This is a genomic window from Chryseobacterium luquanense, assembly GCF_026460945.1.
GTDB classification, from domain to species: Bacteria; Bacteroidota; Bacteroidia; order Flavobacteriales; family Weeksellaceae; genus Chryseobacterium; species Chryseobacterium luquanense.
On the sequence record NZ_JAOVZV010000021.1, the window covers coordinates 57672 to 115342 of the forward strand.

Sequence of the window (57671 nt, forward strand, 5' to 3'; positions counted from 1 at the left end):
TTCGATTTAAAAAAGAATCCACATACGATATTAAATGCTTATAATGATGCTGCCGGAATCACTTCATCTTTCAATTTAAATCTTTTAGTAAGAATGAATCGCGAACTGGATGCTGATTTTGATGTTTTAAATTACCAGCATTATCAAACTTACGATCCAATTTCCGGAGCTTGTAAAAGTTATCTGGTAAGTCTCGCAGAGCAAAATGTACACATCGGAAATGAAGTTTTTCACTTTCAAGAAAACGAACTGATTGATATGGAGATTTCTCAGAAATTTTCTCAGGACGATATCAGCAAACTCGCCAAAGATTCAAAATTTCATATAATTGATGAGATTCACGATTCCAAAAACTGGTTTGTAGATTCTATTTGGCAGGTTGTTTAATTTTTTAAATTAATTCAAATGAAAACAAATCCAACTCTTATAACTGAAGAAATTATTTATACAAATTGGGCAAAACGCTATTCTGAAATCCGTCAGCATTCAGTCAGCATTTGTGAACCTTTGGAAATCGAGGATTACGTTGTTCAGCCAATCGTAGATGTAAGTCCGCCGAAATGGCATTTGGGACATACCACGTGGTTTTTTGAAACTTTTATTTTAGAACCAAATTTTCCTGATTATAAGGTTTTCGATGCTCAATATAATTTCGTTTTCAACAGTTATTATGAAACGATTGGCGCAAGAGTTATCCGTACAGACAGAGGAGATTTGAGTCGTCCATCAGTTTCTGATATTTACAAATATCGGAAATATGTTGATGAGCAAATGAACAAGTTTCTTCAAAGAGAATTTTTAACAGAAGAAATCGAACCTTTACTTGAACTTGGTTTAAATCACGAGCAGCAGCATCAGGAATTATTGATGACTGACATCAAATATATTTTAGGTCATAATCCGCTTTTCCCGGTTTACAAAAAGGAAATTAGTGAACAAAATGAAGTAAAAATTCAATCAGAAATGATTCAATTTAATGAAGGTGTTTATGAGATTGGTTTTAAAGGCGAAGGTTTTTGCTTCGATAACGAATTGGGAAGACATAAGGTCTATTTAAATGATTTTGAAATATCAAATCAACTCGTGACTAACGGAGAGTATTTTGAATTTATGGAAGCTGAAGGTTATTCAGATTTTAGATATTGGCACGCAGAAGGTTGGGATTGGGTAAAACAGAATCAGGTAAAATCCCCATTATATTGGCATTTGATTGATGAAAAATGGATGCACTACACCTTAAATGGTTTACAGAAAATCAACCTCAATGAACCACTTTGTCACATCAATTTTTTCGAAGCTTCAGCTTTTGCATCCTGGAAACAAATGCGTTTGCCAACTGAAGCAGAATGGGAAGTTGCATCTAATCATTTCGATTGGGGAAAACGCTGGGAATGGACAAACTCTGCCTATTTGCCATATCCGGGATTTAAAAAAGAAGCTGGAGCAGTTGGAGAATACAACGGGAAATTTATGGTCAATCAAACCGTTCTCCGAGGCGCTTCAGAAGCAACACCAAAAGGTCACAGCAGAAATACGTACCGCAATTTTTTTCCAACTCATCTGCAATGGCAATTTACAGGAATTCGATTAGCTAAATAAATTTCTATGATAAAGGTTGAATCGGTTTCTAAACATTTTGGTCGAAGACCAGCAGTAGATAATATTTCTTTTAAGGCAAATGAAAAGGAAATTTTGGTTCTGTTGGGAACCAGCGGTTGTGGAAAAACGACAACCCTGAAAATGATAAACCGTTTGATAGAAGCCGATTCAGGAAATATTTTGATTGACGGGAAAAATATCCGTGATCAGAAAGTAGAAAATCTAAGGATGGGAATTGGTTTCGTGATACAGAATTCAGGATTATTTCCCCATTATACGATTAGAGAAAACATTGCAACTGTTCCAAATCTTTTGAAATGGGACAAAAAGAAAACAGAAAACCGAACAGTGGAATTGTTGAGCAAACTCAATCTTTCAACAGATATTCTTACCCGTTTTCCTAATCAATTAAGCGGCGGCCAACAGCAAAGAGTAGGAATTGCAAGAGCTTTAATTGCCAATTCACCGATTCTTTTAATGGATGAACCTTTCGGAGCTTTGGATAATATTACGAAGGCCGATATTCATTCGGAATTTAAATCTTTGGAAGAATTAAAAAATAAAACGATTATTCTCGTTACGCACGATGTTCAGGAAGCTTTTGAACTCGGTCACAGGATTTGCTTGATGGATAAAGGAAAAATTATCCAAACTGGAACTCCAAAAGAAATGATTTATCGCCCGAAAAATGATTTTGTGAAAGAATTTTTTCAAGCAAACCGATTATTGTTGGAATATAAAGTAACATTTTTAAAAGATCTTTTTCCTTTTCTTTCTGATTTTGAAATTGACTTGCCTGAAGATTCTAATATTTGGAATATTTTACAAAAGTTAAGTTTAGACCAGCAAAATACGGCGCAGTATGAAAAGATAACAAAGGCTTTCAGCGATTACCGAAAATTACAGAGTATATGACGCAGCAAAGTTTTTGGCTGTTTGTTTCAGAACAGCACGAAAAATTATTGACCCAGATCACACAGCATTTGGGACTGACGTTTTTGTCGTTACTTTTGGCAATCATTGTCGGTTTACCGTTGGGAATTCTCATCGCAAGAAAAAGAAAATTATCAGGCTCTGTTTTGGGCGTTGCAGGAATTTTGCAGACCATTCCGAGTATTGCCTTATTGGGTTTTATGATCCCGGCTTTTGGAATTGGAGCAACTCCGGCAATTGTCGCTTTGTTGATTTATGCACTTTTACCAATCATCAGAAATACTTACACAGGGATTACAGGCGTAAATCCTGCAGTCATCGAAGCAGCAAAAGCAATGGGAATGAACCGGAAACAATTGCTTTTCAAAGTAGAACTTCCTTTGGCGATGCCTGTCATTATTGCGGGAATAAGAACTGCGGCGGTAATTAATGTTGGGGTTGCAACTTTGGCTTCATTTGTTGCTGCAGGAGGTTTGGGTGAATTTATCTTCGGCGGAATTTCATTAAACAATACCAATATGATTCTTGCAGGAGCAATTCCCGCAGCATTATTGGCTGTTTTGTTGGATAAGCTGATTGCTGTTTTTCAAAAGATTAGATATCAGAACTTGCGTAAATTCTGGTATGTTTTTCCGGGAATATTGATGATTATTGGTGGCGGTTATGAGCTCACTTCCAACTCTGAAAATAAACTCAAAGCTGGCTTCACACCAGAATTTATGGGAAGACAGGATGGCGATCTGGGTTTGCGTTCTGTTTATGGTTTGAATGTAAATCCGAAAGTTGTCAACGATGCCATTATGTACAAAGCAGCTTATGAGGGCGAGCTTGATCTCATCAGCGGGTATTCTACGGACGGTAGAATTAAAGCTTTTGATCTTTACGTTTTGGAAGATGACAAGAGGATATTTCCGCCATATTTTGCTGCTCCGATTATTAAAACAAAGACTTTACAGAAATTTCCTGAACTCGAAAAAACGCTTGATTTATTGGCTGGGAAATTTAATGATTCGATAATGACAGATCTGAATTACCGTTCAGATTATCTCAATCAAACACCTGAAAAGATTGCAAAGGATTTTTTAATTAAAACTCACTTATACAAAAATCCACGAAATGGAAATGCCGCAACAGTTCGGATTGGTTCAAAAATATTCGGTGAGCAATACATTCTCACGGAAATTTATAAAATGCTGATCGAAGGATATACCAATTATAAAGTAGAAACAAAAACAGGATTGGGTGGAACGAAAATCTGTTTTGATGCTTTAATGAACGACGCTATCGATTTTTACCCTGAATATACAGGAACCGGACTTTTGGTTTTATTAAAACCTGATAAAAAAACACTTTCAACGGTTACCAAAAGTGCAAAAAGCACTTACAATTATGTCAATTCTGAATTTCAGAAACAATACGGAATCCGTTGGTTAAAACCGCTTGGATTCAATAATTCCTATGCATTGATGATGCGCAGAAAGCAATCGGAAGAACTGAAAATAAAGACAATCTCAGATCTTAAGAATTATCTGGATCAAAAGTAAAAATAAGTATTCAATTTTTTTAGATTTCTATAGTTTAAATAAATTCAACAACCATTAATTAATTGAATACAAATGCAGAAATTTTTATAATATATTAATTAACTGAATTTCTTTTGAGTCACTAAGCAAAGTTGCAACATTGGTATTCCTTTTGACACCAATCATATCATAAAATTCAAGTGATCTTACAACAAACAGATAAAGAATACTATGGCAAAAAATGTATCAGACCATCTGGTCGAAATGTTAAAAAGTGCAGGCGTTAAAAGAGTATATGCTATAACCGGTGACAGTCTGAATCCGGTTAATGATGCTATCAGAAGAGATGGCTCGATTGAGTGGATTCATGTTAGGCATGAAGAGACTGCAGCATACGCCGCATCTATGGATGCAGAACTTAATGGAATTGGTTGCTGTATGGGAAGCTCAGGACCGGGACATGTTCATTTGGTAAATGGTCTTTATGATGCAAATCGATCAGGAAATCCTGTCATTGCAATTGCGAGCACTTGTGCAACAGATAAATTCGGAACGGAATATTTTCAGGAGACCAATCCTGAGCTATTGTTTAAAGACTGCAGCAAACAGATTTTTATGGCGAATACACCCAAACAGTTTTCCACCATGATTCAACGTACAATTCAGACAGCATTGAATGAAAAAGGGGTTGCCGTCTTAGGTTTGCCCGGTGATGTTGCATCCGCAGATTTTGAAGATGTTACAACAGGGTATAAAAATTTTAAAACAAATCCGATATTCAGACCTTCAGAAAGTGAAATGTCACAGCTGATACAATTGTTGAATTCAGATAAAAAAATAGCTTTTTTTTGTGGACACGGTTGTAAAGATGCCGTTAAAGAAGTGGAAGATTTAGCTGGCAAATTAAATGCTCCCATTGTTTATTCTTTCAGAGGTAAAATATTCTTTGATAGAGAAAATAGTCCTTATGCTGTGGGAATGAACGGTCTACTAGGAAATAAATCAGGGTATGAGACCTGTAATGAGGCAGAAATCTTACTTCTTTTAGGAACAGATTTTCCGTATTCAGAATTTTTACCTGCAGATAAGGTTATTATACAGATCGATGAAAAACCAGAAAGAATTGGGCGACGCGCTCATGTTGATTATGGTTTTGCCGGTGACATTAAGGATACTGTTCTGGCGCTTCTTCCTTACATCAAATCAAAATCAGATGATTCTTTTCTAAAAAAAATGAAGAAAATATATCTTGATGATGAAAAAAGATTTACTGATTATGCTGAGAAAAAAGGGACATTATCAAAAATCAATCCTGAATATATTGCAACTCTTATAGACCATTATTCTTCAGAAAACGCTATATACACAGTAGATACTGGAATGACGGCTGTTTGGGCAGCAAGATTTATCCGGGCAAAAGGTAATCGTTATTTAACGGGTTCTTTTAATCATGGATCAATGGCGAACGCTTTGCCGATGGCAATAGGAGCTGCTGCTGCATGTCCAGATAGACAGATTATTGCGATGAGTGGTGATGGAGGATTATCCATGCTTTTAGGAGATTTGGCAGTAGTTATGCAATATCAATTTCCCATTAAGATTTTTGTTTTTAATAATCACTCGTTAGGAATGGTTAAACTTGAAATGGAAGTTGCTGGGTACGTAGACTGGCAGACTGACATGATAAATCCACCTTTTGATAAAATTGCAGAATTAATGAATATAAAAGGTCTGGAACTCAAAGAACCAGAAAAAGCGGAATCAATAATTAGAGAAGCGTTTACACATGAAGGACCTGTCTTGGTCAATATCTATACTGATCCGGATACTTTGGCTATGCCACCACATATAACATTTGAACAAATGAAAGGATTTGCAACCTCTCTGGCAAAGAAAATTGGAATGGGAAAATTTGACGATGTGAAAAATTCAGTAAAAGCAGGAATCAATCAGATTGGTGAGGTTTTATAATGAACATAGTTACTAAATCAAGTTGCTGCTTTTAAATTTAAGAGATTGAATTAAATGAAAATAATATATTTATCATTTAATTTATGCAATTACGCTATGAAAGAACTTATCGAGAAAATTAATGCTGAATTTGACGCATTTTCAACGGAAGCGAATCAGCAATCTGAAAAAGGAAACAAAGCTGTCGGTACAAGAGCAAGAAAATCAGCTTTAGAACTAAATAAATTTTTTAAGGATTTCGAAAAGTTTCTGTAGAACAATCAAAGAAATAATAGTCTCAAATCCCGGTCTGTTAAGCTGGGATTTTATTTGAGACACAGTATTATGAGTAGGAAGTAATTCCTCAATTACAGAATGATCAACGTCTTTAAATTAAAATCAATGAAAAGCTTTAAAATAATATTTACCGTTTTCACTATATGTTCCTCCCTGATTTATTCACAAAATTTTAAAACATCTATAACAGCAAAAGATGGGAAAGAATTCCCCAAAATAGATGCAGAAGGAAAAGCTGAGTTTAAAGTATATTTTCCAAAAGCTAATTCTGTACTTTTGGAAGGTGGTGATGGAATGCAAAACTTAAAATCAATGACGATTAAAGATAAAGATGGTTTTTGGACTATCTCAACTTTACCTTTGGAGATAGGTTTTCATTACTACTGGTTCAATGTCGATGGAAAACGCACCAATGATCCGAATACGGAACTTTATTTCGGGTATGGTCAACCCACAAGCGGAATAGAGATTAATTCCGGTGAAGATTTCTTTTTTAAAAAGAATGTAAAGCACGGGAAAATTATTAATGATAATTTAGAATCTAAAATTACCAAAGGAAAGCGAAGCTTCAAGGTCTATCTTCCACCAAGCTATGGAATCAAAAGATTCCCTGTCCTATATCTCTACCACGGAACGGGCGAAGATATCACAGGCTGGGAAAAGCAAGGCTTTGTAAATAATATTCTTGACAATCTTTTTGCAGAGAAGAAAGCGGAAGAAATGATTGTGGTTCTGGATTATGGTGTAGCACTGAATCCTGAGGAAGAAAAGATGGCAGACAACTATCCAAGAACTGTACTTTCTACAAAAAATATAGACAAAATTCTTATTCAGGAACTTATTCCCTACATCGAAAAAAAGTATAAAACTGATGGCAATAAAGCTATTGCAGGACTTTCAAGGGGAAGTTATCAGGCGATGTTTATTGGTGCCAATCATCCGGAGTTATTTTCGGCAATTGGATCTTTCAGTCCTGTAATTTATGAAGGAACTGAGCTTCAGCCTTTCAAGGAGCTTCCCATTGATAATTTGTTGAAGTCAAAACAAAAACCATTTTTATTTATCGGAATTGGCGAAAAAGAAGACAAGCGATTCATTGATTACAATTATATGTTGACCACTTATCTTGATCAAAACAAATATCCATACATTCAGTACAAATCATTGGGAACATATCATGAATGGCTCACTTGGAGACGCTGTCTATATGATTTTGCACAGAAGATCTTTAGGTAAATAATCTGAAATAAAATCTCTTTGCAATGAAATTAATTTTTTATTATTTAAATAGAAGATAAGGGTTATACAATCAAATTGGATAAAAATTTAATTTATTTTGATTGTATTATTTTTAATTTTTCATAAAACTGTTCGCGGTAACTAAGCCCTATAGGAATACTTTTTTTATTGGTAAGTATAATGATGTGCTGCTCTACATAATTAATTTTATTGAGGTTGATGAAAAATGATTTATGTACTCTACAAATGCTATTGAGGTACTTCACATTTTCTTCAAAAGAAGCCAAGGTTGCGTGAATCATGATCGTTTCAGTTTTAGTCTGTAAATTAATATAATTGCGCATTCCTTCGATATAGAGTAATTCTTCAGGTTTTATTTTGATTAAACGTTTATCACTTTTCACGTAAAAACTATCATCTTCTTGTTCTGAAATCATTAAAGCCTGGATTTGCTGTTGTGGTCTTAAGAATTGGGTTGCTTTTTGGATGCTTTTGGCAAAACGGTCTAGAGAGATTGGTTTAAGCAAATAATCGAGGGCATTCTGGTCAAAAGCATTCAGCGCATATTGATTGTAAGCCGTAGTGTAGATAATTGCAGGAGGATTGTTGAACATGTTGACGAAATCTGTCCCACTGATTTCAGGCATTTTGATGTCCAGAAAAATCAAATCGATATTTTTATTTTTATTGAGAAAAGTGATTAATTCAAATACGTTGCTGCAAACACCTTCCACCTGCAAAATATCAAATTTTGAAATGTGATGAATCAGAACATCCTGAGCCAGTTTTTCATCATCTACCACTAAACATTTTATTTTCATCATTTTTTACAATTTAATTTCGAGGCTGATTTTAAATAATTCGCTGTTTTTTTCAATTTTAAACTGGTGTCTTAAAGGATAGATCAGCTGCAGACGTTTGCGAATGTTTTCAATACCAATTCCGCCAACTTCTTTCCTGGCCGATTCTTTAAAATTGTTTTCACAGGTAAATATAAGTCTATTATCGTTGCCAATTAAACTCGCATTGATGTAAGAATGTCCAATGGTAGAATCAGTTCCGTGCTTAAAAGCATTTTCTATGAGAGGCAATAAAAGCATAGGAGCAATCTTTACAGATTCGTTGATGGTGTCATGAAGGAATGTCATGCTTGCGCTTTCAGGCAATCTTAATCTTTCAATATCAATATAAGTGTTTAAAATATGTATTTCTTGGGATATAGATATTTCTTTTTCCTGTGCTTCGTACAAAGAATAGCGCAAAATATCGGACAGTTTTAAAATGACATTTGGTGTTTCATCTGATTTTTTAAGGGATAAAGAATACAGACTATTCAAAACATTAAAGAGAAAATGAGGGCTGATCTGAGATTTTAATAAGGTGAGTTCTGCAACAGTCTGTTGAGTTTGTATTTGTCTTTCTTTTTTGATTCTTAATAAAAAATGTTGAATTGCGTACCCGATAATCATGATCCCCATAACGATAATTATGCCCGGGAAGGCATCAAAATAATATTGATATTTTTCTAAGATTTGGGGAGCAGAAGAGGCAGCTGCAATCGGTGTGAAATCAATTAATTCGTTAGTAGAAAACCTTTGATATAACCAATGTAGATATTCACCTAATATGAATGTAGCTATTGGAATGAGTGAAATTACAGAAACCAAATACAGGAGTAATTTTTTATTTTGCTGAAGTCTGGGAAGAAACCAAAAGTTATTGAGCCAGGCAGGAAAAAAAAGCATGATGTTGTAAAGTAAAATATAACTGATAGGTATATTCTTAACATTATTACTTACAGCGGCTGAAAATAGAATGCCTATAAACAAGATGTTCAGCAGTATTCTCAAAAATGGGTAGCTTTTCAATGGTTAATGTATTTTATAGAATGTAAAGTTAAATATTTTCATCAGCAGCATATCCTTTTTTACACCAACGTCTGCTATTCATTGACAAACAGTAAGAAAATTGAGACCCAAACTGTTTGTCCATATTATTATTATGTTGGTCAAAAAAATAAAAAATTGCAGTAGAGTTATTCTTTCATTTGTATTAATAAAAATTTAACCATGAAAAGAATCTTTCTATTATTGATCATCCATTTCTTTGGAATCGCTTCTGCGCAAAAACTTGACTACAAAAAATCGATTGACAGCCTGATGAATTATTTTCAGGAAAACAATGCTTTTTCAGGTGATATTTTAGTTCAAAAAAACGGAGAAACTGTTTACAAAGGAGAATTCAATAAATTTCAAAATGACACCGACAGATATAGAGTAGGTTCTATCACCAAAATATTTACTTCTATCGTGATTTTTCAGCTCATCGAAGAAGGTAAACTGAAACTTGACAACAAGCTCAGCAAATTTTACCCATCAATTAAGTATGCTGATGAAATCACTATCGGAAATCTTTTGAGCCATACCAGCGGAATTTATGATTATCTGGAGTGGGAAGATTATTACAACCAAAAAAGCAGTACCTATACCAAAGAAAATATACTGAAACTCATCGAGCAAGGTAAGCCGGAATCTAAACCCAATCAGGAAAGTTCCTACAGCAATTCCAATTATACAATATTGGGTTACATCATAGAAGATATAACCAAAAAGACTTATTCAGAAAATATAAAGTCTCGGATAACTGAGAAATTAGGACTTCAAAATACGTATTGTGAGACAGTAGAAACCAAAAATTATAAGCGTAATAGTTCTTACCAATTTGATGGACAAAATTGGTCCAAAGAAAATGAAACAGACCCAAGTTTCACGCTTGCCGCAGGAGCAATAGTTTCTACGACGGAGGATTTGTCAAAAATGATGTTTGCACTTTTTAGTGGTAATCTGGTTTCCAAAAATTCATTACAACAAATGAAAAATACAAGCTTGCAGACCGCCATTGGATACGGGTTGTTTAAAACACCTTTTTACAATAGAGACGGGTATGGTCATACGGGGAGAATTGATGAATTTAGGGCTGCTACTGTTTATCTGACCGAAGATAATTTAAGCATAAGCATTCTCACCAATGGAACAAGTGTAAAACTAAATGATATCGTAATCGGATTGGCCTCAAAATATTATAATACCCAATATAAAACACCAGATCTCAGTGTATATGAGGGTGCTAACATGCCGAAAACAGAAGTTTACACAGGCATATACAGTGCAAGATTAGCAGGAATTATCTCAGTTGGAAAATTCAAAATAACACAGGCAGGAAAAAATCATCTGTTTATTGCCATGTACCATGATGAGAAAAGCAACACAAAAAAAAGCAGGAAAGCATTGTTGAAAAGAACAGGTGAAAACGAATTTTATTCTTTTGAAACTAGTGCAAAACTCCAATTTTCACTTAATAAAAAAGGATTTGCGACGGGTATCAAATTAATGCAAGGTAATAACTCGATTAACTGTAAGAAATTATAATAATTCAGAAATCTAAAAATATTGCATTTGTGATTGGTAGCGTAAATAAGATTGCTGAGGTTCACACAAGGATTATTAATTGTTACTCTGGCATTTTTGCCTATTTGACATAGATCTCAGTTCAATAATTTGTTGAATTTTTTTAAATATTTAAAGTGTATGTATTTAATTTTTAACTTCTTTTAATTCTTCTTTATTTTTTCGCAAAGTCTCTTTGAAACATTACGATTTTTTTTAATGGAATCACTTATCAAAATGATATAAAAATATTTTTATTGGTCATTGAAACAAGATATCAATATAAAACATAATTTTGTTCTTCTAAATTACAGTATTGAACACCATTTTAATCATCGACGACGAGGCAAAAATAAGATCGCTTCTCTCAAGAATCATTGTCCTGGAAGGTTTTGAAGTTTTCGAAGCAAGCAATCTGAAGAGCGGCTTAAAGAAACTCGAAACCTCAGAAATCGATATCGTTATCTGCGATGTCAAACTACCCGACGGAAACGGAGTAGAGTTTTCAAAAATTATAAAAGATAAATTTCCTACCGTAGAAATTATTCTCTTAACAGCTTTTGGAAACATTCCTGACGGCGTTCTGGCGATTAAAAATGGTGCGTTTGATTACATTACAAAAGGTGACGACAATACCCGCATTCTTCCTCTTATTTATAAGGCTTCGGAAAAAGTTGCATTGAACAAGCGCGTTCTGCATCTCGAAAAGCAACTCAACAGAAAACAATCTTTCGACAGCATCATCGGGAAATCATCATCAATCACTACCGTTGTAGATTCTGCAAGAAAAGTCGCAAATACCGATGCTACTGTTCTTTTGACTGGTGAAACTGGTACCGGTAAAGAGGTTTTTGCACAGGCAATTCACCATGCAAGCAACAGAAATAAAAATAATTTCATTGCCATCAATTGCTCAGCATTCGGAAAAGATTTGTTGGAAAATGAATTGTTTGGTCACAAAGCCGGTGCGTTTACCGGAGCATTGAAGGATAGCAAAGGTATTTTTGAAGAAGCTAACCTGGGAACAGTCTTTCTGGATGAAATCGGTGAGATGCCTTTAGATTTGCAGGCAAAATTGTTGCGTGTTTTAGAATCAGGTGAATTTCTGAAAGTGGGAGACAATAAACCTCTTAAAACGGATGTTAGAATCATCGCTGCCACCAACAGAGATCTGGAAACTGAAATTGAAAAAGGAAATTTCCGTGAGGACTTATATTATAGAATCAATATTTTTCAGATTAAACTTCCTTCTTTAAGAGAAAGGGTAGCTGATATTGAGTTATTGGTTCAGTTTTTCCTAAAAAGTTTTTCGCTTAAAACGGGTAAAAATATATCTTCTATCTCACCGGATTATTTAAAAGCATTAAAAAATCATTCCTGGAAAGGCAACATCCGTGAGCTTCGAAATGTAATTGAGCGAAGTATTATTTTGACAGATTCATCTGAATTAGAAATAGATAGTCTTCCTTTAGATATTTCGGTTTATAATAATGAGCTAGATTCTTCTCAGACAAAAATAATGTCCGCTTTTTCTATGGCGAGTGCCGAGAAAATGCAGATCCAGAAAGTTCTTAATCATACCAAAGGCAATAAAGCTGAAGCTGCCCGTTTACTTGAAATCGGCATTGCGACATTATACAGAAAGGTGGAAGAATATAAAATTTCATAAAAATATTTCCATTCTGATAACGACCCTATCATTTTGATAGGGTTTTTTGTGTTTTGAGATGTTTTGAATTTGGTTTAACTAATTGTTTTTCAATTTGTTGTGCGTTTTTATTGTTCAAGGGAATAAATCTTGGCATTAAAGATTCAAAACAAATTAAAAATGAATCATACAGATGCTGTAAGAGAAATCGTAAAAATCATCCCTGAATCTCAGGAAGATTTTAAAGAGTCTTACAAAACAAAAACTCCATTTATGGTGATCAGTATTTTCACCAAACAAATTAAGAGACTGATTAAAAATCATGATCAGAAAATTCTGATCAAGTCGATTACCAAGATGAATCAGCTCTACAACAAAGGCGATCAAGCATTAAAGAACGCCATCGAAAACATTTTCATATATTCTTTAGACAGTCTTACGTTTTGTTGTGAACCTTCATACAAAGATTTGATTTTTTCTAAAATGTCACCAAGTCTTCAAAATAATTATTTACGCCAAGTCTATAAATCAGGAATTTAAAAAATTTTAAAAAAATGAAATCGCCATGATTTGGAAATACAAATTGTATTGAAGATTCAGCGATTGCATGTGACCTTTAAAAAACAATAAAAAATCTACATATGAAATCAAAAATCAGAAAAATAGGAGACTGGAAACTCTTAAAGTCTACCCGTGAAAAGCATAACCTTGAGGTAATCACCATTAACATTGCTGTAATCCTTGGTGTTTTTGTAGCCGCTGCAATTCTGCAGGTTAATTAAAATTAAATAAAATGATAACAATTATTCTATTAATCACTGCGGTTGTGTTATTTGTTTTGTTTTACCGTCTTGTTGACTATTTCGACAAAATCTAAAATGTTAAACAAAATAAACAGATTCACCGCTGTAGAATATCTGAAAGTGTTTTTTCCGTCGGTTCGAAGAGAGATTGTTGCACTTTCTGAGCAAAACAATTTCCCGGGAGTCATGCAGGTGATGATTGATGATATGAAAATAGATACGCAAAAATCAAACGTACAGAAAATCAATATTTCAATCAAAAGAATGTACTGGATTTACAAAAACGGAAATTCTTACATCAGATACATTATAGAGAATCTCTTTATACGCTCATTTTCAAGTCTGAGAAAAAATCTAAAACCGCAACAGTGGAGATTTCTGTATCAGGAAATTCCAAAAGATTTTAGAATGGTATACAGCGAACAAACAAAAAAAGATCAAGATCTAAAATTCTAAAAATGACCCTACTATTTTTTATATCAATAGCCATATTCATTTATATCTGCTATGTGCTCGTAAAGCCGGAAAAATTTTAAAACCAATTAATAAGCAAATGAACCGTAAGATTATACATCAAATAAAAGAATGGGGAATTCTGATTTTTTGGATCAGTTTCATCATCGCTTTTCTGTACTTGGTGATTACCGTAAAAGAATTTGCACTAATTCATTAAACAAACTATGAACACTGAAATTTTAGGCGTTGTAGCAATGTTTGTCATAACATTGCTTTTGGCGATACCTTTTGGAAAGTATATTTCAAAAGTTTACACAGGAGAAAAAACATTTCTGGATCCTGTTTTCAAACCCGTAGAAAGATTTTTCTACAAAATATCAGGAATCGATCCTGATCATGAAATGAACTGGAAACAGCATCTGATTGCACTTTTAACCATCAACTTTTTATGGTTTTTCATCAGTATGCTCGTTTTGATGAATATGAGCTGGCTCCCACTCAATCCAGATGGAAATCCTGATATGTCGCCGGATCTGGCATTTAATACAACCATTTCCTTTTTAGTCAACTGTAATTTACAGCATTATTCAGGCGAAACGGGATTGAGTTATCTTGGTCAAATCTGGTTAATGTTCCTGCAGTTTGTTTCCGCAGCAACGGGAATGGCTGCTTCTATTGTTATTTTTAAAGCTTTCAGAGAAAAATCTACCGAAAAGCTCGGAAATTTTTATGACTATCTTCTAAAATCAACCACAAGAATTTTATTGCCCCTCTCACTGTTGATGGGCGCAGTAATGGTATTTCAGGGAATGCCGATGACTTTCAGTGGGAAAGATAAAATGATCACATTAGAAGGTAAAAGTGTGGAAGTTTCTACCGGACCGGTTGCTGCATTTGTTCCTATAAAACACATTGGAACGAATGGTGGAGGCTATTTTGGAGCGAACGGAGCACATCCTTTAGAAAATCCAAACTACTTTACCAATATGGTTGAGATGTTTGCGCAGTTTATTATTCCGATGGCGATGGTTTTTGCATTCGGACATTTTATCCGCAGAAAGAAATTCGGATATATGATTTTTGGTGTGATGACTGTTGGGTTTCTATTACTTGCAGTACCGACAGTTGTTATGGAAATGAATGGTAATCCTGCGATCAGCCAAATGGGAATTGATCAGTCAATGGGAGCAATGGAAGGTAAAGAAGTCCGTTTCGGAGCTGCCGCTTCAGGTTTCTGGAGTATTGTGACCACCGTAATTTCTACAGGATCTATCAATTCAATGCACGACAGCGCCATGCCACTTTCCGGAATGACTCAAATGCTTGCCATGATGGTGAATGCTTTCTATGGCGGTGACGGTGCTGGGATTCTGAATATCTTCATCTACATTATTCTTGCGGTTTTCATCAGCGGATTAATGGTAGGCCGTACTCCGGAATTTATGGGTAAAAAAATTGAAGCCCGCGAAATGAAAATTGCCATGATTGTAGCCCTTTTCCATCCGTTTCTTATTCTGGTTGGAACTGCAATAGCCACTTATTTTCCTGAAGTCGGAACTTCTACACTCAATAATCCCGGATTCCACGGTTTCAGCGAAGTACTTTATGAATATACTTCTTCAGCTGCCAACAACGGAAGCGGTTTCGAAGGTTTGGGTGACAACAATCTTTTCTGGAATATTTCCACAGGAATTGTCCTGTTACTCGGTCGTTTCTTACCGATTATCGGTCCAGTAGCAATTGCAGGTTTGCTGGCTCAGAAAAAATACATTCCGGAAGGGGAAGGAACTCTAAAAACAGATACTTCCACATTCGGACTGATGACTTTTGCAGTGATTGCAATTATTGCAGCATTATCATTCTTCCCGGCATTGGCATTGGGGCCGATCGCAGAATATTTTTCAATGAAATAAATTTTAAATAAAAGAAATTAAAATGACTCAAAATAAATCTTTGTTTCAAAAAGAATTGGTTCAGGAAGCATTGAAACAGTCTTTTGTGAAACTGAATCCGAAACTGATGTTTAAAAACCCCGTCATGTTTCTCGTATGGCTCGGAACATTGGTGATGTTCTTCGTAAGCGTCTGGACTTTGACAGGAGAAAAATCTCAGGGAAGTTTTGCCTACAATTTTACGGTATTCATCATTCTTTTACTCACCGTTTTGTTTGGAAACTTTGCTGAAGCCATCGCCGAAGCAAGAGGTAAAGCTCAGGCAGACAGTCTTCGTAAAACAAGAGAAGAAACGCCTGCAAAACTGCAAAATGGTGAAATAATTTCTTCATCTAAATTACAGAAAGGAGATGTTTTTGTTTGTGAAGCTGGAGACATTATTCCTTCTGACGGAGAAATCATTGAAGGACTTGCTACCATAGATGAAAGTGCGATTACCGGAGAATCTGCTCCTGTCATTCGTGAATCTGGAGGTGATAAAAGTTCTGTAACAGGAGGAACAAAAGTTTTGTCGGATAAAATTGTTGTACAAGTGACAACGCAGCCCGGCGAAAGCTTTTTAGATAAAATGATTGCGTTGGTAGAAGGTGCTTCAAGACAAAAAACACCGAACGAAATTGCTTTGACGATTTTGCTGGCAGGTTTTACATTGGTTTTTATTATCGTTTGTGTGACCTTAAAACCGTTTGCGGATTATTCTAATGTTACGATTACCATTGCATCATTTATCTCTCTTTTCGTTTGTCTGATTCCAACAACTATTGGTGGACTTTTATCTGCTATTGGAATTGCCGGAATGGACAGAGCATTGCGCGCCAATGTGATTACAAAAAGCGGTAGAGCAGTGGAGACAGCTGGAGATATTGATGTTTTGCTTTTAGATAAGACAGGAACAATCACTATCGGAAACCGTAAGGCAACAAATTTTTATCCTGCTAACCAAGTTGATGAAACACAATTAATCAAAGCGGCTGTTTTGAGTTCAATGGCAGATGAAACTCCTGAAGGAAAATCAATCATTGAACTGTCGGGAATCAATCCGTTGAGTTATGAAATCAGTAATCCGCAGTTTATCAAATTTACTGCAGAAACCAGAAGTTCAGGGATTGATTACGACGGAAACCGCATCCGAAAAGGAGCAACCGACGCCATCAGAAAAATATCGGAAGCTGCCGGAAATATTTTTCCACAAGAAATAGATTTAAAAGTTAAAGAAATTTCTCAGAACGGAGGAACACCATTGGTGGTTTCAGAAAATGAAAAAGTTTTGGGAGTGATTGAACTTCAGGATATCATCAAACCCGGAATCAGCGAACGTTTCGATCGTCTCCGAAAAATGGGTATTAAAACGGTAATGGTAACCGGTGACAATCCATTAACTGCAAAATTTATTGCTGAAAAAGCAGGTGTTGACGATTTTATTGCCGAAGCAAAACCGGAAGATAAAATGAACTACATCAAAAAAGAACAGCAGGAAGGTCGTCTGGTTGCTATGATGGGTGACGGTACTAATGATGCGCCGGCATTGGCTCAGGCAGACGTAGGTGTTGCCATGAACAGCGGAACGCAGGCTGCAAAAGAAGCCGGAAATATGGTCGACCTCGACAATGATCCTACGAAATTAATTGAAGTTGTGGAAATCGGCAAACAGTTGCTGATGACAAGAGGTACGCTGACTACATTCAGTATCGCCAATGATGTTGCAAAATATTTTGCCATTATTCCGGCATTGTTTATCACGGCAATTCCTGCTTTGCAAGGTTTAAATATTATGAATCTTCACAGTCCGGAAAGTGCAATTTTATCGGCAGTCATTTTCAATGCGATTATCATTCCGATACTGATTCCGTTGGCATTGAAAGGGGTGGCTTACAAGCCCATCGGTGCATCGGCTTTGCTGAGAAGGAATTTATTAATCTTCGGATTAGGAGGAGTCATCATTCCCTTTATCGGAATTAAAATCATCGATATCGTCGTATCCTTATTTTTCTAAATATCTAACAGACAAGGCAGGGAGGAAATTTCATCAAATTACTTTTCGTCCAATATCTATCTCAATTCTTCCTGCATTTGTCTTTATTAAATTACCATCAAAATGAAAAAACATATTTTACCCGCAATCAAACTAACTGCTTTGTGCATTGTTCTTCTTGCGATTGTTTATCCGATTTCCGTCTGGGCAATTGCTCAACTTTCACCGAACCAAGGAAAGGGAGATTTAATTAAACACAATAATAAAACCTACTATTCGAATATCGGACAGTCGTTCACTAGTAACCAATATTTCAATTCCCGTCCTTCAGCAGTCGATTATAATGCAGCAGGTTCGGCAGGAAGTAATAAAGGTCCATCGAATGAAGAATATTTGAAACAGGTTCAGGCTCGTATCGATACGATTTTGTTGAAAAATCCTGGAATTGTAAAGTCAGATATTCCTGCAGATCTGGTTACAACCAGCGGAAGCGGATTAGATCCGAATTTTTCTGTGCAGGCTGCTAAAATTCAGGTAAAAAGAATTGCGAAAATCAGAAATATCGATGAGGCAAAAATCAATAATCTTATCGTTCAAAATACAGAAAAACCTTTGGCTGGAATGTTTGGTCCTGAAAAAATCAATGTTCTAAAATTGAATATTGCACTCGACCAATTAAGTGGAAAGTAAATTTTAAAATCAATATTTATCATCGTAGGTTTTATTTTTTTAATAAAATCCCATCTTTTTCTTAAATTTAAATTAAATGAAAAAAATACTATTTGTTTTGTTAGCGGTATGCGGAATCACTGCATCTGCTCAAAACGATTCAATCTCTAAACCTCTTACAGTAAGTGGATATGCTGAAGTTTACTACACTGCAGATTTTAATAATCAAAAAAATAACAGCCGCCCCGGTTTTGTTTACAGTCACAACCGAAACAATGAAGTAAACGTCAATTTAGCTTATATAAAAACGGCATACAATACAGAAAAAGTGAAAGCCAATTTGGCTTTGGCAGTTGGAACGTATATGAATGCCAATTATGCAGCGGAGCAGGGAGTGATGAAAAATATTTACGAAGCGAACGTTGGCTTGAAAATCTCCAAAAAGCATAATCTATGGATTGATGCCGGAATTTTCCCATCCCATTTAGGATTTGAAAGTGCCGTTGGAAAAGACAACTGGACGCTTACCCGAAGTCTTTTTGCTGACAACTCGCCGTATTTCGAGACAGGTGCTAAAATTTCCTACACTTCAGAAAGCGGAAAGTGGTTTTTAAGCGGTTTAGTACTCAATGGTTGGCAACGTATTCAAAGAGTTGACGGAAATTCTACGCCTGCATTTGGGCATCAATTGATCTTTAAACCTAATGAAAAACTGACCATCAACAGCAGTTCATTTATCGGAAACGATAAACCCGACAGCATTCGCCAGATGCGATATTTTCATAATCTGTATGCAGTGTATCAAATTAATAAAAAGTTTGGAGTCACTGCAGGTTTTGACATTGGTGCTGAACAAAAAGAAAAAGGAAGTGAGCAATATGATATTTGGTACACACCGGTTTTAATTGCAAAATACAATGCCACAGAAAAACTGAGTTTTACAGCAAGAGGAGAGTATTATCAGGATGAAAAAGGAGTGATCATTGCTACCGGAACAGAAAACGGTTTTAAAACTTTCGGATATTCTCTGAATGCCGATTATCAGATCTTCCCGAATCTTGTCTGGCGTACGGAAATCAGAAATTTAAACAGTAAAGACGCTATCTTTATGAACAGGACTGATGAGTTTAATACAAACAGTCTGACGGCGACGACAGCATTGGCCATTTCATTTTAATAGGAATGAATCAGATCTTTTTTTAATTTAATGCCTATATAAAATTGACCAGAATTATTTTCCCGGCCCTAAAGGAAGTACTTTTGGTCAATTTCAAGAGAGGTTTTCTCCATTTAGGGCGGGGTCAAAAAAAATTCACTTGAAATTTATGTCTGAATGAAATTAAAAATCTCTCATTGGTCTAAAAGATTTTACAAATATCTCAGAATAGAATTAAATCATTTTATTTAAAATGAACGAATCAAGAAAATCCGCAGAAGAGTTTCTTCATCTCATCAACAGTTCAAAACGGGGTAAACTGAAAATTTACATCGGGATGAGTGCGGGCGTAGGGAAAACCTACAGAATGCTGCAGGAAGCTCACGTACTCCTTCAAAACGGAATAGATGTAAAGATAGGATATGTGGAAACACACAATCGTAAGGAAACACACGATTTGCTGGAAGGTCTTCCTATTATTCCCCGAAGAAAATTATTTTACAAAGGAAAAGAGCTGGAAGAACTGGATGTTCCGGCGATCATCGTCCTGCGTCCGGAAATTGTGATTATTGACGAATTGGCTCACACCAATATCGAAGGAAGCAAAAATAAAAAAAGATGGCAGGATGTTTTTGAGATTTTAGATGCCGGAATTAATGTCATCAGTGCTGTCAACATTCAGCATTTGGAAAGTCTCAACGATGAGGTAAAAGCTGTAACCGGAATTGAAGTTGCAGAAAGAATTCCTGATACCGTTTTAGCTTCGGCGGATGAGGTTGTCAATATTGACCTTACCGCTGATGAATTGATTTTAAGATTAAAAGAAGGGAAAATTTACGATCAAAGTAAAATACCCTCTGCACTCAATAATTTTTTTAAAAACGAAAATATCCTTCAACTTCGTGAGTTGGCGCTGAAAGAAGTGGCATCGCAGGTTACAAGAAAAGTTGAAACTGAAGTTGTGACCGGGAAAACTTTAAAAAAAGAAAGATTTTTGGCTTGTATCAGCTCAAATGAGACAACTGCAAAAAATGTCATCCGAAAAACCGCAAGACTGGCAAGTTACTATAATAGTCAGTGGTTTTTGCTGTATGTTCAGGTTCCCAGAGAATCGGCGGACAGAATTGCGCTGAATAAACAGAGACATTTGATTAATAATTTCAGACTGGCAACCGAATTAGGCGCAGAAATCATCAAAATTCAAAGTAAAAATATTGCAATGACCATCATGGAGCAATGCGAAGAAAGAAATATTACGACGATGTGTATCGGAAAACCACATTTGGATATCTGGAGAATTATTCTGGCAACAGACACTTTTAATTCCTTACTCAAAAGACTGTCAAAACAGAACGTAGATTTAGTAATTTTGTCGTAATGAAAATAAAAACTAAGCTTAATGCAGGCGTTGGTCTGCTGTTTTTTATGATAATTATCCTGTCAACTTTGGGTGGATGGTTTATTTATCAGCTTAAAAAAGATACACAGAATATTCTTGTAGCCAACTACAATACCTTGCAGTACTCCAGAAATATGCTGTTGTCTCTCGAAGAAATTTCTACCGAGCCGTTTGCAATGTCAGAATTTCAGAAAAATCTTGATCTCCAGCGTCGGAATATTACAGAAAGCGGAGAAAAAGAAGCAACTCAAAATATCAATGATCATTTTTGGGAACTGAAAGTTGACAAAGGAAATGTAAATATCCAATCAGAAATCCGAAAAGATATTGCAGAACTGATGCAGCTGAATATGAATGCCATTCAGATCAAAAGCGGAATTGCCAATACGACGGCAGAAAATGCAATTGCGGTAATTTCTATTGCCGGAACTCTGTGTTTTCTGATTGCATTTATTTTGATGGTGAATTTGCCTGCCAATATTTCTAATCCGATTCGGGAACTTACTTCGAGTATTCATCAGATCGCCAATCAGAATTACAGAGAACGGGTGCAGTTTGAAAGCAGCAGTGAGTTTGGAGAATTGGCGAGATCTTTTAATACAATGGCAGAAAAACTTCAGGAATATTCAGAGAGTAGAATTGATAAAATTTTAAAAGGGAAAAAAAGAATTGAAACCCTAATTGACAATATGCACGATGCGGTGATTGGAATTGATGAAGACCGGAAAGTTCTTTTCGTGAATGATGAAGCATTAAAAATTTCAGGTTTAAAAAAAGAAAACTTTGTAGGAAAACTCATTCAGGATGTTGCTGTTTCCAACGACTTGGTGCGTGATCTTATCCGTGAAATTGTTAATCCGGATGCGACGAAAAACTCTACAGGAACATTGAAAATTTTTATGGAAGGGAAAGAAAATTATTTTGAAAAAGAAATATTAGATATCAACGTAGTTCCTACCGGAGAAAAAGAAAGCCGTTTTATTGGTCAGGTTATTATGCTGAGAAACATTACACCATTTAAAGAACTGGATTTAGCCAAAACACATTTTATGGGAACAGTTTCACATGAGTTCAAAACTCCTATTTCATCCATTCAAATGGGCTTGCAATTGTTGGAAAATGAAAGAATTGGTCATCTCAATGAGGAGCAAGAGAAGTTGGTTTCCGGAATTAAAGATGATACGCAGCGATTACTCCGAATTACCGGCGAGCTTCTCAATATGACTCAGCTGGAATCTGGTGTGGTGCAATTAAATATAAAACCTTCATCAGTTCAAAACATGATTGAAGATGTCATCGCTGCAAACAAATCGGCTGCAGAAAATAAGGAGATTTTCATCAAAACAAATATCGCTTCGGGAATTTCCGTTGTGAATGCAGACAGCGAAAAAACCTCCTGGGTTTTGAACAATATTGTATCGAATGCCATCCGTTATTCTCATGAGAAATCGGTGGTTGAAATTAATGTCGTTAAATTGGATAATGATCAGGTAAAATTTTCAGTTACAGACAACGGTCGTGGGATAGAAGAGCAGTATTTAAATAAAGTTTTCACCCGTTATTTCAGAATTCCTGGGACAAAAACTGAAGGCACAGGTCTTGGTCTGAGTATCAGCAAAGAATTTATTGAAGCCCAAGGCGGAACCATTGCTGTGGAAAGTGAGATTGGAGTTGGAAGTACTTTTTATTTTGTTCTGGATCTAATTTTTTAATTGATGATTGCATTCATCTGCGGATACTGTTATAGATTTCGTATAAATCTTAACTGATAATTAGCTGAGGGGTTTTTAAACTGGTCGGAGGGAATCAGAGTAATTAGAATCATAATTTCTGTTTAGTCATCACTCTAAATTAAAATACATGAAAGATGGAAAATATAGAGGGTTACAGGATGGTAGCAACGGTAACATCAGCGACAATATTTACTTCAGGAAAGGGAAATTTGAAGCGCGCGGGGTTTATGTATGCTATAAATGACAAAGGGGAATATAACATTATTCGTTTTGCTGTAGAATTAAATAATGATTAATTCGATTATAAAAATGGCACTATTGGGCTGTATGTGACCAAGGTTTTAAATGATAGTTTCGAATCCCTCTTTTGAGAAATTAAAACAAAAAAATACCTCAAAAAGAGTTGCAAGTTCATTTCTGAGATATTCTCTTTTTGTTACACACAATTAATAACTAACCCTCAAAACCTTCACCAATTCCATTTGTTGCATCACATCATTTTTACTATTAATTAAATTATAGTTTGCCTGAAGCCAGTTATTTCGAACTATGAAGAAAGTATAAGCATCCATCAAGCCTTCTTTGTATTTTTCTTCAGATTTTTGGAAAGAAAGCCTTTGATTTTCAAAATTTAATTCCAGAAGGTTATATTTTTCCTGAGCATTCAGATATTGAACTTTTATAGAATTGATAGATTTCGTAAGATCATTAATAATCAAATCTTTATCGTAATTTGAATTTATGACATTCAGTTTTGCGATTTCTACGTTGTTTTTAATTTGAAACTTATTGAAAACAGGAATATTTAAGCCAAAAGAAATCGACTGATTTTTATTTTGACTCAACTGATCCGAAAAACTAGTGCTTGAAAGATTATTATTTCCTAAAAGCTTATTGTAAAAAGTAGACCAACTGTAATTTCCATTAAGTGTGGGTAAATAATTAGATTTTTCTACATCGATATTTTTTTCCTGAGCTTTGATTTCAGCAATAACCGCTTTATAGGCCGGATTATTTTCAATTAATTGATTGGTGAATTCAGAATTGTTAAAATTTTCTTCAACAAGATAATTCTCATTTTCAATAATAAAATCAATTGATTCATCTTTAATATTCAGTGCATTGTAAAGGTTTATTTTTGCTAGGTCCCGTTGATTTTTTGCTGAAACCCATTGTTCCTGTAAAGTTCCGAGGTTTGCTTTAATGTCATAAACATCACTTTTCGGGCGGTTTCCAATCTCGACTTCTTTTTCAGTTCGTTTGATTTGCTCCTCAATTCCTGAAATTTGGGTTTCTAAAACTTCCAGCCAGCTTTTACTGTTTTGATAAGCAAAAAAAGTCTGAATAACATTGAGTTTAATTTCGTTTTGAGCTTGTTTTAGTTTGTATGTATTTGTTGTTTTATTAAGTTTTGATAAAGAAATATTTAAATAATTTTTCCAATTAAATAATTCAACATTTGCCTGAGCAAAAATCTGGTCATATTGTGTATTGAGAGACTCTCTCTGATTATTTGACTGATTGATCGACGAACCAAAACTGTAACTGTGGTTTGCTCCTGCATTTACAGATGGCAATAACATTCCTTTTGACGCAGCAATCTGTCTATTATTTTTCTGAATATTTACGGTTGCCTGTTTTATCAACGGATGATTTGTTGAAGCATAATCTAAACATTGTTGAAGTGTCCAGCTTTGTTGTGCAGGAAAAAGGTTGATGATGAATATGAAGAATAGTTTTTTCATTTTTTAATTGTTTTAGCGACAGCATAAAACCACTCCGTCAAAAATTCTATCGAATTTTCGCTACCCTTCCGAAGGAGGGAATCTGATTCGCCGTTATTCGTATTTTAAATGTTTTACAAGATTGATTTTTGTAGCTCGATAAGCTTTAAAACTAACAACAATAAATGTTAGAAGGAGAAGTGAAATCATGCTTAAAACATATGGCCAAACCGGCATATCAATTCGGTAAGAGAAATCTTTCAGCCACTCATTCATGGCATAATATCCAAACGGAATGCTTATGAAGACAGCAATTACACAAATCAGTAAAAATCTTTTCGTTAAATCCCAAATAATCATTTTTTCGTCTGCACCTAAGGTTTTTTTGATGGCTACATCTTTTAATTTTTGTTCAATTAATAATGATGAAAGGGCGAATAATCCTAACAATGCAATGACAAGCACAACAATGTTTAAGATGGTAAATAAGGTCTGTTGCTTTTGAAATTTTTCGAAAGTTTTGGCAAATTGCTTATCTACAAATTCATAATTGATAGGGTAGCCTGGTTCAGCCTTTGTGAGCCAGAATTCTTTGATTTGCTCTAATGTTCCGTTAATATCATCTCCCGACAGTTTGATCTGCAAATTTTGCATATTATTTTTCGCCCAATTTCTATCATAATTAAAAAACAGCATGGGCTCTACAGGTTTATCTACACCATTGATATGAAAGTCTTTCAAAACACCGATAATTTTATATTTCTTTTTCTGTTCCCAACCCGGAAAAACTTTTTTTCCGAGAGCCTGATCTTTATTCCAGCCCATTTTCTTGATGAATGATTCGTTGGCAACAGTTCCGGAAATCGTATCTGAAGCATACCGAAGATCCATATCTCTTCCGGAAACAAATTTCATTTTATAAAATCTAAAATAATTATAATCAATAGCTCCTGTCACAACATTTTCTACTGTTTTTGTAGTATCTAAAGCATTTTTCACTAGTGATGCATTTGCCATTCCCAATCCGATAGAGTTTATCGAACCTGTAATATCTTCAACTCCTTGAATTTTAGAGATTTCATTTTTTAGACGGATGTACTTTTTATAATTATAATCGTTTTCCCAATCCGTTTTATTAAACTGTATGTTCACAATCTGATCTCCTTTAAAGCCTAAGTCTTTATTCATCATAAATTTTACCTGAGAATGAATAATCAGAGAACAAATAATGAAAAATGAAGAAATAATGAGCTGTAAAGTCAGGATAGAATTGCGCAGCCAGACTCCGTTTCTGCTTCTTGAAAAATTTCCTTTAAGCGTATTAATCGGTTTGAAATTTGAAAGATATAGAGCAGGGATTAATCCTGAAATGAATGAAAATACGATTAAAAGTAAACCGCTGTAGATGAATAAATTAATGTCATTCAGCTTTATTCCTTTTCCTAAAAACTTGTTGTATGAAGGAAGCAGAAGTTCTACCATTGCAAAAGCTAAAATGTACGCTGTAAAACAGATGATAAAAGTTTCGAGCAAAAACTGAAGAATCAGCTTTGATTTTGAACTTCCCACCACTTTTCTGACACCCACTTCTTTTGCTCTTTGTGAAGCTTGTGCTGTTTTAAGATTAATCAAATTGATGCCTGATAAAAGTAATATCAATGCGGATAATCCCAAAAGAATCATGATTGATTTTTTGTCGCCCTTATCAATTCCTTCACTTTTGGCATCCAGCTTCATTTTGCTTATCGGAGTGAGATAAACTTTTGCGCTGTTCTTTTCATCATATTTTTCGCCCCATTTTTCGGAACTTATTTTTTCCTGTTGAGACTGTTGCTCAGAAAGTTTCTTTTCTAAAGCGGCAATATCTGTTCCCGGTTTTATTTTAAAATATCCTACATAGCTGTAATTTGTCCATTCTAAATTCTGTTTATCAATATTGGGATGTCTCATTATAAAGCCGGGACGAAAGACTGTATTTCCTGTTGGGATTTTATAAACAGCAGTCACAACGTAAGATTTGTTTTCAGAATCATCTAGTTTCAATGTTTTACCGATGCAGTCTTTATATTCATCTCCGAATAAAACCTTTGCTGTTTCTTCAGAAATAGCTATTTTGCTGTCGTCGCTGATTGCATTTTTAAAGCTTCCGGCAATTTTTTCCATCGGAAAAAAATCGAAGTAAGAATCTGTTGCTCTTGCATTGGTTGTATAAGCCGACTTATTTCCATACATCAATCGTACTTTATAACCATTCCATGAATTTGCAATAGTGAAATCTTGAATCTCAGAAAATTTTTCCTTTGAAACCGTTAATTCAGGATAACTGGAAACGACCATTGTTCCGAAAGATGAGTTCCCGTTTTCAACTAAATAAATATTTTCTTTATTCGGAATCCAGTCTTCATAAGACTTTTCGTCCTGCCAATGAATAAAAATCAATAGGAAAACACACAGACCAACACTCAATCCCAAAATATTGATCATCGTGGAAAGCCAGTTTTTTCTATAGTTGATAAATGCTATTTTTAGCCAGTTTTTAATCATAATTGATGAATAATAGTTGATAAATGATTTTGAGTTGGAAGTTGGGTGAGGAAAGACGGAAGTTTAACTACTTTGTTTAAAACTTCCCGATTCCATCTTCTGACATCCTGCTTCTACTCGTATTTAAGATATTTCACCAGATTGACTTTTGTAGCCTGATAAGCTTTAATACTTACAACAGCGAAAGTCAAAATCAATAATAAAATCAGACTCAAAACGTATGGGAAAACCGGCATATCGATTCTATAAGCAAAGTCTTTCAGCCATTCATTCATCAGATAGTAACTAATTGGAATACTGATTAAAACTGCAACAAAAGTTATCCAAAGAAATTGCTTTGTTAACCCGACAATCAAAGTTTTGTCTGATGCTCCCAAAGTTTTTCTGATGGCAACATCTTTCAGTTTCTGTTCAATCATTAATGATGATAAAGCAAATAATCCGAGTAATGCAACCATCAAAACCATCGCGTTCAGCACGGTGAAAAGTGTCTGTTGCTTTTGATAATTTTCAAATGTTTTTGAAAATTGTTTATCAATAAAATAAGAGTTAAAAGGATAGCCCGGTTCTACTTTATTTTGCCAATAAGTTTTTATTCTTTTCACTGTCCCATCAATATCATCTGATTTTAGTTTCAACTGAATATTTCCTACGCCAAATCTTTTCCATGCAGTTTCTTTGTAGTGAAAGAATATCATTGGTTCCACATCACTTTTTAAACTTCTGATATTGAAATCTTTTACAATACCTACAATATGATAGGGTTTATTATCAAATCCAGGTCTGATTTCCCTTTTCATCGCCTGATCATTTGTCCAGCCAAATTTTCTGACAAAAGCTTCATTTATCATTGCATTATTAATGGTATCTGAAGATAATTTAGGATCCAGCCAGCGACCTTCAAGGAGTTTAACGCCAATAAACTGAAGATAGTTGTAATCCATAGCGCCATGTCTACCTTGAATACTGGTATTCATATAATCCATATTTGAAGAGCTCTGATTACCTGTTCCGGGTGGCGCTTCCGAAAACGAAATATTTTCTACACCAGGAATTTTTGCCATTTCGGTTTTCAGCCTTTCATATTTCAGCCAAGGTTTTCCGTTACCGTAATCATTAAAATTAATCTGAAAAATCTGGTCTCCATTGAATCCCAAATCTTTATTCATCATATATTTTACCTGCTGATTGATGATCAATCCACCGATGATAAAAAATGAAGAAATAATCAATTGTAACGTTAAGATTCCGTTTCTCAGCCAAACGCCGTGTCTGCTTCTTGCGAAATTCCCTTTAAGCGTTTCTATTGCTTTAAAATTAGCAAGATAAGTCGCCGGAATAAATCCTGAAACCAATGTAACTACAGCAACCATCAAGAATGAATAGAAGTAAACATGCCAATCATTCATTACAATTTCCTTATTGTAAAACTTGTTGAAACTCGGCAGAACAATTTCAGTCAACGCTAACGATAGAATGTATGAAGCAAAACAAATCAGGAAGGTTTCTAATAAAAACTGAACGACTAAGTTAAGTTTTGTGCTTCCAATGGCTTTTCTTACCCCGATTTCTTTTGCTCTTTGAGAAGCCTGAGCGGTTTTAAGATTAATAAAATTAATGGCTGATAAAATCACTATCAAAACAGAAAGCGTAAATAAAATGATTATAGATTTGAAATCAGGTTTACCAAACCAAGTCGACTCGGCGTGAAGCTTAATTTTATCAATAGGGGTAAATAAACTTCCTGTAGGACCATACAATTCTAAGTATTTTTCGACGGTAACCCCTGAAGGCTGAGCATTTATTTTTGCTCTGTACTCAAAAATATCTTTTAGAAACCTTTGCTGTAAAGCTTTTTGGTCTGTTCCTGTTTTCAGCATAAAGAAACATCCGTAATTGAAGTTCCCCCACATTTCCTTATCATTCTTCATCTGTTCGTAAGACAAAATGATAAATTCAGGTTTTATCTGGCTGTTTTCTTTTGGTAATTCATAGACTGCCGTTACTACAAAATTTTTGTTGTCAAATTTGATGTTTTCTCCCGCTACATTAGTTTTGCCAAATAAATTCTTAGCTGTAGTTGTTGAGATGGCAATGGTATTGTCTCCTTTCAATGCATTTTTGTAATTTCCGGAAACCAATTGAAAAGGAAAAAAATTGAAAAAATTTTCAGAAACAGTCATCCCATCCTGCTGATAGGCAGTCTTTTTCGTCGTGGTCATTTTATATCCCAACCCCGAACCGTTGATTAAAAGATAATCCTGAACTTCAGGAATTAATTTTAAGGCACGGTCTGCAAAAGGAATTGAGATTGCAGCTCCGTAAATATTCTCTTTTTTATTATGGGTCTGAAAATAAAAAATTTTATCTTTTTTAGGATTCCATTTTTCATAGGATTCCTCGTCATTCCAATGCATCAGAATGAGCATAAAGCCAGTCAGACCAATCGTCAATCCGAATAAATTGATGATGGTGGAAAGCCAGTTCTTTTTATAGTTGATGAAGGCAATTTTGAGCCAGTTGTTGAGCATAATCGATAAATAATTAATGATTATTGATAATAAAACAGCGGACAAACAGAGAATCTGAAATCTCCGCTGATTATTTTAAAATGGATAATGAATGTTCTTTTTTTTTCGTAGGTTTTACCTACGGCTATGGCATTTAACCCTTCGGTTTCACTTTATAATTTTAAGCTAATAGAATTACTCAAAATTCTTAGCCTCCGCTTTTTCAAAGACATCTTTTCTTTGGGAAGAATGTTCTTCACTGAAAATTTCGCCATCTTTCATATTTACAATTCTTGAAGCGTAGCCGGCGTCGTAGGAAGAGTGCGTCACCATTGCAATCGTAGAACCTTCTCTGTGAAGCTCAGCCAAAAGATTCATCACTTCGTTTCCGTTGGAGCTGTCAAGATTACCTGTAGGCTCATCAGCAAGAATTAATTTTGGTCTTGTCACCAAAGCTCTTGCAACGGCTGCTCTCTGTTGCTGACCTCCGGAAAGTTGCTGTGGGTAATGCTTTGCTCTATGTGCGATGTTGATTTTCTCCATAATTTCCTCCACACGTTTTTTTCTTTCAGAGGAAGAAACACCGTTGTAAATCAATGGTAATTCAATATTTTCATAAACCGTCAATTCATCAATCAAATTAAAATTCTGGAAAATAAAACCGATATTCTTCTTCCTGATCTCAGATTTTTTCTTTTCAGAAGTTCCGATGGTTTCAGCAGCTTCAAACTGGTAAGAACCTGAAGAAGCGCTGTCCAAAAGTCCAAGGATATTAAGAAAAGTGGATTTTCCACAGCCTGAAGGTCCCATTATCGCAACAAATTCGCCTTCTTTTATGTGCAGGCTTACATTATTTAGCGCATTGGTTTGTACATCTTCAGTTTTATAGATTTTTGAAAGATTTTGTATGTTTATCATTGCAGTATTATTTAAATTTTATAGTTTATTTTGAATTAAATTGAATCTATTTCTCCACCCGATTTTCGTTTCGCCGAAAACCTGATTCCTGATAAAGTTTTGTATTTTATTTTAGCTAAAGAAGTAGCTTCAGCAGTCAATTCTTCAGAAACGCTCAAAATTACGGTTGATGTTGCAGTTGCATAGACTTTTGCCGTTTTAGTCGTCATATTTTTTGCATCCAGATTACTGGCGCTGTCTGCATTGATTTCTGCATGATCTGCAGAACCACTCAATTTTGAAGTACTTGCAGAACTTATATTTGCAAACAGGTTTTTCGCATTAATTTTTCCGGAAAATCCACCAGTATTTCTAAGATTGATGTAAACATTTTCTGATTTAGAATCTGCAAAAATTTTCCCTGCAGTTCTGGTTTCGAAAGTTTGACGGACATTATTGAAAACACTTTTCACTTTAATATTCGAAGCATTTTCTGCCTCAGCTTTTACTAAATCTTTCACATAAACAATCACTTTTGTATCTGCATTTTGAAGCGAAACATCAGGTTTATATTTCACGTAAAGCGTTTTATCTTTAACCTCAATATTCAGTTCAGAAATGTAATTACTCGTCGCCACTGCTTTATCTTCCTCCGATTTTACAATTTCCACTTCAATTGCCTGAGAAGATTTCACCGCATTGAAAGAACCTAAATTGAAAGTTTTTGTTTCTACTGAATTTTTATTCGAAAAATTTTGTCCTTTCAAAACTGTTGTTGAAATGAAAAGCCCGATAATAATTGTTATAATAAGTAATAGTAGTTTTTGCATTGTTATATTTTTTAGTTTTTAAATTTATTTTTGAATATCCAATAATTCATATTTCTTAAGCTCAGAATAATCTGAAGTGATCACAGTTTCGCCCTGTTTCAATCCCGAAACCACTTCGTAATATAAAGGGTTTTCTCTTCCAAGACTTATATTTCTTTTCTCAGCCCTGTTTCCTTTTACTACAAAAATCCATTTTCCATTCGTGTCTTTGTAGAAATTTCCTTTAGGGATCATTTTACTTTGCGTGTCAGCAGATAATTTCAGTTTCACCCCGAAGGTCATCCCGATTTTGAGGTTTTCAATTTTTGCATCGATAAAATTTAGTTCTACAGAAAACTGACCGTCTTTTACTTCTGGAAGAATCTTGCTAATGATGACTTCGTATTCTTTTCCGTTATTATCCAGACTTCCTTTAATTCCGACGGTTAATTTATTGATATAATATTCATCAACTTTCGCAATGAGTTTGTAACCGCCCATCAAATCGACTTTGCCGATACTTTCTCCTGTAGTCAGATTTTGTCCTAATGAAATATTGAATGATGACAATCTTCCGGAGACAGGCGATATTACCAGGAAATTATTTTTGTTGGATCGAAGAATATTCAGGCTTTTTTCCATTTGATCAATGGAACTATTGATGGCAGAAAACTGAGAATTTCTGGAAGTTTTTTCATTTTTAGCTCCGTTTTCCACGATTTGCTTTCTTTGTTTTTGATAATTCAAATTTTGAAGACTGATATCATAATCTGTTTTCTTTCCGATTTCTGCATCATATAATCTTTTCTGAAGATTGAATGACTGCAAAGCCGTATTGTAATCATTTTGAGACTGAAGCAACTCTTTATCCTGATTGAATTCCTGATTTTTCAATTCCAAAAGCGAACTTCTCATCTGGCTGATCTGTTGCATTATTCCTGTTTCCTGATTTAAATAATTAAATTCTGTATTCGGGTTATAAACTCTTGCGATGGGTTGTCCTTTTGTTACCATTTGTCCGTCTTCTGCAAAAATTTCTTTTACAGCGCCACCTTCCAAAACATTGACTAAAGATGAGTTCAGAGATTGTGTTTGCGCAGTAACCATCAGCATATCTTCGAATTTTCCTTTGGTAACTTCCTCAACGGTAATGTCTTCAGATTTCACATTGTACGTTTCTTTCTGATTGAGAAAATACCATCCAAACACAGAAACCACCAAAGCAGAAGAAAGGATGATTAATATAAATTTTAGTTTAGATTTCTTTTTTACTATTTTCGTATCCATAATTGAGGTAACCTCTTTATTTATAACTAATTACACAATACACTTGCCAGAGATTTATAATCTTGTAACTTCCTGTAAATGTGAATGATTTTATTTTATTTCATTTTAATACTGTTCATTATCGAACACTTTTTGTGCGAAAACGAACAATTTTAGTTAATAGTTCATTAATATTTGTCGGGCTGAGCAAAGTCGAAGCCTTTTATTTAAGTCATTTCAGATTTTAAATTATAAAAATGCGAAAAAAAGAAGCTCATATTTTAATTGTGGATGATGACGAAGACATTTTGTTTTCGGCGAGAGTCTGGTTAAAGAAGTTTTTTACTGAAGTCAGTTGTCTCAGCCAGCCGAAAAACATTCTTAAATTTTTATCAGAACAACAAGTTGATACAGTACTTTTGGATATGAATTTCCGAAAAGGTTTCGAAAACGGACAGGACGGATTGTACTGGATGAATGAAATTAAAACGCTGGAACCTCAGCTTCCGATCATTTTGATGACTGCTTACGGCGAAGTGGAATTGGCGGTTGAAGCTTTGAAAAACGGCGCTTCCGATTTTATTCTAAAACCCTGGAATAACGAAAAATTGTATGCTTCGGTAAACCTCGCCGTTGATATTTCCCGAAAAAACAAAAAACTGAATCAATGGGAAAATGTCAGTATAAAAACCAATCAATATCAACTGGAAACCCAGTCTTTTGCAATGAAAGAAGTAATGGAACAAATCACACGGGTTGCTCCAACGGATGCCAATGTTTTGCTTTTGGGAGAAAACGGAACAGGAAAATATGTTTTGGCAGAACACATTCACGAGCTTTCTGAAAGAAAAAATCAGCCCTTTGTTCATATCGATCTGGGAAGCCTTTCCGAGAATCTTTTTGAGGCTGAACTGTTCGGTTATAAAAAAGGAGCTTTTACAGACGCCAATCAGGATTATTCAGGAAAAATCGAAAATGCGCAGAACGGAACGGTATTTTTGGATGAAATCGGAAATCTTCCGCTCCATCTTCAGACCAAATTATTAAGTCTGATTCAAAATAGAAAACTGACGAGAATCGGGGAAAGTAAAGAACGCCTGTTGGATGTTAGATTTATTTTTGCGACCAACGAAAATCTTAAAAAAGCCGTTTCAGAAAACCGGTTCCGGAAGGATTTATATTATAGAATAAATACGGTCGAATTAAGTATTCCAAGTTTAAAAGAACGAATTGAAGATATTTCAAATTTAGCTGATTATTTTTTAGAAAAGTACAAACAGAAATATCATAAGCCTGATTTGGTTCTCAATGAAGTTTTAATTGCTGAATTAATGCATTATTCGTGGCCAGGAAACATTCGTGAACTTGACCACTGCATCGAACGAAGTGTGATTCTTTCCAACGAAAAAAATATTAAATTGCTAATGCCTCAAGATGAAGAATCAGAAAACACAATTGTGAATCTCAACATCGAAGAAATGGAAGAAATCCTGATTAAAAAAGCTTTGAAAAAACATAAGGGAAATATTTCTCTCGCAGCGGAAGATTTGGGTTTATCAAGAGCAGCGTTGTACAGAAGAATGGAAAAATTTGAATTGTGATTTTTTCGTAATATATTTTAAAATCGATTTATAAACCTTGATAAGGCTTTAAAGAATACAATTATGAATAAACAAAAAATATTCTGGGTTATATTTATTTTTCTGGCAATTGCCTGTGGCATTTTTGCATTTGATTTTTATTCTCAGAATAAATGGATTAACTCTCTTTTATTTTCGCTGATGAGTTTTGCTTGCGTTATTTTGGCGTATACTTCAGCTTTGTCTTTTATTCAGAAAACGGAAAAAATGCTTTTGGCGATTCAGAAAAAAGATTTTTCATTGTTCCCAAAAACAGAGGAAAACAGCTTGTTAAATAATGCTGTAAAATTGTACTATCAAAGTAAAGAAGAATATCTTTCGCTGTCATCGTATAAACTTTTGTATGAGGAAATTCTGAATCAGCTGGAAATCGGATTGATGATTTTGTCAAAAAAAAATGATGCTTGGGACGTTTTTTATGTGAATCCAATTTTTCTGGAAATTTTGGAAATTCCGAAATATAATTCTTGGAATCTTTATGAAAATAAAACCGCAGAATTCTATAAAATCATTCAACAAACGAATTACGAAAACTCTCAGGAATTTTTTGATATTTCGATTAATGAAAACACAAAACAATCCTTTTCATTAAGGACAAAAAAGGTTCAGAATGTGAAAAATCGATTTTGTATTATTAGTTTAGAGTCGGTTCAGAAAATCATCGAGCAAAAAGAAAAACTGGCTTGGAACAATCTGATGAAAGTGATTTCCCACGAACTTCTGAATACTTTAACGCCTGTTAATAGTTTAATTCAAAATCTTGAATATATTGCAAATCAAGAGATTATTGAAAAAGAAGACCAACAAGATATGAAGGAAAGTTTGATGGTTATCAATTCAAAATCAAAACAATTACTGAATTTTGTTGATGATTACCGACAAGTTGCGGAGCTTCCGAAACCCGTTTGCAAAACAATTTCTTTAACTCAAATTGTAGAATCCGCAATCAATTTTTTGAAACCTGAATTTGAAAAAAATCATATTACGATTATCAATTCATTAGAAAATAAAATCATTCTTGCTGACGAAAAAATGATTGAAAGGTGTTTGATTAATCTTTACCTAAATGCAATTTATGCTGTATCTGATAATGCTGAAAAGACGATAAAAACGGAAATCAAAACTCAAAATAAACGTATCATTTTAATTGTGGAAGATAATGGAATTGGAATCTCGAAAGAAATTCAGGATAAGATTTTTCTTCCGTTTTTTACAACGAGAAGCAATGGGTCCGGAATTGGTTTGACTCTGAGCAAAAGCATTATCGAAGCTCACAAAGGTTATCTTAATTATAAAGCTTTGGAACAAGGAAGCCGGTTTGAGATTTGGTTTGTAGAGTAGAGGTATTTAATTTGAATTGTTCAATCCAAACTTTAAAATTTCTCTTAGCACATCCAAATTGATGTTATTGAGAGTTTTAAATTTAATACAATAACCTGTCACAGTTGCTTTTCCTATTATATCGCCATAAGTTTTGACTAAATAATTTTTGTCTTCAATTCCAATAATGTAAATGGAAATTCCGGTTGTATTGGCGCTGATTCCCAACTGATAAAATTCTCTGGAACTTCCATCTGCATACTTTAAATTTTGAGAACCGTAACCAATATTGGGATTGGCGATCACTTTTCCATCACTATTTCTACCATCAAAAAACCATAACTTACAGGAAGGTATTATTTCAAGAATAATTTTATGTAGATTCAGTAAATCTTCTCTCTTTTGTATAGTTTGACCAGAAATATATTCTTCAATTTGATTTTCTATGCTCATACAGTTTTAATTTCTTCCTATATATTTTATTTTTAAATCTTTGTAATTTGGATATTTCTTTTTATTGATGACAAAATCAACGATAATTCCGGAACTGCCAAATCTCCGCTCACAATCAGTGTTCTTTTTAATTCCGAAATTAAAAATTAAACTATCATTTACAATTTTCATATTCATTGAGTTAGATTGTGGAATATCACAAGATGCTCCTTTAAAATAAGAACTATAAACTACGGTATCATTTTTTAATTCTTGCCATTTATTTTTCAGTTCATTTATATTACCAAAACCCACAGCAGTTGATTTTCTCACGAAATATTCAAAATTGTTGGTCTTAGATTGTGAATGTAAATTATAACTTCCGAACGTAATACAAATTATTATTGATAGAAAGAATTTCTTCATTTTTATTTTATAAGGGAAAATTTTACTGACAATATACAAAGTAAATAAAAAAATCTTGAGATAATAATTTTAGTTTTAAATGGCATCATTGTTGCGAACATAGAACAAAATTTCAAAGTAGAAGCTTCATAGAAAGTACTCATTTCTTGGAAATTTAAGATAAACTCCAATTTATTTCGTTTTTTAAATAATTTTTGTGATTATCTGAAAATTTTACTGAATTTTTTTCAAATTAATTATTGCTAATTTACATTATGGTAAATATGACTCAAGTATAACTGTTTATCGAATTATTGTAAGTATTTTTGAGGCTAAGTAAATTATAACAAATTATTTATTTTCGTTGATATGATTTTAATAGTTGATGATAACCAAAACAATCTTTTTTCATTAAAAAAACTTTTAGAATCTAAAGATTTTCAGGTAGATACAGCAGATTCTGGTCAGGAAGCATTAGGGAAAGCATTAAAAAATGATTATGCTTTAATTATTTTAGATGTTCAGATGCCCGAAATGGATGGCTTCGAAGTTGCCGAAACTCTCGCTGGATACAGCAGAACTAAAGAAATTCCTATTATATTTTTGTCGGCTGTAAATACCGAAAAAAGATTTATCACAAAAGGTTACGCTTCGGGAGGGAAAGATTATGTCACAAAGCCTGTAGATCCTGAAATTCTTTTATTGAAAGTAAAAACTTTTTATAATATTCAGGAGCAGAGTATTGCGATGAAAAAAACGCAGCAAAGCCTTGAACTTGAAGTGAAAGGAAGACGCGAATCTCAGGTTACGATGAAATCTCAGATTGATCATTTTCATCTGATGCTCGAATCTTTACCACAAATTGCATTTACTTTAAATGAAGAAGGAATTGTAGATTTTGTTAACGGAAAATGGTATGAATATTCAATTTCCGATACCAATTTTCCTGAAGTTCATCCCGATGATTTAGATATAAAAGAAGAATTTTCCCGTTGCAAAAAGAAAGGAAAGGCTCTAGAACTCGAAATTCGTATTAAAAATAGAAAAACTGGAGATTTCAGATACCATTTGCTTCGAGTGACTCCTGTTCTTGAAGAAAATGTAATTAAAAATTGGGTAGGAACTTTCACAGACATCGATGATCAGAAAAAAGTTGAGAAAGAAAAAGACGAATTTTTGAGTATCGCAAGCCACGAATTAAAAACGCCTTTGACGAGTATTAAAGCGTACGTTCAGCTTTTAGACCGGAAACTAAAACTAGATAAAGAAAGTGCAGAGGCAGGTTTTATGGTGAAAGTTCATGATCAGATTGAAAAATTGAATACCTTGATTACTGATTTGTTGGATGTTTCTAAAATTGAAAACGGAAAACTTAAGATTAATAAAAAACCTACCAACCTTGATCAGCTTATTCAGAATTCTATAGATACAATACTTCAAACTCACGAAAATAAACAGGTTAAAATTGACCGGCACGGTCATATTCCTGATATTCTGATTCCTTTAGATGCAATACGTATTGAGCAGGTTTTGATTAATTTTTTAACGAATGCTATTAAATATTCTCCTGAAAATCATCAGGTTATTGTAACCACTTTTGTTGACAAAGAAGAGCAGGAAGTAAAAGTAAATGTTACCGATTTCGGGATTGGAATTCCTGATTTTAAGCAGGAAGCTGTATTCCATAAATTTTATCGTGTAGAAGAGTCTTCGCTCCAGTTTCAGGGAATGGGAATAGGGCTTTACATTTGTTCGGAAATTATCAAGCAACACCATGGAAACATTGGAGTTTCAAGTATTATTGATGAAGGTTCAACGTTTTATTTCACTTTACCATTAAATTAATTTTATGCCGAAAAAAATACTAAGAAACCTACAATTTGGTGTCGGTTTATCATTGTTAATACTTATTGCAAGTTCGGTTGCATCGTATTTAAGTATTCAAAATCAGATGAAACACCGTGAAAGCGTTGGCGTAAGCAGACGTTCGGTAACCGCTGTAAAAGATGTTTTAGTTGCTCTTTTAGATGCAGAAACGGGAAGTCGAGGTTATCAATTGACCGGGAAAGAGAGTTTTCTGGAGCCTTACAATAGAAGCTTGAATGAATATTCACAAGCCATTGAAAGAGCAAAAAATTTAGATATCAAGGATGATCACCAACAAAAACTTTTACAAAATTTAGAAAAAAATGTAGAAAGTAATATTGCTAACCTTAAACTGTTTGTTGAAAACCGTAGAAAAGGGATCATCATGACTCAGGATCAGATTCTGCAGAGCAAATCTTACATGGATAAATGCAGACAAATTGTAAAAGAGTTTGCGCAGTATGAAGAATCTAAACTTGAAATTAAAAATAAAGACCTCAATAGTTCTTCTAATACAACGGTTATATTCATCATATTTTCAGCAATTTCAGCGATTGTAGTTACTGTCTTTTTCTATTTAAAATTAAGATCAGACCTTGTGCGACGAGAAAAGCTCGAGAAAGATTTAAGAGATAAAGATGTGGAAATCAGCAGACGTGTAAGCGCAATTAAAAAGATTGCAAACCGTGTTGCAAATGGAGATTACACGCAAACTTTAGCGGATGATGCACAAGATGATCTTGGTGATTTGGTAGATTCTCTAAACCATATGAAAGATTCTTTGAAAAAGTCTTTTGATAAAATAAATAAAAGCGACTGGAAGCAAAAAGGTTTGGCTTTACTGAATGAATCTTTAATGGGAAATAAATCTGTAAAAGAAGTATCTGAAAATTCTTTATATCAAATCATTGAGTACGGAAAATGCATCAACGGATCACTGTATCTTTTTGATGAGGGTGTTTTAAGGCTGAACTCTGCTTTTGGTTTGGAAACTTGCATGAAAAAAAGTTTTGAGCTAGGTGAAGGAATGATAGGTCAGACTTTCATCAATGAAAAACCTCAGGTTTATAACGATCTTAAAGAAGACGATTTTGTAGTAAGTTTTGCAAGCAGTAAGCTGAAGGTGAATGGGTTATTACTAATTCCAATCTTTTCAGACGGTCATGCTATAGGTGTTTTAGAATTGGCAGCCATTACCAATTTTAATCAGGATCGAATCGATTATTTTGTAGAATCCACCAGAAATATAGGTATTGCTTTAAATGCCGCAAAAGGTCGTGAAAAAGAACAACAGTTACTGGAAGAAACTCAGGCTCAATCAGAAGAATTACAAGTTCAGCATTCTGAATTGGAAAACCTTAATACCGAATTGGAAGCGCAAACTCAAAAACTTCAGGCTTCTGAAGAAGAGTTGAGAGTGCAGCAGGAAGAATTAATGCAGGCAAATGCTGAATTGGAGGAGCGTTCAAGATTACTGGAAGACAAAAACCATTTGATTGCGGAAAGAAATAATGAGATTCAGAAAAAGGTTGAAGAATTAGCGTTGAGCACAAAATATAAGTCGGAATTTTTGGCAAATATGTCTCACGAATTGAGAACTCCTCTTAATTCAATCCTTTTACTCTCCCGATTAATGGCTGAAAATCCTGAAGAAAATCTGAATGAAGATCAGATAGAATCTGCGAAAGTGATTCAAAGTTCAGGAAGCAGTTTGCTGACTTTAATTGATGAAATTTTAGATCTGGCGAAGATAGAATCAGGGAAAATGACTTTGGAATATCATGACGTAGAAATCAGCGAAATTGTGAAAGATTTAAAAAGCCTTTTCAATCCGATATTTTTAGAGAAAAAACTTCAGTTTAATATAAATATTGATAAAGAAGTTGAACCAATGATTGAAACTGATCGCTTACGTGTAGATCAGGTTTTGCGTAATTTACTTTCCAATTCATTGAAATTTACAAAAGAGGGAAGTATTGATTTAAATATTAAAAAAGATTCTAAAAATAAAGATTTCATTATTTTCTCAGTAAAAGACACGGGAATCGGAATTCCAGAAGATAAGCAGAAAATTATTTTTGAAGCATTCCAACAAGCTGATGGTTCTACAAGGAGGAAATTTGGCGGAACAGGGTTAGGACTCTCAATCAGCCGTGAAATTGCAAGATTATTAGGCGGAGAATTGAGCTTGACAAGTGAAGTGAATAAAGGAAGTGAATTTAGTTTAATAATTCCAATCAAGCCTGTTTCTGAAATCGTAAAACACGAAACCGATCTTCATTTGGTAGATATCATTCGTGAAGACGTTGAAGAAATTCAAAATATTTTGGATGATGGGGAAACGGAATATTATGAAAACATCAGTGTTCTTGAAATTCCTGAAGATGTTGATGACGACAGAGATCAAATCAATGAAGATGATAAAGTAATTTTGATTATTGAAGATGATACCAATTTTGCTAAGGCTCTATTGAAATACGCAAGAATGCAGAATTATAAAGGAGTTGTAGTTGTAAGAGGCGATCACGCTTTATCTGCGGCTCAGAAATATCATCCACAAGCGATTTTACTAGATGTTCAGCTTCCCGTAAAAGACGGTTGGAAAGTAATGGACGAATTGAAATCAACTCCCGAAACCAAGCATATTCCGGTACATATGATGTCTGCTCTTCATGTGAAAAAAGAAAGTCTAATGAAAGGAGCTGTTGATTTTATCAATAAACCTGTTGCTTTGGACCAGATGACCGATGTTTTCAGAAAAATTGAAGAAGCTTTACAGCAAGGTCCAAAGAAGGTTTTAATTGTAGAAGAAAATGCAAAACACGCAAGTGCATTATCTTATTTCCTGAGCAATTTTAATATCTCTTTATCTGTAGAAAATAATGTTGAAGATGTTGTGAATGCCTTAAGCTCAAAACAAAATGAATGTGTTATTTTAGATATCGGTGATTCTCGTGGAAATGAATACCAGATTATTGAGTCGATTAAAAGCTATGAAGGTCTCGAAAATCTGCCAATTATTATTTTTACTGAAAGAAATCTGTCTCAGTCTGAAGAACTGAAAATCAAGCAGTATGCTGATTCTATTGTCGTAAAAACGGCTCATTCTTATCAGAGAATTTTGGATGAAGTCGGTTTGTTTTTACATTTGGTTGAAGAAAAAAATAATTCTTTAGAAAATGTGAGAAGTAAAACTTTAGGTTCTTTAACAGAGGTTTTAAGCGGAAAAAAAATATTAATAACAGATGATGATGCCCGTAATATTTTCTCTTTAACTAAATCTTTAGAAAAATATAAAGTGGAAGCTATCGTTGCAATGGACGGAAAGCACGCATTGGAACAAATAAAGCAAAATCCTGATATTGACGTGATTTTAATGGATATGATGATGCCGGAAATGGACGGCTACGAAACCATTCGTGAAATCAGAAAGATGCCGAAATTGGCAAGGCTTCCAATTATTGCGATAACCGCAAAAGCGATGATTGGCGATCGCCAGAAATGTATCGATGCAGGTGCTTCAGATTATATTTCAAAACCTGTAGATATCGATCAGTTATTGTCCTTACTTCGAGTTTGGTTATATGAAAGTTAAAAAGCTAAGATTCTGATGAATAAGAAAGTTTTAATTGTGGACGATGATCCACGAAATATATTTGCTCTAAAACTAACTTTGAAAGCAAAAGGTTATCAGATTGAAAGCTCAACAATGGCTTTGGAAGCAATCGATATGCTAAAAAATGACCAAAATTTTTCGGCTGTTTTAATGGATATGATGATGCCGGAAATGGATGGCTATGAAGCGATTAAAATCATAAGGAATACACCATTAATCAATCAAATTCCTATTATTGCGGTAACTGCACAAGCAATGCCGGAAGATCGCCAGAAGTGTATTGATGCGGGTGCACAGGATTATGTTTCGAAACCGATTAATGTAGATATATTATTAACTGTTTTAGAAAATCTGTCTTAAATGCTGGAACCAAGTATCGTAAAAGATGAAGAAATAGAATATCTTATTAAAGATGTTTACGATCTGTACGGATATGATTTTTCTGAGTACAGCAGAGCTTCTTTTAAACGAAGGGTAAACCGTATCTGTTTGATAGACAGGTTCACAAGCTTCGCTGAGTTACGTTATACTTTAATCAATGATCCTGAATATTTGAAGCGATTTGTAGAAGAAGTTACGGTGAATGTCACAGAAATGTTTCGGGATCCTTATTTTTTTAAAGCTTTAAGAGAGAAAATTTTACCACAATTGGGAACTTATCCTTTGATCAGAATTTGGGTTGCAGGATGTTCTACCGGTGAAGAAGCTTATTCTATGGCAATTTTACTGAAAGAAGCAAACTTATACCATAAATCTCTGATTTATGGTACAGATCTTAATCCTTCAGTTTTAGAAACGGCTAGATCTGGAGTTTTTCCTTTACAGCAAATGAAATTATATTCTGAGAATTACATGCTTTCCGGAGGGAAAAAAGATTTTTCAGATTATTATACAGCCAATTATGACAGCGCAAAATTTGATAAAAGTCTTCAGGAAAAATTGATTTTATCGACCCATAATCTTGTTTCAGATAGTTCTTTCAATAGTTTTCAGTTGATTATTTGCCGAAATGTTTTGATTTATTTTGACCGTGGTTTACAGGAAAGGGTTTTTAAACTTTTCGATAGCAGTCTTGAAAATTTGGGTTTTTTGGCGTTGGGTGCAAAAGAAACCATTAGATTTTCTAAATTAGATAAAAATTTTCATCAGGTCGAAGATCAGCGAATCTGGAAAAAATTAGATCCTAATTAATAATTTTTAACCATGCAAACTGAAAACACAAATACTGAACTGGTTGTAATCGGAGGGTCTGCAGGAAGTCTGCAGGTTATTTTGGAGATGATTAAAAAATTAGACGAAAAATTAAACTTTTCAATTGTTCTTGTTCTTCATAGAAAAGCGCATTCAACCAATATTTTACAGACTCTACTTCAACAGTTTATTTCAACAGAAGTCGTAGAGATTGACGATAAAAGTGAGATTGAAAAAAATAAAATATACATCGCTCCGGCTGATTATCATTTGCTGTTTGAAGATAAAAAAACGATGTCTTTAGACAGTTCGGAGAAGATGAATTATTCGCGGCCGTCGATTGATGTTACTTTTAAATCTGCAGCAGAAGTTTTTGGGAAAACTTTGGTAGGAATTTTGCTTTCAGGAGCAAATGCAGATGGCGTGGAAGGTTTGGCTTACATCAAGAAAAATAAAGGCAAAGTTTGGGTTCAGGATCCGGAAACAGCAGAAGTCAATTATATGCCTAAACAGGCTGTAAAAGAAGTGAAATATGATCTGCTTATTAAACCAAATAATTTGGCAGATTTTATCAATCAATTATAAAAAAATTAATAACCTAAATTAAAGTTAAATAAACGAATATGAGTAAGAAGAAAATTTTGATTTTTGATGATGATAAAGCTATTCTTGAAGTGATTACAATCATTTTTGAAGAAAACGGTTATCAGGTTGAAATTTCAGAAACATCTCATGATATCATCGAAAAAGTTTCGCAGTTTCAGCCAGATGTAATCCTTATGGATAACTGGATTCCGAGAATTGGTGGAGTACAGGCAACACAACTTTTAAAAAGTTACGACGAGTTTAAGGATATTCCTGTGATTTACGTTACAGCTAATAATGACATCGTTGCTTTGGCAAAAGAAGCTCAAGCTGATGATTTTGTTGCAAAGCCTTTTAATCTTGATGATTTAGAAGATAAAGTAGCAAAGTATATTAGTAATTAAGAACTAAAATTTTCATTAAATAATCATCCCTTTCATTTTTCTGAAAGGGATTTTTCTTTTTTTAAACAATATCTCTCATCTGTTCCGGTTCTGATATTCTGCCAATTCTAGGTTGCTCTTCATTATTAATATCACTTATTAATGCTGATAAAAATTCTTTAACATCATGTTGCAACAAAATTTTATCTGAAAATGTAGGTGCAATAATTGTTTTTTTTGAAACGAGATTTTCGGTAAATATAAATTCGTCTTTCAGATCCAGATCAATATTAAACTGTTGTTTTACGCTTAAAGATAAATAATATTCCAGTATATCTTTATTTTGGGTCATGTTTTCCATCCTGTGTAGTTTTCTATATTAAATGTAATAATTTCTATGCCATAAATAGAATTTCATCAACATTTTTATCATTTAATTTAAATCTAGCAAAAAAACGGATAATAATTGCTCATTACCCGTCTCAATTATAAAAAAAACTGCATTTTATTTTCCGCCACCGCTATTTTTCTCAACATCGGTTTTGGTATTTTCCTTTACTTTTTGGTTTCCGAATCTTTTTACAAAGGTCAGTGAAAATCCGTACCAATCAGATTTTGATGAATTTCTGAATGTTCCGATTTGGCTGTAAGATGTTGCATCAAAATTTGGTCTTTGAAAGATATTCATTAGCTGCAAACTTACTTCCATCTGTGTTTTTGGGAAAATCTTTGTTGCTGAAATATTATGAAAAACATTGGTTTTGTTAGCATAAGAATTTCCGTTATTCTGATTTGAAATTTCTACCCAAGCGCTCAAATTGATATTTTTATTAAAAAGATTGGTGTATGTTAAGTTACTGGATCCAGCCCAAAAACTTATATAATCTGCTCCCTTAAGATCATTTCTTGCATTAAAATCGCTGTTATCGATATAATTATAACCAAAACTTAGATTCACACTTAGTTTATTCTTCAGGAAAGATTGATTGGTGTTCGCATAAAGAAAATACTTGTGCACATTCCCAGTAAAATTACTTTCCTGCGAAATGGTTTTATTATCTTTTGGTGTTGCTCCGGTTTGTACTACATAATCTGTCCAATAATCCTGATTGGTAAAGGTATATCTTGCAGAAAGAAAGTACTTTTTCATAAAGCCAAACTTCATGTAAACTCTGTCACTAGGGTTAGGATTTAGTTCCATATTTCCGCGGGTGTACATTCCGTCGTTTCTTGGCAATAAAAAAGGGTTAAACTCAGAATACCAAGGTCTCCAAAGATTTCTGGTGTAGGTTAAGCTTAAATCATATTTGTCTGTAAAAGAATATTTCAGCAATAAATTGGGTAAAAACCGTCCGTAAGAATCTTTCCTTGAAGTTCCTGCAATATCCTGACCTATTTTGTAATCAATATATTCATAACGAATCCCGACTCTAGTCTCTAATTTTTTGAAAAATGTTTTGGTAAAATTGGCGTATAAAGAGTTGATATTGTCTTTATATCTGAATGTATCATTTCTACTTAAACCATCTGGTAGAATTCCATACAGAGTGTTTGGAATGACGTTATTATGAAAGTCCATTTTACCACCGACTTCAAAAGTTGCTCCCGATTTTCCTAAGGGTTGAGTATAATCAACTTTCAAATAATAATTTCGGTTTTGGAGGTCAGTTAAAACTCCAATTTCATCCACAGAAGTTGCTCCTGTATTGGTGACTGTATTTTTAAGATAATAACTGTTGTCATTTTCAGAATCGTAATTTGTCCCTAAATTAACATCTAAAATTCTGTTTTTTTCTTTGTCGTAATATTTATAAAAAACATTTGTTCCAAAGGTCGGATTTGATGATGATGAAGTCTGACTTTGGAAATAAGAACGATTTAATTGATCATTTTCGAAAATTTGAGCATTGGTTTCCGAGCTGTTACTTCTTATTCCTTTATAAAATTCGAGAATTGTACCGATGCTGTTTTTATCGTTGATTTCGTATTCCGAAGTTGATGAAATAGATGGATTTTTACCTTTATAAATGATGTCATTTTCAATTTTGGTAACCTCATTATTTTCGTACAAGGTATTAAGTAAAGAGTTTTTCTGAACAAAAGTATTGTCGCTGTAACTTCCAATAAGTGTTTGGGTGAATTTTTTCTTGTGATAGTTTAAATTAAAATTGGTGTATTGAGAGTTTTTCGTATTCTGTCGGTTATTTAAAGTGATACTGCCTTTCATTCCTTCATCATCACGCTTTTTTAGAATAATATTAATGACAGAACCGGAAGCTTCATATCGGGAAGACGGACTCGTAATAACCTCTATTTTCATTAAATTATCCGCAGGAATAGTCTGCAGATATTCCTTTAATTCTTTTCCTGTAAAAACAGATTTTCTGTCGTTGATATAAACAGTTACAGATTCTCCTTCAGCTTTCAGAGCGTCATTGTTGTCAATGCTTACCAAAGGAGTCATTCGCAAAATATCCCAGGTTGTATTTCCTGCAAGAATAGAACTGTTAGAAACATTAAAAACAGTACGGTCAACTTTAGACTCTACAGTAGGTTTTCGGTAGGTCATCGTTACTGCTTCAATTTTTTCTTCTTTAGAGTTTACAGTATCTTTACTTTGTTGTGCAAAAGCCAGAGTTCCTATTAATAAAGCGATTGGTGCTAAAATCTTTTTCATTAAGGTTATTAATTGTAACTATAAGACACATGAATGGGAATATTTGTTACATCAGATAACTGTTAAATTCTGTTAATTCGCAATTTGTTTTGAAACAGCTTTAAAATCAGGATAATAAAAAAGCTATTTCATTGTAATGAAATAGCTTTTACTAAAATTATAATTATTTTTTATTGAATAACAATACTTTTCTTTCTCACGGTATGTGCCGAAAAATATCCTAAAGCTCCGTTACTGATGTTACTTGGCGGATTTGCGGGAGTAATTCCTCCACCGGGACCGCCTCCAGAAAGTTGAAGAAGAGCAGAGTAGAAGATGTAAACATTTTGGTCAATACATTGCATTTCTACATGAATGGTATCTCCTATAACTACTTTGATATCATCGGGATCTTCGCCGTCATCGTTTGGTAAAATTAAAGGTCTTTGATTGGGCATTCCATTATTTACGTTATCAGAAAATTCCGAAAAATATTGCTTAGGATTATTGTTAACCGTATAGCTGAAAAGATAGCGGTTTCCTAAAGCTTGCGGATCTGTAAACACAGGTAAAAGTGTATAACTTGTTTCTCCACCGACTATGAAAGAATCCTGATCTAAACCTTCAAAAACAACGGCTTCAGGCATTGTACTTGTCGAAATATATTCTTTTCCTTCAGCCTGAATTTTCAAAGTATACGTTCTTCCGGATTGCCCCACAAAAGTTGAAGTTTGATATCTTCCGTTTCCAATGTATTGTAAAGTTTCGGTTTGTCCTGTGTTGTCGCTTAAAACAACTTGTGCATTTTCGATTGCAGGATATTGATTAGCCTGAGTAAATGCTACCGATTTTGTGATTTTCACGTAATACGGACCAACCTGATCAGTTACATTTCCTTCAATCACGATTTGTCCGCTTTGATCTTCCAAATCTAAATCTATTTCCTTTTCGCAAGAAGTGACTAAAAAGAGTGATAATATGATTAAAAATATGTTTTTCATAATTAAAATTTGAAGTTATAAGTAATGTTCGGAACCCATTTGAAAAGTGAAGTCTGCATTGCTCTTGTTGTTCCAGGATTGTTCGGATTATCTTCAAAAGTAATTGTGTAGGCATTTTCTCTTCCATAAACATTGTAAATTCCGAATGACCAGGAACCTTTGAAACGCTTATTAGAGATCGGTTCATACGTTGCGCTCAAATCCATTCTGTGATAAGCAGGCATTCTGTCGGCGTTTCTGTTGCTGTATTGGAAAATAGTTTGTCCGTTCAGTTCATATTTTCCAGTCGGGAAAGTCACTGCATTTCCTGTACTGTAAAGGAATAATCCTGAAAAAGACCATTTTGGATTCAACTGATAAGTTGCTACAACGGAAAGGTCATGCGTTTTATCTTGTCTCGCATCATACCACTGATTGTCGTTAATTCCCTCTATTTTTCTCTCGGTTTTAGATAAAGTATAAGAAATCCAACCTGTCAGTTTTCCGCTTTTCTTTTTGGCAATTAATTCTAAACCATAAGCTCTTCCTTTTCCGAATAACAATTCGCTTTCTACATCTGCAGCGGTATCAAAAGAAATTTGCGCTCCGTTTTTATAATCGATTTGATTCTGCATTGATTTGTAATAAATCTCAGCATTCAATTCATAATTATTATTGTTGAAATTTCGGCTGTAACCTGCACTGATTTGGTCTGCAATTTCTGGTTTTACAGTGTAGCTGCTTCCAATCCATTGATCGGTTGGGTTTCCGCTTCCGCTGTTGCTTAGTAAGTGTAAATTTTGCGTGTTTCTGGAATAGCCTCCTTTCACACTGCTTACTTCATTGATTCTGTAATTCGCTGTAATTCTCGGTTCAAGATTAACGTAAGTTTTCCCAAATTTTCCTTTTTCTAAAAATTCAGAGTCGGTTAATACTCCATTTTGATAAGTGTTAAAAGTATCGCCACCCAAAACACTGAACATTGCCAATCTTGCCCCATAATTAATGGTTAGCTTTTCTGTTGCTTTAAAATCATCATTGATATAAACTGCATTTTCCCAGGAATATCTAGCATTTCTAGGAAAACTGCTTACACTCGTTCCCGAAGCGCTACTTGGTGTAATTGTATGATAAATAGACTGTAAACCAAATTTCACCGAATGTTTATTTCCTGCAAACCAAGAGAAATCCTGTTTCAAATTCCAGTCTTCAATTTCAGAATCCAATCCGAAAGTATTGTTATTACTGCTTAAACTTACATTATAATTGTAGTTGCTGTAAATGAATGAAGTGTTTGAAAATAATTTACTGTTAATAATGCTGTTCCAACGCAAAGTTGCCGTTGTATTTCCCCAGTCTGTTGAAAAAGTATCGCCTAAACCTAAAACATCTCTTCCAAAATATCCTGATAAATACAGACGGTTATTGTCATTAATCTGATAATTGGCTTTTAAGTTTAGATCATAAAAATATAATTTACTGTCTTTAAAATCGTCAGTTGCTTTCAAAAAAACATCCGCATACGTTCGTCTTCCCGAAACGATGAATGATGATTTTTCCTTTTGAATAGGACCTTCAACGCTTAATCTGCTGCTGATTAATCCAATTCCGCCATTGACGTTGTAGTCTTTGTTGTTTCCGTCTTTCATTTTTACATCCAAAACAGACGAAAGTCGACCTCCGTATTGAGCAGGACTGTTTCCTTTAATGATACTCACATCTTTCAATGCATCACTGTTGAATGTACTGAAAAATCCAAGCAAATGTGAAGCATTATAAACCGCTGCTTCATCCAATAAAATCAAATTCTGGTCGGTTGCGCCACCTCTTACAGAAAATCCGCTGCTTCCTTCACCATTACTTTTAATTCCGGGCAAAAGCTGAATGGTTTTCATCACATCTTTTTCACCAAATAATACAGGAAGTTTATCGATTTGTTTAATACTTAAAGTTTCAGTTCCCATTTGTGCAGATGAAAGATTTTTGTCTTTCTTCACCGCAGAAATTACAACTTCATCAATTTCTTTCACTCTATCATTTCCTTCCTGAGTCAATTGTAGATTTAATTTTAAATCACTTTCAACTGTAATATTTTGTTGAAAATCTTTAAATCCAGGATTGGAAACAACCAAAGTGTAAGAACCTTGCGGAAGAGAAAGCGAATAAAATCCGTATTCATTAGCGATAACAGAAATCGTTGGATCTTCGGCAACTTTCACAGCAACTCCAAGAAGTAATTCACCGTTTTTCTGATCTTTAACTGTTCCGCTAACAGAATATTTCTGCTGTGCAAAAATAGCTGTGCTGAAACATACCGCAGCAAGAGTTGTTGCGACTTTAAAGGATGTTTTGTGTATCAATTTTTCTAGTTTATTATTTTAAATGAAGGATAAGTTTTAAACTCCAGTCAATGATTTTTAACTTTTAATTAAATGTTTTAGTCATAGATTTGAGAAATATAAGCTTACAACTGCCTAAACAACGAGGTTGTAATAGATTTATTGTTTAATGAATATTAATTGTTATTTACGTTCCCATTTCAATGTCATCCCAATCAGAATCTTTATTAATGAGCCATTCCAAAGCTTTTCTTCTCTCATAGACAATACCTTCATTAATTTTGGCTTCAACACCTTTTATTCTTTCATCAACGCAATACCAATGAAAACGATAATACAAATCAAGCATATTATAAATTTCTTCGTCAGTTCTCAATTCAGACAACTGATTAATTTTTTCATTGCTTTCATCTTTTTCGAGATTAGGAAGTAAAGTCGCCATATTTTCTCCACACCATTCTGTTTCATCAAGATCTGGAACGACTTTCGTTGCCCACATTAATGCCCAAAGTCCTTCAAGATACCATCTCAAAGAATTATTTTCGTAATCGCTTAGTTCGTCATTATCTTTAAGAAGAATTTCGTTTTCCCAATTGGAAAGATGTGATGTTAAGTCATGCTTTTCAATCCATTTTCGGATAAAATTTATTGGAGCTTCAAACGAAATATTAATCAAAGCATTCATTACAGACATTCTGCCTTTTACTTCATCTAAATTTCTTGTGTTAGGATTTTCCAGAACAGGAAGCCATGAATTGAATCTGTAATTTTTGTCAGCTATAATTTGATTGTTGAGTTCTCTTACCTTAATTTTTTCTTCTTCAGTCATTATTTTGGATTTGATAAATGGATGGATTAATATCTCTAAATTGAGATTTATAAACTCTTTTTTCGTTTGCTAACATACAAAAAATGGCTTTAAAAAAGGTTCTTCGAGATGTTAATCATTTACTAAAAATGTAAGAACTATAAACTTGTTTCATCACTAAATTTGAGATTTAATCACGATTATTTTTTAGTTTAATTCTAAAACATTTGTATATTTGCTTCAAGCTTTAGGGGTATTCTGAAAAGAATTGAGAGAGTCCCTTTGAACCTGATATGGTTAATACCAACGTAGGGAAAAGCAAGAATGCATCTGTCTTTGATGTTTTTCTTTCTTTATTCTTTTTGTTTTCCTGAAGCATTTTTATAAAAATAATTTAATGGAAAATAATCTCTGGAATTACATTCAATCCGTAAAAAAGCAATCACCGCTTATTCATAATATGACCAATTTCGTAGTAATGAATAACACTGCGAATGCACTTTTGGCAATTGGAGCTTCACCAATTATGGCTCATGCAAAATCTGAAGTGAAAGATATGGTTGCCATTTCAAATGCTTTGGTAATCAATATTGGAACACTTGATGAATATTGGTCTGAATCAATGCTAATTGCTGCTGAAGAAGCTCATCATTCCAAAAAAACGTGGGTTTTAGATCCTGTCGGAGCAGGTGCAACAGCTTTCAGGGATGAAATTTTAGAACAACTATTAGAATTTAAGCCTACAGTTATCAGAGGAAATGCATCAGAAATCATTGCTTTAGCCAAAGCTAATAAAACAATTACAAAAGGAGTAGACAGTACCGCAGAAAGTAATGAAGCAATTACTGCAGCGAAATATCTTATACAACAATATGAGTCTGTAGTTTGTATTTCTGGTGCGACGGATATTATCATTGATAACAAAGACACTTATTTTGTTGAAAACGGACATCCTCTCATGACTAAAGTGACGGGATTGGGTTGCTCTGCTTCTGCAATTGTCGGAGCTTTTGCTGCAATTTCTGAAAACAAAACAGAGTCAACAGTTGCAGCAATGTCTCTTTTGGGAATTGTTGGAGAATTAGCAGAAAAGATTTCTCAGGGGCCGGGAAGTCTTCAGGTGAATATTTTAGATAAATTATACAATATTTCTGAGCAGGAGTTTTTCGATAATGTAAAGGTGTCTAAAAAATGAGTGTAATACCATCTTTTTCTTATCAGTTATATCTTGTTATTTCCGAAGCTGACTGTAAAGAAAGAAACTTCCTGGATGTTGCTGAACAGGCAATCTTAGGCGGAGTAGATATTATTCAGCTGCGTGAGAAAAATGCTTCTGATTTAGATTTTTTTGAAAAAGCCATTCGCCTGAAAGAAATTACAAATAAATATGGAGTTCCTTTAATTATCAATGACAATGCATTTGTTGCCAAAGAAATTGATGCATTTGGAATTCACGTCGGAAATAATGATATTCAGCCTTCTTTTTTGAGGGAAAATTTATTTCATAATAAAATGATTGGATATTCAATTGAATATTTAGAACAGCTGGAAAATCAAGAAACGGCTCTTTCTGACTATTTAGGAATCAGTCCGGTTTTTAAAACAAATACTAAAACTGATACGGTGACGGAATGGGGATTGGAAGGTTTAATGAATATCCGAAAATTAACCGATAAACCATTGGTAGCGATTGGAAATATTCATTTAAAAAATACAAAAGCAGTAATGGATGCAGGAGCAGATTGTATTGCCATTGTTTCAGAAATATGCGGTGCCGAAAATCCTCAAAAAGCAGCATTCCAACTTAAAAATGAAATCAATAAATGAAAAAATATAAATACCCTTCAGTTTTAACGATTGCAGGTTTTGACGGAAGTGGTGGAGCGGGAATTCAGGCTGATATAAAAACTATTTCCGCTTTAGGATGTTATGCAACGTCAGTTTTAACGGCTTTACCTGTTCAAAATACACAAGGTGTGAGAAATATTTTCTCAATTCCTGTGGAAGCGGTTTCTGAACAGATTGAAGCAATTTTAGATGATGTTTTTCCTGATGCAATTAAAATAGGAATGGTTCATACTCCCGAATTGGTTGAAACTATTGTAAAAACTTTATCAAAATATAAAAAAGTTCCGATTGTATTCGATCCTGTAATGGTAGCAACAAGCGGTCATCGGTTAATCGAGGAAAAAACGATTGGAGTGATCATTCAAAAACTGTTTCCGATTTCAGATATTATTACTCCGAATATGGATGAAGCTGCCATTTTAGCGAATAGAGAAGTGAAAACTTTAGATGATATGAAAATTGCCGGAGAAAGAATTAAAGAACTGGGCTGTAAAAATATTTTGTTGAAAGGCGGTCATTTGGAAACAGAGATGATAACTTCCCTGTTTTATAATAATCAAAACAGCTGTAAGACTTTTGAATGGGTAAAAACAGAAACCAACAATACGCATGGTTCTGGTTGTACACTTTCGTCTGCGATTGCTTCATTTATTGCACAAGGAAATGAAATGGATAAAGCGGTTGCATTAGCACAAAAGTATGTTTCTGATGCAATCTATTATGGTAGTAATGTACAAACCGGAAAAGGAAATGGTCCTTTAAATCACTTTTTTAATCCTCAAAAACTAATCAAAAATGAATTGGTCTGAAAACGCATGGCAATCCATAGAAAATATTTATCAAGACATCATCGAAATGCCTTTTATTAGAGAATTATCTAGGGGAACTTTAGATATAGAAAAATTTCAGTTTTATATCTCACAGGATTCTTTGTATCTGGAACATTTCGGAAGAACTTTAGCATTAATTGGAAGCAAAGCTCATGATACACAAGATGCTCTGTCCTATATGCGCTTTGCTGAAAATGCAATTGTGGTAGAAAATGCTTTGCATGAATCTTATTTTAAAGAATTTGAGATTTCAAATAAAGGAATTTTACAACCTGTCTGTCATCATTATATTCATTTTTTAAGAAGTACAGCAGCTTTTGAACCTGTTGAAATTGCAATGGCGGCAACATTACCGTGCTTTTGGATTTATAAGGAAGTGGGAGATTATATTTGTCAAATTAAACAAACTTCAAATAATCCTTTCCAAAGCTGGATTGAAACGTATGGCGGAGAAGAATTTGCAATCGCAGTGAAAGCAGCTATTCAAATCTGTGATAAAGCAGCCGAAAATACTACTCCCGAAATCAGAGAACGAATGACAGAAGCATTTATAACAGCTTCAAAAATGGAATTTAAATTTTGGAAGGCTGCGTATGATTTGAAAGTTTGGGAATGAGCTTGAATCTATTTCCATCAAGATTCAAGCTTTTATAATTTAGACAAGGTAAAAAGTTTCAGATATACAAAAACCAAATTATTACATTTGTATGATGAAAACTTTCAAAGACTTCAAAACTTATAACGACTACATCGGTTTATCAAAACCTCTGGATAATGACATCGATGTTGGTTATTACGACCCGCCGAATATGTTGTTGAAGTCGGAAGCTGTTGCGGTTGATTTTTACAGGATTTCATTTAAAATCAATCTTAAAAATAGAAATACACCAGATTTAAAACCTATTACCGCGGTCTTTTTCAACAGTCCAAATATGGTGGTGGATGAGGGTTGGGATGTGGAACCGACTTATCAGGGAATGTATCTTCAACTTTCAAAGAAATTCATTGAGGAAAACAGATTTCTCTTTAAAACTTATCTGGATTACGGTCTGCACGAAGCTTTGTACTTGACCGATGAAGAAGTTCAGGAAATCAGTGATGTTTTTAAATTAATGATGAAATATTACGAAAGTGAGAAACGAAATTTCAATGTGCTTTTGTCTTATGTGAATGTACTGATTTCTTTGGTGGAAGCGTTTTATAAACGCCAGTTCTCCACCGACCCGAAGCAATATAACAGAGTCGTTACAGATTTTCAGCAGAGTTTGGTCGAGTATTATCAACAACCGGTAAAACAACTTCCAAATGTTCAGTATTTTGCGGATAAATTAGGGTTGACAGCGAATTATTTAGGTGACATTATCAAGCATTTTACTCAAAAATCAGCGCTTGAAAATATCCACGAATTTGTCATTAAAAAAGCCAAAGAATTGCTGGTGGAAAATGAAAAACTCAACACGACGGAAGTCGCTTACGAATTGGGCTTTGAGTATCCGAATTACTTTTCAAAATTCTTCAAAAAACAGGTCGGAGTAAGTCCGAAAGAATATCGCCAGGAACTGATTAAATAATACAAACGTCTTCGAAAGGAGGCGTTTTTTTTTAATCCGTAATTTGTTTCTTTTTTATTGGTATTTTGTTTCCGTCAATTTTTTCAATCGCTTTTACCTTTGTAGGGTAATTAAATATTGAATTAATGAAAGCAAAAAACATCCTTTTCTTATTCCTGATTTTCTTTTCACTCGGAATTCATTTAAACGCGCAAAAAATATCTTCAAAACAGAAAACAGTTTTATTGATTAATACGCATCTGACTTATCCCGGCTGGTCCGAAGGTAAACTGAACGCTTCTTTTTACAATAAAGCCAAAGAATTTTTCATTTCTAAAAACTATAAAGTTCTGGAAACAAAAGTGGAAGACGGCTACAATGCGGATGAAGAAGTGGAAAAACATCTGCAGGCGGATATCGTCATTCTTCAGACGCCTGTCAATTGGGAAAACACGCCGTGGATTTACAAAAAATATGTGGATGAAGTTTTCAACAGCGCCTTGAAAAGCCAAAAGTTCCTTTCCGGCGACGGACGTTCTGAGGCGGAAGGTTCCAAACAATACGGAATGGGCGGAAAAATGCAGGGCAAAAGGTTTATGATTTCTGCCACGTGGAATGCGCCTGAAGAAAGCTTCAATGACAAAAACCAATATTTGTTCAAAGGTAAAAGTGCTGACGATGCTTTGTTCAATGTTGCCGCAAACTATCTGTTCACAGGCTTTGAGGTTGTTCCAGGCTATTACTGCTACGACGTTTATCACAACAAACATATTAAGGAAGACATCGAAAATTATCCTGCTTATTTGCAGAAAGTTTTTAACATCAAATAAAATTATTCAATAAAAATGACAACGAATTCAACCCAAAAAGTACTCTTAATCAATACGCATTTAACATATCCAAACTGGTCCGAAGGTTTATTAAATGATGCATTTCACCAAAAAGCCAAAGATTTTTTTCTGGAAAAAGGTTTTGAAGTTATAGAAACCAAAGTAGAAGATGGTTACAATCCGGATGAAGAAGTGGAAAAACATATTGATGCAGACAGCATCATCCTGCAAACGCCTATCAATTGGTTTGGTGCGCCGTGGATTTACAAAAAGTATGTGGATGAAGTTTTCAACAGCGGTCTGTTCAGCGAAAAATTTCTTTCCGGTGATGGCAGAACCAGAGAAAACTTAACAAAACAATACGGAACCGGCGGAAAAATGCAGGGCAAAAAGTTTATGGTTTGTTCAACGTGGAATGCTCCAAAAGCAAGTTTCGACGACAAAAATCAAGTTCTTTTCGAAGGCAGAAGTACAGCTGATGTGCTCATCCAGATTAACAGCAATTACCGTTTTTGCGGTGTAGATATTGTGGCAGATTATAATTGTTTTGATATTTTCAAGGACGGCGATATCGTTGGTACTTTAGAAAATTATCCAAAACATTTGGAAAAAGTTTTTGAACTTTAAATCAATCTTAATGCTAAAAAAATACCATTCAACAATTTGTCGAATGGTATTTTGATTTATTTTAAATTTCATTAAAGTTTGAAACCGCCTGAAACTTCAACTCTTTGACCATTAATCCATTTGGAATCTTCTGAACAAAGAAACGCGACCACACTTCCAATATCATCCGGCAAACCAACTCTTCCCAAAGCAGTTTCAGAAGCTAAATGTTTGTTCAAATCTGAAATATCACGGACAACGCCGCCACCAAAATCAGTCTCAATCGCACCTGGAGCAATCGAATTGACTCTAATTTTTCGAGCGCCAAATTCCAAAGCCTGGTATCTTGACAAAGAATCGATTGCCGCTTTCATCGCTCCATAAGCGGAATAGCCAGGCATTGAGAATCTTGCCAGACCTGAAGATGTGTTCACAATGCTGCTTCCATCATTCAACAATGGTAGAAGTTTTTGAGTTAAGAAATAAGGGCCTTTGAAGTGGATATTTGTCATTGCATCCAAAATTTCCTCAGTCGTCGTTTCAAAACTTTCGTTGATTCCGATTCCTGCGTTGTTGACCAATGCGTCCAATTTTGCAGAATCAAATTGAGTGTCCAAAACGTCTTTTACTTCGGTTACAAATTGGTCAAAACCTGCGGTTGTAGAAATATCCAAAGGCAAAGCGAATGCTTTTTGTCCCAAGGTTTCGATTTCTTTTACAACTTCGTCCGCTGCTTCTTTTTTGGTTTGATAAGTCAAGATAATATCAAATCCTTTCTTCGCCAATTGTAAAGCTGAATCTTTTCCCAATCCGCGGCTTGCGCCTGTTACTAATGCTATTTTACTTGCCATTTTTATTTGTTTTAATTAATGATACAAAGTTGAAAAATTATCACATTGGTTGGTTTGCATAAATCAAATTAAAATTTGTGAAAATCAAACAATCAATAATTCGCGGTAATGTTGTGGGGATTGCTTGCTGTATTTTTTAAAGAAGTTAGAAAAATGTGCGACCTCTTCGAAACCCAATGTGAAAGCGATTTCCGAAATGTTCCATTGTGTTTGGGTCAGTAATATTTTCGCTTCCTGAAAAATCCGGCTTCCGATGATTTCGCCTGTTGTTTTTCCAGTTGTTTCTTTCAGAACTCGGTTGAGGTGATTGACGTGAACGCCCAAAATTCCCGCAAAATCTGCAGGTGTTTTCAGTTGAAGAAGTTGGCTGATATTTTCGATAGGAAACTGTCTTTCCAGTAGTTCGATGA

General features: G+C 34.2%; 51 protein-coding genes and 1 riboswitch (2 of these 52 cut by a window edge). Of the genes, 34 read left to right on the forward strand and 17 right to left on the reverse strand.

The annotated features are described in order from the left end of the window. The 7 genes from OEA66_RS17605 to OEA66_RS17635 all read left to right on the forward strand — a co-directional run. On the forward strand, nt 1–387 hold the final stretch of the coding sequence (locus OEA66_RS17605; RefSeq protein ID WP_267282625.1) for an L-histidine N(alpha)-methyltransferase. Its footprint begins 597 nt before the window's first position; 387 of the gene's 984 nt are visible here — the last part of the coding sequence; the start codon falls outside the window, past its left edge; its stop codon occupies nt 385–387. Between the two features lie 18 nt (nt 388–405). After that, on the forward strand, nt 406–1599 hold the full coding sequence (egtB, locus tag OEA66_RS17610; RefSeq protein WP_267282626.1) for an ergothioneine biosynthesis protein EgtB: 1194 nt from the start codon (nt 406–408) through the stop codon (nt 1597–1599). 6 nt (nt 1600–1605) lie between these two features. Beyond that, entirely contained in the window at nt 1606–2514 is a 909-nt protein-coding gene (locus OEA66_RS17615; protein WP_267282627.1) for an ABC transporter ATP-binding protein, read from the forward strand. Continuing rightward, a complete protein-coding gene (locus tag OEA66_RS17620; protein WP_267282628.1) occupies nt 2511–4076 on the forward strand; it encodes an ABC transporter permease/substrate-binding protein in 1566 nt (521 codons plus the stop codon). Before OEA66_RS17615 ends, OEA66_RS17620 begins: the two co-directional genes overlap by 4 nt. Before the next feature lie 210 nt (nt 4077–4286). Continuing rightward, complete coding sequence (locus OEA66_RS17625) at nt 4287–6026, forward strand: thiamine pyrophosphate-dependent enzyme (RefSeq protein WP_267282629.1); 1740 nt, start codon at nt 4287–4289, stop codon at nt 6024–6026. A 96-nt stretch (nt 6027–6122) separates the two neighbouring features. After that, a complete protein-coding gene (locus OEA66_RS17630) occupies nt 6123–6281 on the forward strand; it encodes a BF3379 family histone-like protein (protein WP_267282630.1) in 159 nt (52 codons plus the stop codon). 126 nt (nt 6282–6407) lie between these two features. Further along, nucleotides 6408–7538, forward strand: a complete 1131-nt coding sequence (locus tag OEA66_RS17635) for an alpha/beta hydrolase-fold protein (RefSeq protein WP_267282631.1) — start codon at nt 6408–6410, stop codon at nt 7536–7538. Nucleotides 7539–7633: 95 nt separating this feature from the next. Here OEA66_RS17635 and OEA66_RS17640 read toward each other — a convergent pair whose 3' ends face one another. Both OEA66_RS17640 and OEA66_RS17645 read right to left on the reverse strand, forming a co-directional pair. Then, complete coding sequence (locus OEA66_RS17640) at nt 7634–8365, reverse strand: LytR/AlgR family response regulator transcription factor (RefSeq protein WP_267282632.1); 732 nt, start codon at nt 8363–8365, stop codon at nt 7634–7636. 3 nt (nt 8366–8368) lie between these two features. Beyond that, on the reverse strand, nt 8369–9208 hold the full coding sequence (locus OEA66_RS17645) for a sensor histidine kinase (RefSeq protein ID WP_267282633.1): 840 nt from the start codon (nt 9206–9208) through the stop codon (nt 8369–8371). A gap of 402 nt (nt 9209–9610) precedes the next feature. Here OEA66_RS17645 and OEA66_RS17650 point away from each other — a divergent pair, with 402 nt between their 5' ends. From OEA66_RS17650 to OEA66_RS17705, 12 genes are all read left to right on the forward strand, one after another. Then, the gene (locus OEA66_RS17650) at nt 9611–10969 is read left to right on the forward strand and encodes a serine hydrolase domain-containing protein (protein ID WP_267282634.1); all 1359 of its coding nucleotides are present in this window, start codon (nt 9611–9613) and stop codon (nt 10967–10969) included. A gap of 334 nt (nt 10970–11303) precedes the next feature. Next, a complete protein-coding gene (locus tag OEA66_RS17655; protein WP_267282635.1) occupies nt 11304–12656 on the forward strand; it encodes a sigma-54-dependent transcriptional regulator in 1353 nt (450 codons plus the stop codon). A gap of 159 nt (nt 12657–12815) precedes the next feature. After that, nucleotides 12816–13175 carry a DUF7674 family protein gene (locus OEA66_RS17660; protein WP_267282636.1) on the forward strand — a complete coding sequence of 120 codons (360 nt, stop codon included), beginning with the start codon at nt 12816–12818 and terminating at the stop codon, nt 13173–13175. Between the two features lie 101 nt (nt 13176–13276). Next, complete coding sequence (locus OEA66_RS17665; protein WP_164463419.1) at nt 13277–13417, forward strand: hypothetical protein; 141 nt, start codon at nt 13277–13279, stop codon at nt 13415–13417. A 96-nt stretch (nt 13418–13513) separates the two neighbouring features. Then, the gene (locus tag OEA66_RS17670) at nt 13514–13894 is read left to right on the forward strand and encodes a DUF7674 family protein (RefSeq protein WP_267282637.1); all 381 of its coding nucleotides are present in this window, start codon (nt 13514–13516) and stop codon (nt 13892–13894) included. A 224-nt stretch (nt 13895–14118) separates the two neighbouring features. Further along, a complete protein-coding gene (gene kdpA, locus OEA66_RS17675) occupies nt 14119–15807 on the forward strand; it encodes a potassium-transporting ATPase subunit KdpA (protein ID WP_267282638.1) in 1689 nt (562 codons plus the stop codon). Between the two features lie 22 nt (nt 15808–15829). After that, nucleotides 15830–17839 (forward strand): potassium-transporting ATPase subunit KdpB, encoded by a 2010-nt coding sequence (gene kdpB / locus OEA66_RS17680; RefSeq protein ID WP_267282639.1) that lies wholly within the window; start codon nt 15830–15832, stop codon nt 17837–17839. Nucleotides 17840–17941: 102 nt separating this feature from the next. Next, nucleotides 17942–18508 carry a K(+)-transporting ATPase subunit C gene (locus OEA66_RS17685; RefSeq protein ID WP_267282640.1) on the forward strand — a complete coding sequence of 189 codons (567 nt, stop codon included), beginning with the start codon at nt 17942–17944 and terminating at the stop codon, nt 18506–18508. A 76-nt stretch (nt 18509–18584) separates the two neighbouring features. Beyond that, nucleotides 18585–19664, forward strand: coding sequence for a porin (locus OEA66_RS17690; protein WP_267282641.1), 1080 nt, complete (start codon nt 18585–18587; stop codon nt 19662–19664). A 232-nt stretch (nt 19665–19896) separates the two neighbouring features. Further along, nucleotides 19897–21021 carry a sensor protein KdpD gene (locus tag OEA66_RS17695; RefSeq protein ID WP_267282642.1) on the forward strand — a complete coding sequence of 375 codons (1125 nt, stop codon included), beginning with the start codon at nt 19897–19899 and terminating at the stop codon, nt 21019–21021. After that, entirely contained in the window at nt 21021–22754 is a 1734-nt protein-coding gene (locus OEA66_RS17700; protein WP_267282643.1) for a sensor histidine kinase, read from the forward strand. The genes OEA66_RS17695 and OEA66_RS17700 overlap by 1 nt, the downstream gene beginning before the upstream one ends. 155 nt (nt 22755–22909) lie before the next feature. After that, a complete protein-coding gene (locus tag OEA66_RS17705; protein WP_267282644.1) occupies nt 22910–23071 on the forward strand; it encodes a hypothetical protein in 162 nt (53 codons plus the stop codon). Between the two features lie 150 nt (nt 23072–23221). Here the strand turns inward: OEA66_RS17705 and OEA66_RS17710 are convergent, their stop codons facing one another. From OEA66_RS17710 to OEA66_RS17735, 6 genes are all read right to left on the reverse strand, one after another. Continuing rightward, entirely contained in the window at nt 23222–24520 is a 1299-nt protein-coding gene (locus OEA66_RS17710) for a TolC family protein (RefSeq protein WP_267282645.1), read from the reverse strand. Between the two features lie 93 nt (nt 24521–24613). After that, complete coding sequence (locus tag OEA66_RS17715; protein ID WP_267282646.1) at nt 24614–27043, reverse strand: ABC transporter permease; 2430 nt, start codon at nt 27041–27043, stop codon at nt 24614–24616. A 113-nt stretch (nt 27044–27156) separates the two neighbouring features. Continuing rightward, the gene (locus tag OEA66_RS17720) at nt 27157–29574 is read right to left on the reverse strand and encodes an ABC transporter permease (RefSeq protein ID WP_267282647.1); all 2418 of its coding nucleotides are present in this window, start codon (nt 29572–29574) and stop codon (nt 27157–27159) included. Between the two features lie 174 nt (nt 29575–29748). Continuing rightward, on the reverse strand, nt 29749–30471 hold the full coding sequence (locus OEA66_RS17725; protein ID WP_267282648.1) for an ABC transporter ATP-binding protein: 723 nt from the start codon (nt 30469–30471) through the stop codon (nt 29749–29751). 35 nt (nt 30472–30506) lie between these two features. Beyond that, on the reverse strand, nt 30507–31280 hold the full coding sequence (locus tag OEA66_RS17730) for a GIN domain-containing protein (protein WP_267282649.1): 774 nt from the start codon (nt 31278–31280) through the stop codon (nt 30507–30509). 24 nt (nt 31281–31304) lie between these two features. Then, complete coding sequence (locus tag OEA66_RS17735) at nt 31305–32546, reverse strand: efflux RND transporter periplasmic adaptor subunit (RefSeq protein ID WP_267282650.1); 1242 nt, start codon at nt 32544–32546, stop codon at nt 31305–31307. A 236-nt stretch (nt 32547–32782) separates the two neighbouring features. Between OEA66_RS17735 and OEA66_RS17740 the strand changes: the two genes are divergently transcribed. Continuing rightward, a complete protein-coding gene (locus OEA66_RS17740; RefSeq protein WP_267282651.1) occupies nt 32783–34126 on the forward strand; it encodes a sigma-54-dependent transcriptional regulator in 1344 nt (447 codons plus the stop codon). A gap of 63 nt (nt 34127–34189) precedes the next feature. After that, on the forward strand, nt 34190–35506 hold the full coding sequence (locus OEA66_RS17745; protein WP_267282652.1) for a sensor histidine kinase: 1317 nt from the start codon (nt 34190–34192) through the stop codon (nt 35504–35506). Nucleotides 35507–35512: 6 nt separating this feature from the next. On the opposite strand, the gene OEA66_RS17750 is transcribed toward OEA66_RS17745, so the two are convergent. After that, nucleotides 35513–35938, reverse strand: coding sequence for a DUF1801 domain-containing protein (locus OEA66_RS17750; protein ID WP_267282653.1), 426 nt, complete (start codon nt 35936–35938; stop codon nt 35513–35515). A gap of 6 nt (nt 35939–35944) precedes the next feature. After that, complete coding sequence (locus OEA66_RS17755; protein ID WP_267282654.1) at nt 35945–36343, reverse strand: hypothetical protein; 399 nt, start codon at nt 36341–36343, stop codon at nt 35945–35947. 348 nt (nt 36344–36691) lie between these two features. Between OEA66_RS17755 and OEA66_RS17760 the strand changes: the two genes are divergently transcribed. The 6 genes from OEA66_RS17760 to OEA66_RS17785 are packed head-to-tail and all read left to right on the forward strand — an operon-like array spanning nt 36692 to nt 43984. After that, nucleotides 36692–38167, forward strand: coding sequence for a hybrid sensor histidine kinase/response regulator (locus OEA66_RS17760; RefSeq protein ID WP_267282655.1), 1476 nt, complete (start codon nt 36692–36694; stop codon nt 38165–38167). 4 nt (nt 38168–38171) lie between these two features. Continuing rightward, complete coding sequence (locus tag OEA66_RS17765; protein WP_267282656.1) at nt 38172–41783, forward strand: response regulator; 3612 nt, start codon at nt 38172–38174, stop codon at nt 41781–41783. Between the two features lie 15 nt (nt 41784–41798). Next, complete coding sequence (locus OEA66_RS17770) at nt 41799–42164, forward strand: response regulator (protein ID WP_267282657.1); 366 nt, start codon at nt 41799–41801, stop codon at nt 42162–42164. Then, nucleotides 42165–42995, forward strand: coding sequence for a CheR family methyltransferase (locus OEA66_RS17775; RefSeq protein WP_267282658.1), 831 nt, complete (start codon nt 42165–42167; stop codon nt 42993–42995). Between the two features lie 12 nt (nt 42996–43007). Next, nucleotides 43008–43580 (forward strand): chemotaxis protein CheB, encoded by a 573-nt coding sequence (locus OEA66_RS17780; RefSeq protein WP_267282659.1) that lies wholly within the window; start codon nt 43008–43010, stop codon nt 43578–43580. Nucleotides 43581–43618: 38 nt separating this feature from the next. Beyond that, nucleotides 43619–43984 carry a response regulator gene (locus tag OEA66_RS17785; RefSeq protein WP_267282660.1) on the forward strand — a complete coding sequence of 122 codons (366 nt, stop codon included), beginning with the start codon at nt 43619–43621 and terminating at the stop codon, nt 43982–43984. 61 nt (nt 43985–44045) lie between these two features. Here OEA66_RS17785 and OEA66_RS17790 read toward each other — a convergent pair whose 3' ends face one another. The 5 genes from OEA66_RS17790 to OEA66_RS17810 all read right to left on the reverse strand — a co-directional run bounded on the left by OEA66_RS17790 (nt 44046) and on the right by OEA66_RS17810 (nt 50767). Beyond that, nucleotides 44046–44324 (reverse strand): hypothetical protein, encoded by a 279-nt coding sequence (locus OEA66_RS17790; RefSeq protein WP_267282661.1) that lies wholly within the window; start codon nt 44322–44324, stop codon nt 44046–44048. Between the two features lie 144 nt (nt 44325–44468). Beyond that, nucleotides 44469–46640 carry an outer membrane beta-barrel protein gene (locus OEA66_RS17795; protein ID WP_267282662.1) on the reverse strand — a complete coding sequence of 724 codons (2172 nt, stop codon included), beginning with the start codon at nt 46638–46640 and terminating at the stop codon, nt 44469–44471. A gap of 170 nt (nt 46641–46810) precedes the next feature. After that, nucleotides 46811–47620 carry a DUF4249 domain-containing protein gene (locus OEA66_RS17800; RefSeq protein WP_267282663.1) on the reverse strand — a complete coding sequence of 270 codons (810 nt, stop codon included), beginning with the start codon at nt 47618–47620 and terminating at the stop codon, nt 46811–46813. Between the two features lie 2 nt (nt 47621–47622). After that, complete coding sequence (locus tag OEA66_RS17805; protein WP_267282664.1) at nt 47623–49959, reverse strand: TonB-dependent receptor; 2337 nt, start codon at nt 49957–49959, stop codon at nt 47623–47625. A gap of 166 nt (nt 49960–50125) precedes the next feature. Then, nucleotides 50126–50767: a DUF4272 domain-containing protein gene (locus OEA66_RS17810; protein WP_267282665.1), complete on the reverse strand. Its 642-nt coding sequence runs from the start codon at nt 50765–50767 to the stop codon at nt 50126–50128. Between the two features lie 218 nt (nt 50768–50985). After that, a riboswitch (TPP riboswitch) is annotated at nt 50986–51078 on the forward strand. A gap of 65 nt (nt 51079–51143) precedes the next feature. On the opposite strand from OEA66_RS17810, the gene thiM reads away from it, so the two are divergent. The 7 genes from thiM to OEA66_RS17845 all read left to right on the forward strand — a co-directional run bounded on the left by thiM (nt 51144) and on the right by OEA66_RS17845 (nt 56431). Further along, entirely contained in the window at nt 51144–51941 is a 798-nt protein-coding gene (thiM, locus tag OEA66_RS17815; RefSeq protein ID WP_267282666.1) for a hydroxyethylthiazole kinase, read from the forward strand. Further along, nucleotides 51938–52573 carry a thiamine phosphate synthase gene (thiE, locus tag OEA66_RS17820; protein WP_267282667.1) on the forward strand — a complete coding sequence of 212 codons (636 nt, stop codon included), beginning with the start codon at nt 51938–51940 and terminating at the stop codon, nt 52571–52573. The genes thiM and thiE overlap by 4 nt, the downstream gene beginning before the upstream one ends. Next, nucleotides 52570–53403, forward strand: coding sequence for a bifunctional hydroxymethylpyrimidine kinase/phosphomethylpyrimidine kinase (gene thiD / locus OEA66_RS17825; protein WP_267282668.1), 834 nt, complete (start codon nt 52570–52572; stop codon nt 53401–53403). Before thiE ends, thiD begins: the two co-directional genes overlap by 4 nt. Then, nucleotides 53390–54040: a thiaminase II gene (gene tenA / locus OEA66_RS17830; protein ID WP_267282669.1), complete on the forward strand. Its 651-nt coding sequence runs from the start codon at nt 53390–53392 to the stop codon at nt 54038–54040. Before thiD ends, tenA begins: the two co-directional genes overlap by 14 nt. Before the next feature lie 91 nt (nt 54041–54131). Then, a complete protein-coding gene (locus tag OEA66_RS17835; RefSeq protein WP_267282670.1) occupies nt 54132–54995 on the forward strand; it encodes a helix-turn-helix domain-containing protein in 864 nt (287 codons plus the stop codon). 125 nt (nt 54996–55120) lie between these two features. Next, the gene (locus OEA66_RS17840) at nt 55121–55804 is read left to right on the forward strand and encodes an NAD(P)H-dependent oxidoreductase (RefSeq protein WP_267282671.1); all 684 of its coding nucleotides are present in this window, start codon (nt 55121–55123) and stop codon (nt 55802–55804) included. A gap of 15 nt (nt 55805–55819) precedes the next feature. After that, the gene (locus OEA66_RS17845; protein ID WP_267282672.1) at nt 55820–56431 is read left to right on the forward strand and encodes an NAD(P)H-dependent oxidoreductase; all 612 of its coding nucleotides are present in this window, start codon (nt 55820–55822) and stop codon (nt 56429–56431) included. Between the two features lie 71 nt (nt 56432–56502). Here the strand turns inward: OEA66_RS17845 and OEA66_RS17850 are convergent, their stop codons facing one another. After that, entirely contained in the window at nt 56503–57261 is a 759-nt protein-coding gene (locus OEA66_RS17850) for an SDR family NAD(P)-dependent oxidoreductase (protein WP_267282673.1), read from the reverse strand. A gap of 84 nt (nt 57262–57345) precedes the next feature. Next, nucleotides 57346–57671 carry the end of a helix-turn-helix domain-containing protein gene (locus OEA66_RS17855; protein ID WP_267282674.1) on the reverse strand. 616 nt of this gene lie beyond the right edge of the window, so only the last 326 of its 942 coding nucleotides appear in the window; the start codon falls outside the window, past its right edge — the gene reads right to left on this strand; it ends in the stop codon at nt 57346–57348.

Excerpts from the sequence above, each read along its gene's own strand:
- egtB (WP_267282626.1), top strand. The coding sequence starts at position 406 with ATGAAAACAAATCCAACTCTTATAACTGAAGAAATTATTTATACAAAT.
- OEA66_RS17615 (WP_267282627.1), top strand. The coding sequence starts at position 1,606 with ATGATAAAGGTTGAATCGGTTTCTAAACATTTTGGTCGAAGACCAGCA.
- OEA66_RS17620 (WP_267282628.1), top strand. The coding sequence starts at position 2,511 with ATGACGCAGCAAAGTTTTTGGCTGTTTGTTTCAGAACAGCACGAAAAA.
- OEA66_RS17625 (WP_267282629.1), top strand. The coding sequence starts at position 4,287 with ATGGCAAAAAATGTATCAGACCATCTGGTCGAAATGTTAAAAAGTGCA.
- OEA66_RS17630 (WP_267282630.1), top strand. The coding sequence starts at position 6,123 with ATGAAAGAACTTATCGAGAAAATTAATGCTGAATTTGACGCATTTTCA.
- OEA66_RS17635 (WP_267282631.1), top strand. The coding sequence starts at position 6,408 with ATGAAAAGCTTTAAAATAATATTTACCGTTTTCACTATATGTTCCTCC.
- OEA66_RS17640 (WP_267282632.1), bottom strand. The coding sequence starts at position 8,365 with ATGATGAAAATAAAATGTTTAGTGGTAGATGATGAAAAACTGGCTCAG.
- OEA66_RS17650 (WP_267282634.1), top strand. The coding sequence starts at position 9,611 with ATGAAAAGAATCTTTCTATTATTGATCATCCATTTCTTTGGAATCGCT.
- OEA66_RS17660 (WP_267282636.1), top strand. The coding sequence starts at position 12,816 with ATGAATCATACAGATGCTGTAAGAGAAATCGTAAAAATCATCCCTGAA.
- OEA66_RS17665 (WP_164463419.1), top strand. The coding sequence starts at position 13,277 with ATGAAATCAAAAATCAGAAAAATAGGAGACTGGAAACTCTTAAAGTCT.
- OEA66_RS17670 (WP_267282637.1), top strand. The coding sequence starts at position 13,514 with ATGTTAAACAAAATAAACAGATTCACCGCTGTAGAATATCTGAAAGTG.
- kdpA (WP_267282638.1), top strand. The coding sequence starts at position 14,119 with ATGAACACTGAAATTTTAGGCGTTGTAGCAATGTTTGTCATAACATTG.
- kdpB (WP_267282639.1), top strand. The coding sequence starts at position 15,830 with ATGACTCAAAATAAATCTTTGTTTCAAAAAGAATTGGTTCAGGAAGCA.
- OEA66_RS17685 (WP_267282640.1), top strand. The coding sequence starts at position 17,942 with ATGAAAAAACATATTTTACCCGCAATCAAACTAACTGCTTTGTGCATT.
- OEA66_RS17690 (WP_267282641.1), top strand. The coding sequence starts at position 18,585 with ATGAAAAAAATACTATTTGTTTTGTTAGCGGTATGCGGAATCACTGCA.
- OEA66_RS17695 (WP_267282642.1), top strand. The coding sequence starts at position 19,897 with ATGAACGAATCAAGAAAATCCGCAGAAGAGTTTCTTCATCTCATCAAC.
- OEA66_RS17700 (WP_267282643.1), top strand. The coding sequence starts at position 21,021 with ATGAAAATAAAAACTAAGCTTAATGCAGGCGTTGGTCTGCTGTTTTTT.
- OEA66_RS17705 (WP_267282644.1), top strand. The coding sequence starts at position 22,910 with ATGGAAAATATAGAGGGTTACAGGATGGTAGCAACGGTAACATCAGCG.
- OEA66_RS17710 (WP_267282645.1), bottom strand. The coding sequence starts at position 24,520 with ATGAAAAAACTATTCTTCATATTCATCATCAACCTTTTTCCTGCACAA.
- OEA66_RS17715 (WP_267282646.1), bottom strand. The coding sequence starts at position 27,043 with ATGATTAAAAACTGGCTAAAAATAGCATTTATCAACTATAGAAAAAAC.
- OEA66_RS17720 (WP_267282647.1), bottom strand. The coding sequence starts at position 29,574 with ATGCTCAACAACTGGCTCAAAATTGCCTTCATCAACTATAAAAAGAAC.
- OEA66_RS17725 (WP_267282648.1), bottom strand. The coding sequence starts at position 30,471 with ATGATAAACATACAAAATCTTTCAAAAATCTATAAAACTGAAGATGTA.
- OEA66_RS17730 (WP_267282649.1), bottom strand. The coding sequence starts at position 31,280 with ATGCAAAAACTACTATTACTTATTATAACAATTATTATCGGGCTTTTC.
- OEA66_RS17735 (WP_267282650.1), bottom strand. The coding sequence starts at position 32,546 with ATGGATACGAAAATAGTAAAAAAGAAATCTAAACTAAAATTTATATTA.
- OEA66_RS17740 (WP_267282651.1), top strand. The coding sequence starts at position 32,783 with ATGCGAAAAAAAGAAGCTCATATTTTAATTGTGGATGATGACGAAGAC.
- OEA66_RS17745 (WP_267282652.1), top strand. The coding sequence starts at position 34,190 with ATGAATAAACAAAAAATATTCTGGGTTATATTTATTTTTCTGGCAATT.
- OEA66_RS17750 (WP_267282653.1), bottom strand. The coding sequence starts at position 35,938 with ATGAGCATAGAAAATCAAATTGAAGAATATATTTCTGGTCAAACTATA.
- OEA66_RS17755 (WP_267282654.1), bottom strand. The coding sequence starts at position 36,343 with ATGAAGAAATTCTTTCTATCAATAATAATTTGTATTACGTTCGGAAGT.
- OEA66_RS17760 (WP_267282655.1), top strand. The coding sequence starts at position 36,692 with ATGATTTTAATAGTTGATGATAACCAAAACAATCTTTTTTCATTAAAA.
- OEA66_RS17765 (WP_267282656.1), top strand. The coding sequence starts at position 38,172 with ATGCCGAAAAAAATACTAAGAAACCTACAATTTGGTGTCGGTTTATCA.
- OEA66_RS17770 (WP_267282657.1), top strand. The coding sequence starts at position 41,799 with ATGAATAAGAAAGTTTTAATTGTGGACGATGATCCACGAAATATATTT.
- OEA66_RS17775 (WP_267282658.1), top strand. The coding sequence starts at position 42,165 with ATGCTGGAACCAAGTATCGTAAAAGATGAAGAAATAGAATATCTTATT.
- OEA66_RS17780 (WP_267282659.1), top strand. The coding sequence starts at position 43,008 with ATGCAAACTGAAAACACAAATACTGAACTGGTTGTAATCGGAGGGTCT.
- OEA66_RS17785 (WP_267282660.1), top strand. The coding sequence starts at position 43,619 with ATGAGTAAGAAGAAAATTTTGATTTTTGATGATGATAAAGCTATTCTT.
- OEA66_RS17790 (WP_267282661.1), bottom strand. The coding sequence starts at position 44,324 with ATGGAAAACATGACCCAAAATAAAGATATACTGGAATATTATTTATCT.
- OEA66_RS17795 (WP_267282662.1), bottom strand. The coding sequence starts at position 46,640 with ATGAAAAAGATTTTAGCACCAATCGCTTTATTAATAGGAACTCTGGCT.
- OEA66_RS17800 (WP_267282663.1), bottom strand. The coding sequence starts at position 47,620 with ATGAAAAACATATTTTTAATCATATTATCACTCTTTTTAGTCACTTCT.
- OEA66_RS17810 (WP_267282665.1), bottom strand. The coding sequence starts at position 50,767 with ATGACTGAAGAAGAAAAAATTAAGGTAAGAGAACTCAACAATCAAATT.
- thiM (WP_267282666.1), top strand. The coding sequence starts at position 51,144 with ATGGAAAATAATCTCTGGAATTACATTCAATCCGTAAAAAAGCAATCA.
- thiE (WP_267282667.1), top strand. The coding sequence starts at position 51,938 with ATGAGTGTAATACCATCTTTTTCTTATCAGTTATATCTTGTTATTTCC.
- thiD (WP_267282668.1), top strand. The coding sequence starts at position 52,570 with ATGAAAAAATATAAATACCCTTCAGTTTTAACGATTGCAGGTTTTGAC.
- tenA (WP_267282669.1), top strand. The coding sequence starts at position 53,390 with ATGAATTGGTCTGAAAACGCATGGCAATCCATAGAAAATATTTATCAA.
- OEA66_RS17835 (WP_267282670.1), top strand. The coding sequence starts at position 54,132 with ATGATGAAAACTTTCAAAGACTTCAAAACTTATAACGACTACATCGGT.
- OEA66_RS17840 (WP_267282671.1), top strand. The coding sequence starts at position 55,121 with ATGAAAGCAAAAAACATCCTTTTCTTATTCCTGATTTTCTTTTCACTC.
- OEA66_RS17845 (WP_267282672.1), top strand. The coding sequence starts at position 55,820 with ATGACAACGAATTCAACCCAAAAAGTACTCTTAATCAATACGCATTTA.
- OEA66_RS17850 (WP_267282673.1), bottom strand. The coding sequence starts at position 57,261 with ATGGCAAGTAAAATAGCATTAGTAACAGGCGCAAGCCGCGGATTGGGA.